This is a genomic window from Sphingobacterium sp. JUb20 (assembly GCF_004342035.1).
Classification (GTDB): domain Bacteria; phylum Bacteroidota; class Bacteroidia; order Sphingobacteriales; family Sphingobacteriaceae; genus Sphingobacterium; species Sphingobacterium anhuiense.
Genome location: NZ_SLYV01000011.1, coordinates 57672 through 115342, shown reverse-complemented (window position 1 = coordinate 115342; position 57671 = coordinate 57672). Strand labels below are relative to the sequence as shown.

General features: G+C 39.3%; 45 protein-coding genes (2 of these 45 cut by a window edge). 39 read left to right on the top strand and 6 right to left on the bottom strand.

The annotated features are described in order from the left end of the window. The 5 genes from EDF66_RS18740 to EDF66_RS18720 all read left to right on the top strand — a co-directional run. Positions 1-189, top strand: partial view of a sigma-70 family RNA polymerase sigma factor gene (locus EDF66_RS18740; RefSeq protein WP_132844281.1) — the final stretch only. Its footprint begins 393 nt before the window's first position; the window shows 189 of its 582 coding nt (coding positions 394-582); its start codon lies beyond the left edge, outside the window; its stop codon occupies positions 187-189. Between the two features lie 67 nt (positions 190-256). Beyond that, on the top strand, positions 257-1336 hold the full coding sequence (locus EDF66_RS18735; protein ID WP_132844279.1) for a FecR domain-containing protein: 1080 nt from the start codon (positions 257-259) through the stop codon (positions 1334-1336). A 149-nt stretch (positions 1337-1485) separates the two neighbouring features. Further along, on the top strand, positions 1486-4944 hold the full coding sequence (locus EDF66_RS18730) for a SusC/RagA family TonB-linked outer membrane protein (RefSeq protein WP_132844277.1): 3459 nt from the start codon (positions 1486-1488) through the stop codon (positions 4942-4944). A 32-nt stretch (positions 4945-4976) separates the two neighbouring features. Further along, positions 4977-6758 carry a RagB/SusD family nutrient uptake outer membrane protein gene (locus EDF66_RS18725; protein WP_165902469.1) on the top strand — a complete coding sequence of 594 codons (1782 nt, stop codon included), beginning with the start codon at positions 4977-4979 and terminating at the stop codon, positions 6756-6758. 304 nt (positions 6759-7062) lie between these two features. Beyond that, entirely contained in the window at positions 7063-8478 is a 1416-nt protein-coding gene (locus EDF66_RS18720) for an arylsulfatase (protein ID WP_132844274.1), read from the top strand. 75 nt (positions 8479-8553) lie between these two features. On the opposite strand, the gene EDF66_RS18715 is transcribed toward EDF66_RS18720, so the two are convergent. Next, the gene (locus tag EDF66_RS18715) at positions 8554-10131 is read right to left on the bottom strand and encodes a DUF3843 family protein (protein WP_132844272.1); all 1578 of its coding nucleotides are present in this window, start codon (positions 10129-10131) and stop codon (positions 8554-8556) included. A 203-nt stretch (positions 10132-10334) separates the two neighbouring features. On the opposite strand from EDF66_RS18715, the gene EDF66_RS18710 reads away from it, so the two are divergent. The 13 genes from EDF66_RS18710 to EDF66_RS18650 all read left to right on the top strand — a co-directional run bounded on the left by EDF66_RS18710 (position 10335) and on the right by EDF66_RS18650 (position 28413). Continuing rightward, on the top strand, positions 10335-11642 hold the full coding sequence (locus tag EDF66_RS18710; protein ID WP_132844271.1) for a replication-associated recombination protein A: 1308 nt from the start codon (positions 10335-10337) through the stop codon (positions 11640-11642). Between the two features lie 148 nt (positions 11643-11790). Continuing rightward, positions 11791-12363, top strand: coding sequence for an RNA polymerase sigma factor (locus EDF66_RS18705; protein WP_132844269.1), 573 nt, complete (start codon positions 11791-11793; stop codon positions 12361-12363). An 80-nt stretch (positions 12364-12443) separates the two neighbouring features. Then, positions 12444-13577 carry a FecR family protein gene (locus EDF66_RS18700; RefSeq protein ID WP_165902468.1) on the top strand — a complete coding sequence of 378 codons (1134 nt, stop codon included), beginning with the start codon at positions 12444-12446 and terminating at the stop codon, positions 13575-13577. A gap of 304 nt (positions 13578-13881) precedes the next feature. Further along, positions 13882-17220: a SusC/RagA family TonB-linked outer membrane protein gene (locus tag EDF66_RS18695; RefSeq protein ID WP_165902467.1), complete on the top strand. Its 3339-nt coding sequence runs from the start codon at positions 13882-13884 to the stop codon at positions 17218-17220. A gap of 4 nt (positions 17221-17224) precedes the next feature. Continuing rightward, on the top strand, positions 17225-18664 hold the full coding sequence (locus EDF66_RS18690; RefSeq protein ID WP_132844264.1) for a RagB/SusD family nutrient uptake outer membrane protein: 1440 nt from the start codon (positions 17225-17227) through the stop codon (positions 18662-18664). 37 nt (positions 18665-18701) lie between these two features. Continuing rightward, a complete protein-coding gene (locus tag EDF66_RS18685) occupies positions 18702-19475 on the top strand; it encodes a DUF4843 domain-containing protein (RefSeq protein ID WP_165902466.1) in 774 nt (257 codons plus the stop codon). Between the two features lie 11 nt (positions 19476-19486). Beyond that, entirely contained in the window at positions 19487-21016 is a 1530-nt protein-coding gene (locus EDF66_RS18680) for a PKD-like family lipoprotein (RefSeq protein ID WP_132844260.1), read from the top strand. Positions 21017-21028: 12 nt separating this feature from the next. Further along, positions 21029-22504 carry a retropepsin-like aspartic protease gene (locus tag EDF66_RS18675; protein ID WP_132844258.1) on the top strand — a complete coding sequence of 492 codons (1476 nt, stop codon included), beginning with the start codon at positions 21029-21031 and terminating at the stop codon, positions 22502-22504. Positions 22505-22516: 12 nt separating this feature from the next. Beyond that, positions 22517-23746, top strand: coding sequence for a thioredoxin family protein (locus tag EDF66_RS18670; protein ID WP_132844256.1), 1230 nt, complete (start codon positions 22517-22519; stop codon positions 23744-23746). Between the two features lie 39 nt (positions 23747-23785). Further along, positions 23786-25126, top strand: a complete 1341-nt coding sequence (locus EDF66_RS18665) for a TlpA family protein disulfide reductase (RefSeq protein ID WP_243656085.1) — start codon at positions 23786-23788, stop codon at positions 25124-25126. A 117-nt stretch (positions 25127-25243) separates the two neighbouring features. Then, on the top strand, positions 25244-25774 hold the full coding sequence (locus EDF66_RS18660) for a 3'-5' exonuclease (protein WP_132844254.1): 531 nt from the start codon (positions 25244-25246) through the stop codon (positions 25772-25774). 280 nt (positions 25775-26054) lie between these two features. Continuing rightward, entirely contained in the window at positions 26055-26534 is a 480-nt protein-coding gene (locus tag EDF66_RS18655) for a hypothetical protein (RefSeq protein ID WP_132844252.1), read from the top strand. Positions 26535-26913: 379 nt separating this feature from the next. Further along, entirely contained in the window at positions 26914-28413 is a 1500-nt protein-coding gene (locus EDF66_RS18650) for a S41 family peptidase (protein ID WP_132844251.1), read from the top strand. A gap of 171 nt (positions 28414-28584) precedes the next feature. Here EDF66_RS18650 and EDF66_RS18645 read toward each other — a convergent pair whose 3' ends face one another. The 5 genes from EDF66_RS18645 to EDF66_RS18625 form a co-directional block, all read right to left on the bottom strand. After that, the gene (locus EDF66_RS18645) at positions 28585-29502 is read right to left on the bottom strand and encodes a hypothetical protein (protein WP_132844249.1); all 918 of its coding nucleotides are present in this window, start codon (positions 29500-29502) and stop codon (positions 28585-28587) included. Positions 29503-29512: 10 nt separating this feature from the next. Further along, complete coding sequence (locus tag EDF66_RS18640) at positions 29513-31144, bottom strand: ABC transporter ATP-binding protein (protein ID WP_207898686.1); 1632 nt, start codon at positions 31142-31144, stop codon at positions 29513-29515. Positions 31145-31166: 22 nt separating this feature from the next. Next, a complete protein-coding gene (locus EDF66_RS18635; RefSeq protein WP_132844248.1) occupies positions 31167-31436 on the bottom strand; it encodes a PqqD family protein in 270 nt (89 codons plus the stop codon). A gap of 61 nt (positions 31437-31497) precedes the next feature. Beyond that, positions 31498-31956, bottom strand: a complete 459-nt coding sequence (locus tag EDF66_RS18630) for a S24 family peptidase (RefSeq protein WP_165902465.1) — start codon at positions 31954-31956, stop codon at positions 31498-31500. A 10-nt stretch (positions 31957-31966) separates the two neighbouring features. Further along, the gene (locus EDF66_RS18625; protein WP_132844244.1) at positions 31967-32875 is read right to left on the bottom strand and encodes a DUF5106 domain-containing protein; all 909 of its coding nucleotides are present in this window, start codon (positions 32873-32875) and stop codon (positions 31967-31969) included. A gap of 345 nt (positions 32876-33220) precedes the next feature. Here EDF66_RS18625 and EDF66_RS18620 point away from each other — a divergent pair, with 345 nt between their 5' ends. The 21 genes from EDF66_RS18620 to EDF66_RS18520 all read left to right on the top strand — a co-directional run. Next, the gene (locus EDF66_RS18620) at positions 33221-33667 is read left to right on the top strand and encodes an adenylyltransferase/cytidyltransferase family protein (protein ID WP_243656084.1); all 447 of its coding nucleotides are present in this window, start codon (positions 33221-33223) and stop codon (positions 33665-33667) included. Between the two features lie 86 nt (positions 33668-33753). Beyond that, positions 33754-34179 (top strand): adenylyltransferase/cytidyltransferase family protein, encoded by a 426-nt coding sequence (locus tag EDF66_RS18615; RefSeq protein ID WP_132844242.1) that lies wholly within the window; start codon positions 33754-33756, stop codon positions 34177-34179. A 128-nt stretch (positions 34180-34307) separates the two neighbouring features. After that, positions 34308-35306, top strand: a complete 999-nt coding sequence (locus tag EDF66_RS18610) for a mannose-1-phosphate guanylyltransferase (RefSeq protein ID WP_132844240.1) — start codon at positions 34308-34310, stop codon at positions 35304-35306. 386 nt (positions 35307-35692) lie between these two features. Further along, entirely contained in the window at positions 35693-37099 is a 1407-nt protein-coding gene (locus EDF66_RS18605; RefSeq protein ID WP_165902464.1) for a hypothetical protein, read from the top strand. Between the two features lie 349 nt (positions 37100-37448). Then, a complete protein-coding gene (locus tag EDF66_RS18600; RefSeq protein ID WP_132844237.1) occupies positions 37449-39686 on the top strand; it encodes an LruC domain-containing protein in 2238 nt (745 codons plus the stop codon). Between the two features lie 142 nt (positions 39687-39828). Continuing rightward, positions 39829-40194: a PleD family two-component system response regulator gene (locus EDF66_RS18595; RefSeq protein ID WP_132844235.1), complete on the top strand. Its 366-nt coding sequence runs from the start codon at positions 39829-39831 to the stop codon at positions 40192-40194. Beyond that, positions 40194-41384: a sugar transferase gene (locus tag EDF66_RS18590; RefSeq protein WP_132844233.1), complete on the top strand. Its 1191-nt coding sequence runs from the start codon at positions 40194-40196 to the stop codon at positions 41382-41384. The genes EDF66_RS18595 and EDF66_RS18590 overlap by 1 nt, the downstream gene beginning before the upstream one ends. Before the next feature lie 75 nt (positions 41385-41459). Then, positions 41460-42152 (top strand): TolC family protein, encoded by a 693-nt coding sequence (locus EDF66_RS18585; protein WP_207898684.1) that lies wholly within the window; start codon positions 41460-41462, stop codon positions 42150-42152. 4 nt (positions 42153-42156) lie between these two features. After that, positions 42157-44307: a hypothetical protein gene (locus EDF66_RS18580; protein WP_132844229.1), complete on the top strand. Its 2151-nt coding sequence runs from the start codon at positions 42157-42159 to the stop codon at positions 44305-44307. Between the two features lie 12 nt (positions 44308-44319). After that, positions 44320-45771, top strand: coding sequence for an O-antigen ligase family protein (locus EDF66_RS18575; RefSeq protein WP_132844228.1), 1452 nt, complete (start codon positions 44320-44322; stop codon positions 45769-45771). Next, a complete protein-coding gene (locus EDF66_RS18570; protein WP_132844226.1) occupies positions 45752-46657 on the top strand; it encodes a glycosyltransferase family 2 protein in 906 nt (301 codons plus the stop codon). The genes EDF66_RS18575 and EDF66_RS18570 overlap by 20 nt, the downstream gene beginning before the upstream one ends. Before the next feature lie 8 nt (positions 46658-46665). After that, positions 46666-47847 carry a glycosyltransferase family 2 protein gene (locus EDF66_RS18565; RefSeq protein WP_132844224.1) on the top strand — a complete coding sequence of 394 codons (1182 nt, stop codon included), beginning with the start codon at positions 46666-46668 and terminating at the stop codon, positions 47845-47847. Then, a complete protein-coding gene (locus tag EDF66_RS18560) occupies positions 47816-48955 on the top strand; it encodes a glycosyltransferase family 4 protein (protein WP_132844222.1) in 1140 nt (379 codons plus the stop codon). The genes EDF66_RS18565 and EDF66_RS18560 overlap by 32 nt, the downstream gene beginning before the upstream one ends. Continuing rightward, entirely contained in the window at positions 48930-49535 is a 606-nt protein-coding gene (locus tag EDF66_RS18555) for an acyltransferase (RefSeq protein ID WP_132844220.1), read from the top strand. Before EDF66_RS18560 ends, EDF66_RS18555 begins: the two co-directional genes overlap by 26 nt. Beyond that, positions 49532-50467: a glycosyltransferase family 2 protein gene (locus tag EDF66_RS18550; protein ID WP_132844218.1), complete on the top strand. Its 936-nt coding sequence runs from the start codon at positions 49532-49534 to the stop codon at positions 50465-50467. The genes EDF66_RS18555 and EDF66_RS18550 overlap by 4 nt, the downstream gene beginning before the upstream one ends. Positions 50468-50469: 2 nt before the next feature. Next, on the top strand, positions 50470-51921 hold the full coding sequence (locus EDF66_RS18545) for a lipopolysaccharide biosynthesis protein (protein ID WP_132844216.1): 1452 nt from the start codon (positions 50470-50472) through the stop codon (positions 51919-51921). Positions 51922-52008: 87 nt separating this feature from the next. Continuing rightward, entirely contained in the window at positions 52009-53154 is a 1146-nt protein-coding gene (locus EDF66_RS18540; RefSeq protein ID WP_207898682.1) for a hypothetical protein, read from the top strand. Positions 53155-53160: 6 nt separating this feature from the next. Continuing rightward, positions 53161-54021: a glycosyltransferase family 2 protein gene (locus EDF66_RS18535; protein ID WP_132844215.1), complete on the top strand. Its 861-nt coding sequence runs from the start codon at positions 53161-53163 to the stop codon at positions 54019-54021. 33 nt (positions 54022-54054) lie between these two features. Then, complete coding sequence (locus tag EDF66_RS18530) at positions 54055-55233, top strand: glycosyltransferase family 2 protein (protein ID WP_132844213.1); 1179 nt, start codon at positions 54055-54057, stop codon at positions 55231-55233. After that, positions 55160-57067, top strand: a complete 1908-nt coding sequence (locus tag EDF66_RS18525) for a sensor histidine kinase (protein ID WP_132844211.1) — start codon at positions 55160-55162, stop codon at positions 57065-57067. Before EDF66_RS18530 ends, EDF66_RS18525 begins: the two co-directional genes overlap by 74 nt. 45 nt (positions 57068-57112) lie before the next feature. Further along, positions 57113-57671, top strand: the 5' portion of a protein-coding gene (locus tag EDF66_RS18520) for an endonuclease/exonuclease/phosphatase family protein (RefSeq protein WP_165902463.1). 467 nt of this gene lie beyond the right edge of the window; the window shows 559 of its 1026 coding nt (coding positions 1-559); the start codon lies at positions 57113-57115; its stop codon lies beyond the right edge, outside the window.

The window sequence follows — 57671 nt, the reverse complement described above, 5'->3', positions numbered from 1 at the left end:
GCCCAATTGCCTTCTAAATGTCGGATGGCTTTTACTTTAGTTAAAGATCTCGATTGTAGTTATAAAGATGCGGCTGAGATTATGGATATCAGCGTCCATACAGTTGATCGGCATATGCAGCTTGCTCTAAAAAGATTAAGAGAAGTATTAGGAAATAAAAATATTACTTTGAATTACAGTGGTTTGTAAAAAAAATTAAAAAGCCATTGGTGGTTTCTTGTTGGATCCGGATCATTAAAGTAAGATCAGCAAGTTTATGGAGCAAGACCAATTTATTACCTTACTAAATAAGTATCTTCAAGGGCAATTGTCCGTTGAAGAAAATCGCCAATTTCAGTATCTGCTCCAATCTGACCCTAAAAATCAGGTCCTCTTTGATTTTTTACGCATTAAACCAAGCCATAAAGAACAAGTAGACAACTCTGAACTAGTTTTTCAATCTATTTTAAATAAGATTGAAAGTTCTGAAACGACAACATTATCGATGAACTCTCACGATGAGAATAGTTTTAGAGAACAAAACGACCTTTTCCCTATTAAAAAAGCTTGGTATCAAAATTATAGGAGTATAGCCGCAGTTCTGCTGCCACTATTTTTGATCCTTTCATTGTGGATTTATAATTCGCAGACACAAACACGATTTACTGAGCAGTATAGCAGCAAAAAAGGAGAAAAGAAAATTATTAATTTATCGGATGGTACGACTGTCTGGTTAAATGGGGACAGTAAGCTATTTCTTGAACAATCATTTGGGAAAGCGGAGCGCCGTGTTAAGCTAGAAGGAGAAGGCTTTTTTACCGTGGCTCATGATCGCTCACACCCGTTTATTGTTGAATTTAGAAATTCAGAGGTAAAAGTCCTGGGTACACGTTTTAATATCCGTGCTTATCCCGATGAGGACAAAACAGAGACTTCGCTTGTGGAAGGTTCTATTGAATTGAAAGCAGACCGTCAGGTTAAATCTTTAATGCTTAAGCCCGGAGATAAGATTGCACTTTTCCCAACAAAAGTAGGACCTGTCATTCAAACAGACCCCAAGCCTAAAATCCAGGTACAGCACTCCACTTTAATTATTTCAGAGGGTGAACAGGCTCCTTCTGAAACGCTATGGATGTATAACAAGCTGTCTTTTAATGCTGATCCAATGTCATTAATTGTGTCTAAGTTAAGCAAATGGTATAATGTTTCTATTCAGATTGAAAACCCTGCATTAGAACAATTTACTTTCAGTGGGAATTTGGAAGGATATAGTCTTGATCAGGTTCTGGCTCTTTTGAAGCAAGCCAATCCAAGTATAGAAATTAAGAGACAAAATGAATCAATTATATTACAATAAACCCTAAATCATATGCTATATAACAATACTTAAATACCACATTTTAAAGGAAAGGATACACCCGAAGGTGTATCCTTAGCAAGTAAGAAAAGCGTACCGTGTCCCTGAGAAAGATCAGTACGCTATGGTTCCATACTAAAGTTAAAACTATGAAAAAAAATTTACATGGTCGGGGATTTTATTTACCTAAATCAAGCACCATTAAATATGTATTAATGACTAAGCTAGCAGTTGCACTCTCTTTTGCATTTACTGTGAAAGCGTTCGGAATAACGATAAGTGCGCAAGAAAAAGTTTCTTTAAAAATTAGAAATACAGATTTAAAAACAGTAATAAAGACTATTGAAAAACAGACAAATGTGAAGTTTGTTTATTTTGATAACTTGGTTTCTAATAAGAATCTTTCTTCTGTTGCTTTTGAGAATCAAGCTTGGAATAATGCACTAATTCCACTTTTAAATCAATTCAATCTGACTTTAAAAAGTTATGATGGAATTACCTATGTAATCGTTCCTTTGCATTCTGTTCAAGGGTTTGAAATCAAGGGTAAAATCATCGATGGTCGCGGACTGCCCTTGGCTGGTGTAACTGTTATTGAGAAAAGCAAAGACCGTGGTACAAGTACCAATGATAAGGGTGAGTTTACCCTGAAAGTTAGTGACGTGTCATCAATCTTGCTCATCAGTAATATCGGTTATGGCAGTCAGGAAATTAAGGCAAGTCAATCTTTTATGACGATTACGCTTCAAGAGGATCTTACTGCTTTGGCAGAGGTCGTTGTTGTGGGCTACGGCACACAGCGGAAAGCGAATCTAACTGGAGCGGTTTCTTCTGTAGATATGGACAAGGTCTTAGGAGATAGACCTATTAGCAGTAGTTCCCAAGCGCTTCAAGGTGCACTTCCGGGATTGCAGGTTACCTTTGGCAGCGGACGTCCAGGAACGAATACTGATCTCAATATTCGAGGCACAACTTCTATTAATGGAGGTTCACCTTTGATTTTGGTCGATAATGTTCCGATGAATATGGACGATGTCAATCCGAAAGATATTTTAAATGTGACCGTATTAAAAGATGCAGCAGCAGCTTCTATTTATGGTGCGAGAGCGGCATTTGGTGTTATTCTGGTGACAACAAAGAAGGGGTCGCGTAACCAGCCGACAAAAATTAACTATTCGAGCAATCTGAGCTGGAGCAACGCGTCTACTTTACCGGAAAAAGCTACTCCCTTACAATTTGTGCAGGCATTAAAAGATTTTGGAAATACCAGTAATTGGGCCGGACAAAATGTAGATACCTGGTTATCATCCTTGCAAGATTATCAAGCTAATCCAGGGCAATATCCTGATGGTATTACGGAGGTTAACGGAACGAAATATCCGTTAAAGGAATATGATCTCTATCATGAAGTTTTTCAAACTGGTTTCGAACATCTGCACAATCTTTCCATTATGGGGGGATCGGAGAAAATTGCGTACCGTCTATCGGGTATGTATGGTGATGAAGATGGTATCATGACAACGGATAAAGATAGCTATAAGCGCTATAATCTAAATGCGTATATCGGAGCTGAGTTGAAGAAAAATCTAAACTTAAGTGCCAATATTTTGTATAAAAATGACAACCGCTACACACCTGCCAATATGGGGGAGATGTTCTACCGAGCGTTGAGTTTTGGATCTTACCTCAATCCGGGGGAGACAACAGATGCGGAAGGAAATGCGATTCCTTTTGGAACGCCTAATAATTATCTGAAATATGAAGACCCAAGTCGAAACTATAATGAAAACTTGAGATTATTTGGAAAATTAGATTATAATCCGCTTCCTGGTTGGAATATCACTGCTGAATATACATTTAGTAAGACAAATAATAATTATAAGTATGCGCAGAGTAAGCATCGCTATATGAATCCAAATAATTTCAATCCTGAATATTTGTTCAATAACGATTTTTATGAACGGAGTAATACCTTGATTAACTACAATGCTTTAAATATTTATTCTAGTTATACCCATGCTATCGAAGATCATCATTTTAAAGGGCTAGCAGGTGTCAATTATGAGAAGAGTTATTCAGAAAGTTTTTCTGCAAAACGTTTTGGTATCCTTAGCCCAGATTCTCCATCATTGGGTACCAGTACAGGAACACAGACGACAGCGGATTCTTTTGGACAATATGCTGTTTTAGGATATTTTGGTCGTATCAATTACGATTTTAAAAACAAGTATTTATTGGAGGTCAATGGACGATTGGACGGCTCGTCACGCTTTTTGAAAGGAAGTCAATTTGGATTCTTTCCGTCCGTTTCAGCAGGATGGAATGTTACTGAGGAGGGTTTTATGTCAGATCTTAAAAATACAATACCCTTATTGAAGTTTAGAGGATCATTTGGTGAAATTGGAAATCAGGTCGTATTAAATCCCGATCGATCTCAAGTATATTTTCCGGTAATTCCTAAGATGGAAACGAATAACTCCAATTGGATTGATCCCAATACCGGAGTACGTTATCTGACTATCGGTGCGCCCAATCTGATCAGCTCTACTTTTACCTGGGAAAAAGTTAGAACATTAAATGTGGGCGTAGACATTGCACTTTTCAATAACCGATTGAATACAAGCTTCGACTGGTTCCGCCGTCAAACCATTGGTATGTTATATCAGGGAGCCGATTTACCTGCGGTATTAGGATCGGCGCCACCATTCCAAAATTCAACAGATTTAGAATCTAAAGGTTGGGAATGGGAAATCACCTGGAAAGATCAGTTCAAAGATTTTAAATACGGATTTACATTTAATCTATCTGATAATAGAGCTTATATTACAAGAATGGAAAATAGTTCGGGTCTTATTACAGGGCATTATCAAGGTAAAGAAATGGGTGAAATATGGGGCTACGTTTCTGATCGTTACTACAACACGAATGATTTTGAAGCCAACTCACTCGATGCTAAATTGATGAACGGTACTTTAAAACCGGGTCTTCCATTTTTTAAGGGCGTGAAGCAAAATCCAGGCGATATGCTTTATGCCGATCTGAATGGAGATGGGACTATATTTTCTGGAACGGGTACCGTTAGTGATCCGGGCGATATGAAAGTAATCGGAAATAATAATAGACGCTATCAATTTGGATTAAACGGTTTTGTCAATTATAAAAACTTTGATCTATCAGTATTCTTACAAGGGGTAGGAAAGCGAGATCTGTGGTTGAGCAATTTTTTGATGTGGCCTTACAATAATGAATTTGGTACACTTTATCAGCATAATTTAGATTATTGGACTCCGGAAAATACCGATGCCGAGTATGGTCGTGTTTATGCTAATGCTGGTTTAAATACGGGCGCTAATCGGCGTGTGCAAACCAAGTATTTGTCAAACGGAGCATATTTACGTGTCCGTAACATTACCTTGGGTTATACTTTAGACAGTAAAATACTGCGGTCAAAGGCTGTTGACAATATTAAGTTCTTTGTATCGGGTGAAAATCTTTTCAAAGCTGATCATATGATCAAAGGAATGGAAGCAGATGGCGAGGATTTAGGCTCAGGTGGTATCTATCCTTTCTTGAAGAAGTATAGTTTTGGAGTTAACGTCACTTTTTAATGCTTATGTTAAGGTTTAATACAGATCATAAAATGAAAAAAAGAATCATACTATATACATTAGGGCTGTGTCTTAGTGGCTCTATGCTGAGCTGCTCAAATCTTTTGGATTTACAGCCCGAGGGGAGTCTAACGGAGAATAGCACCTTTTCTAATTATAATAATTTTATTTCTTACGCTTGGCAATTCTACGGTACTTTCCCGGGGTATAATGGATCAGCCCCCAACGCAGAGGTCAACGGCGATCTTTTTGCTAATGCCAATGCCAATGCGACTTCCGATTGGTTATGGCAAAGGGTGGTCGTGCCTTCTAAATCGAGTGATTACAGTGATCCCTTTACACAGATTCGATCGATCAATATTCTTTTGGATAATATCGATCAAGCAACAAACCTGACTGAAGTAGAAAAAAAACATATTCGCAGTATTGGTTATTTCTTTAAAGCTTACCAGTATATGGACCTGTTAAATAAATATGGAACAGCGATCTGGGTAGAGCATGCGATCAATGATGGTGACAAAGAAGTGCTTTATGGTACTCCAAGTACACGGGATGAACTGGCCACAAAAATTGAAGGATTACTCAATTATGCCTCTGAGAATATTAAAGTAAACGGTGATGGTCCGAATACTATTAATAAAAATGTAGTGCTTGCCCTAACTGTTCGTTTTGGTCTACGAGAGGGTACCTGGCGTAAATATCATCAGCTTGCTCAAGCAGATAAATATCTACGTTTATCAGCAGATGCAGGAGCGAAATTGATGGGCGCTAATATTCCCTTGTTCAATGATTATGACCAATTGTTTAATAGCGAGTCTTTAGCTCAAGTTCCTGAAGTTTTGCTGTATAAGCAGTACGAGCAGAATCAGATTATGCATTCCCTAGCTTCTCTTGCGCGTAATTCTGCTGGACGTTGGGATTTAACAAAGGCGGCGGTCGATCTATATCTGATGAAAGATGGACAGACACGCTGGTCAAGCCCGCAATTTGATGGCGATAAAAACCCTTATGACGAGTTCCGTAATCGTGACCGGAGACTGTATTTTACAATACCGCCTCCTTATAAAGTTGAAGCGAAACATCCTACTTATACTTGGACGCATACAGCAGATGTTAAAGACCGTGAATATATTGACCTGATGGCACAATTATCCGTTGATAAGCGGAAGACGCTTCCTTGGATGAACTGGGAAGGTCTTATTTTAAAGCAGGAACCTCATTTTGTTGACAACAATCTAGGTCAACCGTTCAGTGTGAGTTTTACGGGGTATCGCTTCTATAAATTCAGTAATAAAATTCAACGTATTCAAAATCAGGACATCAATGATGCGCCGATATTCAGAATGGGAGAAGTATTGATTTCTTACGCTGAAGCGAAATATGAACTGGGTGAATTGGACCAGTCATTGGTGGATAAAACTATCAATCCTTTGCGGGCGAGGGGCGGGGTTGCGTCGCTACAGTTGGGCAGTATCCCTGTCGATCCTACACGCGATGCTAGTGTTGCTCCTGCACTCTGGGAGATACGTCGGGAACGAGCTGTGGAGCTTATGGGAGAGGGTTTTCGTTTTGATGATCTGCGCCGTTGGAAGAAAATGGACTATGCGGTTGCTTTAAAGCGGGGACGTTATATTACAAAAGGTGTAGACGTACCTGCAAATGCGCCTATACCGATTGAAAATAATCAGACTCAGGGATATATTTCATATGAAGGAAAGACACCTGGTCCTTTTTTACCACATTATTACTTATATCCTATACCAGCTGCAGAGTTGGTTTTAAACACCAATTTGAAACAGAATCCAGACTGGTAAAAATCTCATTCCTCTTCCTTATGAATTTTTAGGGAAGAGGAATAAATTTTGAATAGCTTTTTAGGGTATCTGATGTTGATTGTAACTTTTTGATAGTAACCGATCTCTTTTACAGCATCCTATTTTAAGCTTTCATATCTATTTTTTACTTTCGGATCTTGATCATCTATAGGGATTTTAATTTATATTGATGATTTGCAATGTAGGTGAGCAGTATGGCTTTTGCTCCACCATTTATCGATGTCTAATATGTCCTCTTTGTTTCTGTATAAAACTAAGGACAAGAATTATAAAAACCACTAAAATGAAAAAACCAGCATTATTTGCGTTATTTTTTGCACTGAGCAGTATCGCAATAGCACAAAAGAAAACCGATCGCCCCAATATTGTATTTATAATGGCAGATGACCTGGGTTATGGTGATTTAGGAGCTTATGGGCAACAGATTATTGAAACGAAGCACCTGGATGCCTTAGCAAAAGAGGGGATGCGTTTTGACAATTTTTATGCAGGAACTTCAGTTTGTGCTCCATCCCGATCTGCATTGATGACAGGCCAACATACCGGTCATACGCCTGTCCGAGGGAATAAAGAATTGGAGCCAGAAGGGCAGCAACCTTTAGCCGATTCGGTACAAACGATCGCCATGTTGCTGAAAAAAGCAGGCTATGCAACTGGTGCATTTGGAAAATGGGGCCTCGGAATGGTGGATACCTATGGATCGCCTCGTAATAAAGGTTTTGATGAATTTTATGGCTACAACTGCCAACGTCAATCGCACCGTTATTATCCAACACACCTGTGGCATAATCAAGAACGTATTGAGCTTGAGGGTAATGGTTTATTAGCAAAAGGGCAGTATGCTCCTGAATTGATCCAAGAAAAAGCATTGGAATTTATTGATAAAAACAAGGATAAACCATTTTTCTTATATGTCCCCACCGTACTGCCTCATGCCGAGTTGTCTGGTCCTGATGATCAATATTATGAGCAATATGCCAACAAGTTTGAAGAAAAAGCCCATAAAGGAAATGACTACGGACCAAAAGCTACGATTCCAGGATATGCTTCTGTCGCTAAGCCAAGGGCTACTTACGCCAGTATGGTAAGCCGCATGGATGCACAGGTTGGACAGATTGTTGCTAAGCTGAAGGACTTAAATTTGTTAGATAATACGATTATCGTTTTTACAAGTGATAATGGTGCACATCGTGAAGGTGGTGCAGATCCCGATTTTTTCAACAGTTCGGCAGGTTTACGGGGTTATAAACGTGATCTATATGAGGGCGGTGTAAAAACTCCTTTCATTGTTTATTGGCAAGGAAAAGTTGCTCCTGGCACTACCTCCAATTATTTAGGAGCATTCTGGGATGTCCTGCCGACGTTAGCTGAAGTGGCAAAAGCAGGTAAGCCACAATATACAGACGGTCTTTCTTTTGTTCCGACATTATTGGGAAAACCAAAAAAGCAAAAGCAGCATGATTACCTATATTGGGAATTTCATGAAGATGGCGGCCGTCAAGCAGTGCGTCAAGGTGACTGGAAATTGATTTTGCAGCACGTGAGAAGTGGAAATCCTGTTGCTGAACTTTACAATCTAAAATTAGATCCTAAAGAGCAAAATAATTTGGCGACGAATAACGCGAAAAAAGTAGAAGAATTACGTAAAATCATCGCAAAAGCACATGTAGAAACGAGTGATTTTCCTTTAGTTAGATAGGGGTGTTAGATGGTTAGATAAGGAGGTTAGAAAGTTAGAAAGTTAGAATGTTCTAACTTTCTAACTTTCTTTATATTACTTAACCATCACATGTGGCTGTTGATGATAGGTTTCGCTTTTATAGAAACGGATCAGAAAATCAATCGTTTCACTGCTTAGTGGATAGAAAAACTGCTCATTGATTTCCTTTTCGTATAATTCGTAATAATGTTGTACAAGCCCAACGGAGTAAAATTTCTGAACCAGGAGCTGCAATAGATGCTGCGCATAACTGATCGGTTCGTTTTCATTTTCGACAAAATATGGATTATTCTGAAGCGGGAAAAGCGTTTCGATTCCACCGAAAAATTCCAGACCTATTTTCGAATTATAGAATGCTGTAACAGGCATAGCTCTTGCCTCATTCGGATTCGCAACCTCTTCGATTGGCGGTAATCCCACCTGCTCGCGGTACGTATTGGTCAGATCGCGGATATAGCTGCTGATTTCAGATTCTTCCATAAATGCCAGGTGACCCTGATGTTTTTTAACAAACAGCTCCTTTAGGTCAGCAACTTGTTGTGCTGCGTTTTCGATAAGTGTTGTTTTTCCGTGCAATGCTTCGACCACGTATGCTTGATCCATTTCCTGATCGGAAGCTAAGTCAATCTGATCCCTTTCGACAGCAGACATCATACCCGATAGGTTCCAGGCCCCTTCCCATGGCACGATCTCCATATAGAACAGTTGATCAGCAGTAGGTTCCTGAAAGTTTTGAATCGAATTTTGGTTGACCAAGAAAATTTCTCCAGTTGTCAGGTGTTTCAATTCTAAACGGCCCTCTTCCACTTTTTTAAATTCAAAAAAGCTATCAATTCTGTTGCCGATGGTTTTTAGATTCTCATGTTGCGGATGGTTAGTATCTACAGTCGAAGCAACAAATTCACAGGATCTGAGTGCTAATAGGTGTAGACGGAAAAAAGTGAAATGATTGTCACGAACACGGAAAGTCATTTGATTTAAGTAGGCCGGATCGTGCTGATAGCGTCCTAAGTCAGCGATATCCATATGCTGCATCAAACTGTTATAGTAATAGCCACCGGTGATATAATTGGTCGCAATTACCTTCTCAGCATAGTTGCGTACTTCAAGATAATTGGCATCTGTCGCTAGTGTATACTCTTTTTGTAACAGCGTATTTTCAGGTGCAGTCTCATAATATTCTTCCAAAACAGCATAAGCTAGGTCGGTCACCAAAGCCAGTAAACGGCCTTCTTTATCCAAGAAAAGGTGTGGGTTACGTTCGCTGAAAAATAGCCATGCAAGGACTAATACATCTTGTGGATTGATATCTTCCGGGTAATAGTCTGTCAATGCCGCATCTTCGAAAAAAGGGAGCATCTTTCCATAAAGTGCCTGGTGCTCTTTTCGGAAAGCATCGAAAAGTTTTGTTCCAGAAACCACATCCTCCAGATAGCAGGTCAAATAAACACTGAGTGTTTTAATCATTTCAGGTCTGATCAGGGCATCGGTTTCTTCTTCATCAAACCAAAGTGTATTTAAGGCATCCTGTATATCATTGGCTACTTCTAAATAAAAACGATCGGCATCCGATCTTCCTTGATAAGGGTGCTGTCCTAGCCAATCCTGTATATAAATGCGGTTTTTTTTCATTAAAATTAATCATTAAATGAGCTCGTTTCACTCGGTTTATTTTTCGGGCAATGAAGCTATCCTAAGCCAAGTATTAAAGAGCTGTTTCAGCTCAAGTGGGTTGTATCGATTCAATGCTCATTCAAAAATAACCAAATTTTTGAATTCCATAAATTGATTGTGAAGTAAATGGACATTTGGCAATATCTTCTTACTTTTGATCTATGGCTACACGAATTCCACTGGCAGAGCGCATGCGTCCCAAGAAATTGGAAGATTATGTTGGACAGCAACATATTATCGGTCACGATGCGGTATTATATCATGCCATCCAGCAAAAAAATATTCCCTCCATGTTACTTTGGGGACCTCCGGGAGTTGGTAAGACCAGCCTTGCACTCTTGATGGCCAAAGAATTGGGGCGTCCCTTCTTTTCCTTAAGTGCTATTCAGGCCGGAGTGAAAGATATTCGCGAAGTTATTGATAAAGCAGAGCGACTGATGAATTTAAATCAGGAACAAGCGGCTATGAATTTTAATCAGGAGCAACCCATTCTGTTTATTGATGAGATCCACCGTTTTTCTAAATCACAACAGGATTCTTTATTAGGGGCTGTTGAGCGGGGCTTAGTGACGCTTATCGGGGCAACGACAGAAAATCCATCTTTCGAAGTCATATCTGCACTATTATCGCGCTGCCAAGTTTATGTTCTTGAACACTTAAGTTCTGAAGACCTGATTGGTTTAGTGGAGAAATCCTTGCATGAAGACGAATACCTCAAAGCATTAAATATTGAGATTGAAGAATATGAAGCTATTTTACGTCTGTCAGGTGGTGATGCCCGTAAGCTTTTAAATGTGCTTGAACTGGTCAGTAATGCTGCGGTACTGCATCATGAACCGATTACCAATGCATTTGTACTGAAGCAGGTACAGCAGAATATGGCTATTTACGATAAGACAGGCGAGCAACATTACGATATTATATCTGCTTTTATTAAATCGATCCGTGGATCAGATCCCAATGCGGCAATTTATTGGCTGGCACGTATGATCGAAGGGGGGGAAGATCCTTCTTTCATTGCTCGTCGTCTTCTGATATTGGCTTCTGAAGATATCGGTAATGCCAATCCCAATGCGTTACTCTTAGCGAATACCTGTTTCCAGGCTGTTAATGTCATCGGATGGCCGGAATCGAGGATTATTTTGGCGCAGGCCGTTACTTACTTGGCGAGCTCTCCCAAAAGCAATGCCTCTTACGAAGCAATCAATAAGGCACAAGCTATCGTGAAGCAAACGGGAGACCTTTCCGTACCCCTTCATTTGCGAAATGCGCCGACAAAATTGATGAAAGAGCTTAACTATGGAGCCGAATATAAATATGCGCACGCATTTCCGGGAAATTTTGTTCTGCAGGAATTTTTGCCCGACCAACTGAGCGGTATGACTTTATACGATCCCGGTAAAAACCCACAGGAAGAAAAGTTAAGACAGGGATTACGGGATAAGTGGAAGGAAAAATATCGGTATTAATCTCTATGTGGTGGCAGCAGCAGTGCATATGCCTGTTTTATTGAATTAAAATAAAACAGGCAGTAAAATGCAATTTCTACTTTTACCTGAACTGTTTTTGTTAAGGAAATGTTAAATATTTTGTATGTTTACTGCCACTACATTTACTATGAAACATATTGATGGACATAACTTTGAAGAACTTCTGATTCGTATTGGAGAAGGAGATCAACAGGCATTCGCCATTATATATGATTTCTATTCGGCAGACTTGATCAGGCACATTAGCAAAAAAATTTCAAACCCTCAGACAGCAGAAGATATCCTGCATGACCTTTTCCTCTCCTTATGGAACAACAGAGCTAAAATTGTTGAAATTGTTTCTTTACCGGCTTATCTGTATTCCTCATGTCGTTACTTGATGCTTGCACATTTTAGACAGCAGCTCAAAAAGGGCAATCAGCAGGATATTCGTGATATTGATCTATTCGATGACAGCCTGCCCTTAGAAGATCAATTATATTATCGGTATATGTTGGATACCGTGGCCAATGAGGTTGAAAACCTGCCAGAAAAATGTCGTGAAGTTTTCAAATTAAGCCGGGAGGAGTTTCTAAGCAATAAGGAGATTGCCGCAAAATTGAATATTTCTGAGTCTACAGTTGAGAAGCATATCAATAAGGCTATCAAACGTTTAAGAGCTGTCACAAGTCATCTGTTTCATGTTTTTTTAATTTTTTAAAAAAAAATCATTTCTCGAGTAGAAGCTACCCCTAGTTTTCGACACTTGTATTATAACTGACCATCAATTTGATGACCCTTATGAAACAAGTGAAGCATATCTATAAGTTAATCACGTTATTTTTAAACAGGCAAGAGAGCCCGCAGGAGCGAAAAGCACTTTTTGACTGGATGGATGCGCTTCCTTCTGAGCAAGAACGAAGTGAACAAGAGTTGATCGAAATGCGTAAAAATACCCGAAAACGGTTATTAAGCACGATTAATAAGAGTCAGAAAAGTATTCGCATATCACGTATTGTACGATACAGCAGTGTTGCTGCTGCCATCTTGATGATTGGATTTCTAGTCGTCCGTTATTGGCCTGTTACAGAGCAAGAAGCTTCAAAATCCCTACTAGCCTCCATTCCTCCGGGCCATAAAACAGCTATAATAACTTTGGCTGATGGGCAACAGATCAATCTGGATCAATTGGCCTTAAACCAAAGTGTACAGGTGGGGGGAACACTTATTAGTAAAGATGCTCAAGGCAAAGTTAGTTACCGTAATGTTGCTACAGGAAAACAGCAGGTACAACGAAATACCCTATATACTCCCAAAGGGGCTACTTATGACCTTATGTTATCTGATGGAACGCTCGTGAGTTTAAATGCAGATTCTAAATTAATTTACCCTTCCTCTTTTGAGGGTAAAGATCGCATAGTGGAGTTAGAAGGTGAAGCCTATTTTCATGTGCAGAAAACAAAAAATAAAACTCGATTTATCGTTAAAGCTGGTCTACAGCAGACCGAAGTCCTAGGAACGAAGTTTAATATTAATGCCTATGCAAAAGAGCAGGTACAAACTGCTTTAGAAGAAGGCTCTGTTGTTGTTTCGCGTAAAGATATAGGGCAATTTGTTCATCTGAAACCGAATGAAAAGGCACAGACAGTACAAGGAAAGCTGGTTGCTGCTGCTGTAAATATGGAAGATGTGCTCGGTTGGAAAAGAGGTCAGTTTTGTTTTGATGGTACGAACACGGCAGCAGTGATGCAAGAGATTGCACGCTGGTATGATATTGATGTCAGCTATCAGCGTATTGACCGAGGACCTCAGTACAGTGGGAAAATTCCAAGAAATATCAGTCTAGATAAATTAATAGAACTCTTAAATTTTGCTGATTTAAAGACTAAAGCAGTTGTCGGTTCTGGAAACCGCATTCACCTTATTATTACTTAATCAAACTTAAAACCAATATGAAAAAACTGGACATGATAACCTGATACTTTTAAGTATAAGTCAATAAAAAACGGATTCTGCGCCAACAGAACCCGCAATAAAATTTGGCTTTACGTATCGATTTTGTGAAAAACTAACAACATTAACCAAACAAACGAATTTAATGAAAATTACGCGAACTCCGTCTAGCAAAGGGGAGAAAGATTTTCGGTGCCTTACTTCGTGGCTTTTGCAAAATAGTCCGAAATATTGGATGACCGAAAAAACAGTCCCTTTCTTTGCGCGGCCTTTACCCAAATCCCTAATGAGAATCAACTTAATAGCCTTACTTTTAGGGTTAGGTTTGTCCCAAGTGGATGCACATAGCTATGCGCAGCAGGTGAGCCTAAAGAAGCAAAAAGTAAACCTTGAATCCATCTTAAAGGACCTTGAGAAGCAAAGCGGTTATAGCTTTTTTTACAAAAAAGCTGAAGTCGCTCCATTGGAAAACCTTTCTGTTGATCTCCAGAATATCCCTTTACGCCAAGCACTGAACAGTATTCTGGAGGATGTTAATTTAACCTATCATTTTTTTGATAAGACTGTGGTTATCAAGAAAAAAGATCGTGTCAGAACCATTTCCCCTTCGGCTACATTTCATCTTAATGATCCCTTTCATCAAGTTAGACAGCAGTTCATTAAAGGTAAAGTCATCGATGATAACAATCAAGCTATTGCAGGTGCCACAATCCGTCTAAAGGATGATCCTAAAAAAGTCGTTAACTCTCTTGAAGACGGTTCCTTTACCCTTCCTATTACCGCTTTGAATGAGACACTTGTTGTTTCTTTTGTTGGATTTGAAAACCAGGAGGTAAAAGCTAACCTGAACGGTGGTAATATGCTGATCAAGTTAAAGAAGAAAGATAATGCCATGGATGAGGTGGTGGTAACTGGGATGATGACCCGTAAAAAGGAGAGTTTCTCTGGTGCAACAGCAACTTTTACAGGTGAAGAACTCAAGATGGTCAACAACCAGAATATTGTTGCCAGCTTACGTGCCCTCGATCCTTCTTTTATTCAGATCGAGAATAATGCTATGGGGTCAAATCCCAATATGTTGCCTACTATTGAGCTTCGCGGACAGACCAGTATTGCATCTTCCAATTTACGTGATGAATTTTCAACTGATCCCAATCAGCCGCTATTTATATTAGACGGGTTCGAAACCAATTTAAGAACGATCATGGATCTGGATATGAATATTATCCAATCGGTGACAATTTTGAAAGATGCAGCCTCCACTGCTATTTACGGTTCGCGCGCTTCTAATGGAGTTATTGTTGTGGAAACAATTAAGCCAAAAGCAGGAAAGGTTATTTTATCGTATACGACAGATATGCAATCGCAGGTTCCAGATCTGTCTAGTTATAACATGATGAATGCGACTGAAAAGCTGGAGTTTGAAAGATTATCAGGGCGTTTTACGGCGAGTAACAATATCATATCCCAGCAATTGGAACTGGATCAGTTATATAACGAACGTTTAGCAACAGTATTGAGAGGTGTTGATACTTATTGGCTAAATAAACCCATTCAAAATGGATTTTCTCATCGGCACTCTTTAAGTGCGCGAGGTGGGGAAGGTGCGGTTGTCTTTGATATTGGCCTTAATTATAAGGATACCAAAGGAGCGATGAAAGGTTCGGGTAGAGAGGATTGGGGGGCTAACCTGAATCTAAATTATCGAACCGGAAAATTAAACATCGCTAATAGAGCTTTTGTAACGGGGTATAAAAGTAATGAATCACCTTACGGTAGCTTTTCAACTTGGGTGAATACCAACCCTTATTATGAATTTCTTCCTGCCTCAGAAAAATATTTAGCCTATCAAGATAACTCCCGGACATTTGGCTATTATTGGTCAGTTTTCAATCCAATGTATGATGCGCACCTAGCCAGTTTTGATGAAGGCAAGAACTATGTTGTCAATAATAATTTGATGCTAACCTATGATTTTAATTCAGCCTTGCGTTTAACAGCCAGCGGTCAGATCAGTAAAGGGTTAACGAACACAGACAAGTTTCTTTCACCCTTACACAGTTCCTTTCAAAATGTAGAGAACCGTAAAAAAGGAAGTTTGACCCATCGTGAAGCATCAATATTCGGTTATACAGCCAATGCGATGTTGACGTACGGAAAAGTCCTAAATGAAGTTCACGCCATTACGGCCAATTTAAGAGCTGAGATCAGTGAAACCCAAAATACATTAAATGGGTATACCGCTGTTGGATTTCCTGCTGCAAGCAATGGAAATCCAAGTTTTGCATTTGGTTTTGAAACAGATTCCAGACCGAGTGCTTCTACCCGTGTAACGAGAAGAACTTCACTGGTCGGTTCTGTGAACTATTCCTATGCTCAAAAATATAATGTTGATGTCAATTATAATGTTGATGGTTCGACCAGTTTTGGTTCAAACAATCTGTTCTCGCCTTATTATTCTTTCGGTGCCAGCTGGAATGCACATCATGAAAGTTTTATGAAGGGTATTTCCTGGATCAATGTCTTACGTTTAAGAGGAAATATTGGAGTGACCGGAAATCAAAACTTCGGGAATGTCAGCCAGTCGGTTTTTAATTATAATACCGATGTAAACCGTTTTGGGCAAGGTATTTCCCTTTCAGCATTGGGAGCACCGGATTTGGAATGGCAACGTACGCGACAAACAAGTATCGGGATGGACTTAACTTTATTCAATAATAAATTGAATCTCCAATTAAATGCCTATGATAAGTTTACCGATCCTCTGGTCGTAGCTGTGACTCTTCCTTCTTCGACCGGCTTATCAGCCTATCCTTTCAATGCTGGGACTTTAGATTATAAAGGATTGGAAGCAACTGTCAATTATTCTCCTATTTATAGGCCACAAGATCGTTTTGTCCTGACTTTTGGCTTGACAGGATCGATGCTAAAGGCAAAATATGACCATTTCGACAATAAGTTAAATTCTTTAAATCAAGAAATGCGGGAGAGTAATGCTTTAATCCGCTACCGCGATGGTTATAGTCCTAATACCTTATGGGCAGTTCCGTCTTTGGGGATTGATCCAGCGACAGGAAGAGAAGTATTTTTAACGAAAGCGGGAGAGCAAACCTTCAATTATAATATAGACAATCTTCAGGCGATTGGAAATGCACAGCCGCTTGCCGAAGGAATTCTTCGGACCAGTCTGGCTTATAAAGGTTTTACCGCCAATGTGATGGTCCGTTATATCTTAAGGAAAGACAATTTCAATACCGCACTGTTTAATAAAGTGGAGAACATGTCTGAAGAAGAAATAGTCAACAGTAACCAAGATAAACGTGCGCTTTATGATCGCTGGCAACAACCCGGTGATGAAACTCAATTCAAAGGTATTGCTATTACAACTACAACACCGATATCATCCCGCTTTATACAACGTGAAAATTCATTTAGTGGCGAGTCCATCACGTTCGGTTATGAATTTCGGAATAAAAGGTGGCTTGATCAGGTAAAATTATCTAACCTCCGTATTAATGCACTCATGAACGATATTTTCTACACTTCGACAGTTAGACGAGAGCGCGGTATTTCCTATCCTTTTACACGCTCGGTATCCTTGAGTCTTAACGCAACATTCAAATAAAATCATGAAAAAAATATTAATTCCATTGTTGGCACTAAGCGTTCTTTTCAGCAGCTGCAAAAAGTGGTTGGACGTTAAGCCCGAAGATAAATTTATTGAGGAAGAAGTTTTTAAAACCCCACAAGGGTTTTACGATGCGCTAAACGGTATTTATCTCAATATGGCAGACAAGTTCTTATATGGGCATTCATTAAGTTTAGAAACACTTGATATCCTAGCGCAGACCTATTACATTTCCACCACCCATTTGGAAGTACGGAAGCAATTGAACAACTTCAATTATGCGGATAAAGATGTAAAATCTCGTATAGACGGTATTTGGTCAAACTTGTATGTCAATATAACCAATATTAACCGTTTTTTAGAAAATTTAGATACCTATGGTTCAATATTGGACGAGCAGACTTTAAGTTTGATGCGTGGCGAAGCATTGGCAGCGCGCGCATACATCTATTTTGATATCCTGCGCTTATTTGCTCCTGCCTATACCTTAGAACCAGAAGCGCAATTGATTCCTTATTATTCCAATACCAGTTATGAAGCAGCTCCCTTTTCGAAGAGTTCGTTTGTGATGGAAAAAATAATAGCCGATCTGCAAGTATCGGAAGCGTTATTGTTAAAGCATGACCCCGTATTAAGTTTAACGAAGGTTGATCAAACTGTAGGTACAATTGATGTTGGCAATAAACCATTCCTTCAATTTAGAAACTATCATTTCAATTATTTTGCAGTTAAAGGCTTACAGGCACGTGTTCAGTTGTATGCCGGAAATAAGAGCGAAGCGCTGAAAGCTGCAACAACGGTAATCGAGGCTAAAAGTAAATTTCCATGGGTAAAATCCAGTGATTTAAGTGACTTATCGATCATCAATCGTATTTTTTCAATGGAACTGCTTTTTGCATTTGAAAGTCCGCTTCTTTATAACAGTTATGATGTTCTTTTCAATCCATCACTCGCTGATAATACCATTTTAAGTGCCGGCACGACCACCCGTTTTATTAATCAGGTTTACGAAAATTGGGAAAATGATTATCGCTATTCTTCATCTTGGCGGGTCGACGGAGGAAAAACCTATCCTGTGTTTTTAAAGTACAAAGACCTGTCCAATATCAATTACCGTAATTATCGCTATACTATTGCTGGTATTCGTCTCAGTGAAGTGTTTTTGATCGCAGCAGAATGTGAACCCAATCCTACAAAAGGACTCGCTTATTTAAACGAATTGCGACAGAACAGAAATTGCGAAATATTATCAACCGAAGTCAACCTGACGGATAATATTAAAAAGGAATACCGTAAGGAATTTTATGGAGAAGGTCAGCTCTGGTATTACTATAAACGTAATGATCTGCGTACCATCAGTGGAGCAACCACTACCAATAAAGCGGTTAGTAAGGATAACTATACCTTTCCGATACCGCTATCTGAAATAGACCCTAGATAAATTTAAAATGATGCGAAATTTACATACAATTTTATGCATGTGGACACTTTTGTTTTTGTTCTCATGTAAGCAGGAACCTCTGGAATTATACTCCGGAAATCCAGCGATTTATTTTCAAGGAACCATTCGAAATAATATTTATGAACCAAAAGATAACGGTAATTTTTCTTTCGGATACATGGATCCTGCGGAGAAAAATGCAGTTTATTCAATTATTGTAGCTTCCATGGGTTCAGTACAGACTTCAGACCGGCCCTATAAATTGTCTATCGATCCCAGTAGTGATTTAAAAGAGGGCCGTGATTTTGAATTCCTTGACCGTAGCTTCACCATTAAAGGCGGGCAGGTCAATGATACCCTTTTGCTAGTTTTAAACAGAACAGCAGAACTGAAGGAGAAAAACCTAACGGTCTTTTTGCAATTGGAGGACAACGCCAATTTTACGACGGCAATGAATAGCCAGTTGATTGGAACGGGAGCAAATGAACAAACTAAATATTTTAACAAATTCACTTTTTGGGCCAATGATATCGCTGGTACACCCTGGTTTTGGGATGCTACACAATCTACGACCGCAAGTATCATCAATGGATATCTCGGTAAATTTTCTGGCAAAAAATTGAAATTGCTAATTGATCGCTATGGATTGAATCTGGAAGAGATAACCGCAATCGGTTATCAGCCTTCCGTTTCGTCGATATTGGCCTGGGCATATGGGCTCAAATCCTATTTTGAAGAAATGCAGGCAGCAGGTACTCCTATTCTTGATGAAGATGGTCTCCCGATGACAGTAGGAGTTTATTTACAGTAAAAAGACTAATTATGAAAAAGAATCTTAAAGCAATATTAGTGATGTTCCTATTTACATTCAGTCTTTTATCATGTAATAAGGATTTAGGTAACTATACCTACAGTGAATTGAGTGAAATTCAATTTACGGGTGTCGACTCGACTTATCAAGCTTTCAATCAAAAGGAATTTGTTATTAAACCCGTTATCAAGTTTTCGGATGGTGCTGCATTTAACGCCGATGAATATACTTTTGAATGGTTTACCATAAACGCAGCTTCCAATGTACTTAATGCGGACAAAAAGAAGTTTTTGGGGAATCAGCTTAATTTAGATACGACGATTACATTATCTCCAGGGGAATATGATTTGTATTTCCGTATTCAAAATAAGAAAAATAACTATCGCTATCAACACATCTCCAAGCTCAGTGTTACTTCCGAATTGAGTAATGGCTGGCTCGTGTTAAATGATATAGATGGTAAGGCCCGACTGGATATGCTAAACTACAACAGCATTCAACAAAAATATGTTCCTTATTCCGATATTTTGAGCACATTCAGCGATGTGCAAATGGAAGGAAAGCCAAAGCTGGTTTATTATCTCCATAACCGCGATCCTTTCACAAGTAAGTATTCAAACCGTGTTTATGTTGGGACAGATCAAATGACCTTGAGTTTTAATAATGAGATCCAAACTTGGACGGATTATCGTAACCTGCGTTTTGAAGTCAACCATCCTACATCTTCTACATACCATGCCGAGGTTATTCGATCGCAAAATCCCTTTCTATGCTATATTTTAGGTAGTGATGGCATCTTGATGGGTGAAAATGTCACACAGAACTTCTTATACGGACCGACGTTAAATCGAGTTAGTGGTGGAGCGCGGCTGAATATATCGAAATATATTGCCGAGTTTTACGGCGGATCAAGTGCCTATGCTGTCGTTTTTGATCAGGACAACAAAAGATTTCTCGTGCATTCTGGCACCAATTATACCCTACTGCAACCTAGTTCTTCGCAACCAGAGATTTTTACGCCCGATCAACTTGGTATGGACTTGTTGTACATGGAAAGAGCATTAACCGCTACCAATCAATTTTACGCCTTATTAAAAAATAGCAGTACCAGTCAGATCAAATTATTAAGATTTGTACACAGCAGTTCCACCTTTACGCCCTTGGCATTTGATGTCGTAAGCAATACCCACCAGATCGATCAAGCCATGAGTTATGTGGTTGATCCGGTTTACGGATCTCTTATCTATACGATCGGAAGTCAAGTGTACCAATATGATCCGTTCGGCAAAAAATACACGATGTTACTTGATTTAGGAAATCGGAAAATTAGCTTAATGAAATATCAAAAGTTGGTAAAAAGTAGAGCTGATCCACGTTATGTAAATTTTTCAAAGAAATTGATGATCTGCAGCTACGATCCAAGCCAGCCCAATACTTCAGGGAAGATGGAGTTTTATGAAATCAGTTTAGGCGGAACAGCAAAATTGACCGAATCCTATACTGGATTTGGAAAAATTGCAGATGTTTCTTACCGCGAATAAAAAAGGAAAGCGATGAAAAAATACATATTAACAATTCTCGCGACTTTCACCATAGGTATGGGATTCGCACAATCCGGAGGGTCTTTTGATCAGCAATTACAGCATGCTTTTCTTAAAAAAGATCATACAGATCTCGCCGCCGCATTGGCAGACAATTTCGCTGTGGCTGGTCATACGGGTAAGGGGGCTGAGTATCGGTTGCAGCAGATCATTAAAAATTATCCTGCTGAAGCTATTGCTGTAATTTCCAATAAGAAAACGGATAAAGGGCAGCTTTATACGGTGGAAATAACCGAAAAAGGGGGGAAGAAAACAAAAACGGATGCTTTGCTCAATAGTGAAGGCAAGCTGGTTCGTATTACATTATTTGATCAGCTTTATGGAATGAAAAGGGCTACTAATCCCAGATTGCGGGCGGTCATTCCTTTTGAAAATAAAAATGGATCGATCTATCTGCAGGTCAAAATCAATGATTTTCCACGTCCTTTAAGTCTTCTCTTTGATACCGGAGCAGATGGAATGGCTGTTAGCCAAGAACTGGCGGATGAGCTGGGATTAAAAGTAACGCGTGAAAACAATGCGTCGATGGTAGGTGGAAATGCGAAAATCAAAGTTTCAGATCAGAACTCGATTCAACTGGATACGCTTCATTTGTCAGGACAGGGGATCGCAATTTTTCCGGAAATGGGTAGGGAAGGCGATGGACTGATCGGTAATAGTTTGATCCGTCAGTACATTACGCATATTGACTACGATAAGAATGTGATTTCGCTTTATGATTTCGGCGATTTCGATTACAAAGAGAAAGGAACAACAGTTCCTGTCAGCATGCCTTCGGGTGTGATGTTCGTTCCGGGGCAATTGGATATTGTAGCAGGAAAAAGTTATGCAGGCCAATTTGTTTTTGACACCGGAGCATCTTATGATCTGATCTGTTTTCGACCATTTGTACGAAAAAATAAACTGCTTGTGAGTGGATTTAAACCCGAGGCACAGGCTTCTACAGTAAGCATGGGGATTTCATCCCCTACTTTTATTGGGCGAAGCCACCAGTTTGCAATATCTCCCTTACCTGTCATGTCTGGTTTACCAATTACCTTGATGGGGGGCAGTTCCCAAAATGAAAACTGGAATCCTGGTGCTGATGGTTCCATTGGTGTACGTCTAATCAGTCGTTATAATATGACGATCAATCTGGCGGCAAATGAAATTCATTTCAGTCCCAATAAACTCCATGGGTTTCCGCAGGATTTTATCCTCAAAACGTATCAGTTCGGTTGGGACAATCAAGGTAAACTAAAGATGCTCGGAACACTTGGAGGGGCGGCGTCCTCCGAACTGAAATCTGGTGTTACGATCGTCGGTATCGGGAGTTATTCTGTTGATCAAATTCAAAAAAAACCAGCTTTGATTGCGGAAATACAGGAAAAAGAAAAAGAAAACCCGATCAATGTACAATTGGAAGATAAAAGTATTATTTCCATCTAAATCTCAACTCATATGAAACCCAATTATAGATTTTTAATGATCATTGTACTACTGGTCCTTTGTGCATCATGTATCTATGCACAGGAAGTAGCTCCATTTAAGGGAAGTTTTGAGGCCTGTAAGGCACAGGCTCAGAAAGAAAATAAATTAATTTTGATCGATCTCTATTTTGTCGGCTGTATGCCCTGCGCAGAGATGGACGAAAAGGTTTTCCCAGACCCTGCAGTTGCGAAGGAGATCGCTTCCAATTACATTGTCTTTAAAACCGATGTCATGAAGGAAATGGATGGTAAAAAACTGGCCCGTAAATATGGTGCGTCCGGTTTCCCAACTTTTGTCCTGCTAAATGCGCAAGGAAAAGCTTTATTGACCGAAGCTGGATATTTTGGAGCTGACCGTTTTGTTTCCTTATTGCAAAAAGGGAAAGCATTGGAAAAACAACGGAAGTATTTGGCTTTTGATACCAATCTGGATCATGCTTATCCTGGTGCGTATAGCGAACGCTTTATCAAAACAGGTGAACAACATGATTTTGCGGAATTGGAGTCTTATTTAGCACAACAAAAAGATCTGACATCGGAAACCGCATTTTTAGCCAACACCGTGACCAATTTTCCGATATATACCAACTGGATCTATGATCATTTACCGCAAATGATTGATCTCTATGGCGGTTCGCTCTTGTTAAATAAAGTGAATGCGATTGCTAAAGTCAAAAGTAAGCAATTTGGCAGTTTGCAACAGGCCGATAGCTTGCGTCAATTGCTCAGCTACATTCGCCCGGTATACAATGAGCGCATGTGGTCTGTCTTTCTTCCCATTATGGTCACGAGCTATTATGAGCAATCCAAAGATGCGGCAAGCTATCTACAATTAATGGATGAATATGATCTTTACCCAAATTGGGATCTTAGAAGCAATGCCTTGGGGCAGGTGATTTTTAGTCAGAAACAACAGCCTGCGATCTTAAAATCTATTCTAAAAGAATTTTTGGAACAGCAGAAGAAAGGAGCATTAGATATTCCTGATCAATATAAACTGGTGGCCTTGTATCTGTATCTGCAGGATTTTGCTCAAGCGCAAAAAGCGATGGATGTCTTATTGAAATCGGACTTCTCAGATCCATATCTCGCAACAAAGAAGGCCGATATTGAACAATTGAAACAGGCGATTGCGGGTAAGAATACACAAAACATCCAAGTAAAAGATATTAAAAAAAACATTCCAGTTCGTTTAGGCTAAGGGAATAAAAAACTAATCATAAATCGAAAATACATTTTAATGAAAAAAACAATTTTAATCGTTGCAGCAATAATGACATCCTTATTTGCTCTAGCGCAAAAACCGAGTAATATCAATGGCACTTTAGTCGCTCCTGTAACCAAAAAAGTGGGTTTGTTCAAAGTTTTGAATGGACGTCTTGTTGAAATCGCTACGTCAATGACAGATTCCAAGGGGCGTTTTGCCTTTCGTTTCACTCCCGAGTATGAGGGCTTATATGCTGTTGGTGCTGGCAATCCTTTGAGCCAGCAAGGGCTTTACCGTTTTTATTTTAAAGGCGATGAAGTGTTGAATGTACAATTGGAAAAAGATAGTTATACTTTGGTTGAAAAAAATACCCCTGAAAATGAAGCGCTTTATGCTTGGGATAAGCAGAGCAAAACTTTCCGTGACAAAGGTCTTACTCCTGGAGGGATGAGTACTTATGTGGATTTCTTTCCTGAGGTAGAAGCATTCAAAGTAAAACTTGATGGCATCAAGAAGGGTGTCAAAACTGGGAATGCGAAATTTGACCAATTCTTCCCTGAATTAGTGGATTATGATTTTGCGTATTATGCCACTTCATTTCTACAGATGCCCCGTAGTGCGCACCCAAGCAAAGAGGAAATGAGCGACTATTATACCGAATTCAAATCGGATAAATATTTGACGCTAGAACTTTTAAAATTTCCTTATGGGGATCGTTTTTTAGGTAATCTGGTGTTTCGCAAAGTGGATTTAAGCAGTAAGCCTACATTCGATAAAATGGTGGAAGCAATAGGTCCAGATGAGCTGAAGGGTCAGTATGTATTGCAACGTTTGGAAGGCGCTCGTTCTTATCAGGATTTTCAGGAAATGAATACGACGTATAAGAAGTATTTTATATTGCCAGAACAACTGGAACGCGCCAAAACGGTAGAAACAAAATTAGTAGAGACCAAAACTGGTGTCCCTGCATTTCAGTTTAGCTTTCCGGATTTAAAAGGTAAGAATACCAGTTTGAGCGATTTAAAAGGTAAAGTTGTTTTAGTGGACATGTGGGCGACATGGTGTGGCCCATGTCGTGCGGAAGAACCGCATTGGGAACAGTTGAATGAGCTGTATAAGGATAAGGCTGTTGCATTTGTTGGTGTTTCTGTTGATCAGGATAAACCAAAATGGGAGGAGTACCTTAAAACTAAAAACTTGAAAGGGATCCAATTGCACGCGGGTTCTGGAAATGACCTTTCTACAGCATATAAAATTAATAGTATTCCACGCTATATTTTAATTGATAAGGCGGGTAATTTGATCAATGCAGATAGTCCACGTCCGAGCGATCCAAAGCTGAAAGAATTGATCAATCAGTATTTAGCGAAGTAAATTTTCATCTTGTATACAACAGGCCTTTTCCTAAAACCATCGGGGAAGGCCTGTTTTTATTACGATATTTTAAATCTCAGCGGATATTGTTTACCTTTGCTCGGATAGGAGTATAGCATGACATCAGATTTAACATTTACAGCGATCGATTTTGAAACAGCAACAGGGCATCAAAATAGTGCCTGTGCAGTTGGTATCGTGACAGTGGAATCGGGTATTATTACAAATGAATTTTATTCCTTGATCCAGCCACCTCGCAATGAATATATGTGGCAGACAACCCGTGTTCATGGAATCAAGCCTAGGGATACGCAACATTCTCCTACTTTTAAAGAGTTATTTCCCTCTATTCAGTCCTTGCTTACCAATAAATTGATGATTGCGCACAACGAGTTGTTCGACCGCAACGTTTTACGGAAAACAATGGTACATTATGGTTTGTCTTACGAGGAACTGCAGCTTGCCGAGATGTGGGAATGTACTTATAAGATCTATCGTAACAAAGGTTTTAAACCAGCTCGCTTAAATGCCTGCTGTGAAGTGTTGGGAATCAATCTCAATCACCACGAAGCATTATCCGACGCGAAGGCCTGTGCTGAATTATATCTGCGCCATCCTTTTGTAGCAACATTGGTGGAGGAGGGGTAATTAGTACTTAGAAGTTAGTAATTAGATTTGAGAGGATTACTTCGTTACTACTTTACTGGTTACTTCGTCACTTCATAACTAGTACCTTCACTACCTTCCTGATAAATAGGGTTTTTTAGCTCATAGTGAACGATGTCCACCTCTTTGTCCCCCCTTTTGTCCCCCCTTAAAACTCGTTCTTGCAGTAGCTAAGAATTATCTTTGCCTTTGTCAATTCAAAAACGCTTAAAAATTGCCTTTTGAAAAGATTTGTCGCAAATGGTTCTTATTTTTTAATAATATGTTTTACGTCTATCTTTTACTTACTACTTTAATTTTAGTTTCTGGTTTTTATTACTGGCGCAGATCTCGCTTGTCTGCTGAGTTTTTAAAACGCGCTGTTTTACAGGTGCACTATCGCTTTCACCACTTAGAAAATGATGAGCGAGAATACGGTAAATCAAAAAATGGGGCATTATTACTTAAAGTTGAAAGAACAGATCAGGACACACGTAATATTGTTGTGAAAGATGTGATCATGGATCATGCTTGTCTCAGTGTAAGCTTGGATCAGATCATTATGATCACGTTTCCTGCCGATTCAAACCAGGCCTATGAGGCTTCCGTACGTTTTAGAATACGGGGTGCGGTGCGTAAACCTGATTTCCTAAGCCACCACCATGCGACCGTAATCGGTTATATTACTTCCGAAAAATCAGGACGTGTACCCTTCCGCATTAAAGTTGGGATGCTTGAGGCGGAGCAGGTTAGTCAAGTATGATTTTAGGAGTTAGTAGTTAGATTTTAGAAAGTTAGTTTGTCTGTGGGTTAGAAAGTTAGTGCGTTACCCTGTTCGTATCGCATCCGTTACTTCCATCTCTACTTTACCCCGTCACTACTTTATAGGTTCGTTTTTTTTGTTACATTCATACTTAAGAAGGGGAGACACACGGTAATGCACGTGCTCCCCACTCTTATTATTTATGGATTGGTAAGTTATACTCCATCCTCGTCACTTCGTTACTGGTTACTCCGTCACTTCTTCACTCCGTTATTCCATCACTTCATTAGCCGATTAAATAATTGTATTATAATCAGCATCATGTTATTGTTTTTGAGATACTATTTATCTAAGTTTGTTTAATATTATATTAAAAAATATGAAGATAGCGCTACAGCAACCTTTCGGAAAGTGGGTTGTTTTTATTCTGGTTGCATTTTTTTTCGTTAGCTGTAAAAAAAATACACCAGATCCAGAGCCGGAGCCTGAACCAATTGTACGAACCACGGATCAAAAAATTCGGGATAGTATCTATTATTATTATAAACTGTACTCCATATGGGAAGAGAAATCCATTCCAAAATATGAGCTTCCATCCGAATTCACAGATAAGTACAATTCTGCTAGTACTGTTCTCAATGCTCTGAAAGGTATGACTCCTGCCTATGCTAACTATGCCCAGTATGGTGGTGTATATGATCGTTTTTCTTTTATCGATGGACTTAACGGTTATAATATCAATGCTACGGCGAAGTTAAAAATGGATCGAAATGATGGCTACGGTTTATATATTTCCATGGGTACTGTCGATTCGAAAGTCGCAAGACCTGTTATCTATTTTGTCGAAGGTGGTTCACCTGCTGATAAAGCTGGGTTAAAGCGATCTGATATGGTAACAGCTATCAATGGCGAGACCGACTTTACTGTTGCGATCAACTGTGATGCTTCAGGATGTAAACCTGTTGATCCCAATGCGCTGACAAACATGAGAAACCGTGTTGCCAATGCGCTGGAAGGTGGTGGTCTTCAGCTAGCGCTTTTGCGTCAGGATGGAACTACTTATAATGTAAGTCTTTCTTATGGATCATATACCATCGATCCAATTTATCACGAGGAGGTTTACGAATATCCAAGTAAAAATGTCGGCTATTTTGCACTTTCTTCATTTGAAGAAATAGAACGTAATAATTATAATCAGCAACGCGTAGATGCTTCTTTTAAAACTTTTGAGGACAAGCATATCGAAGACTTGATCGTAGATTTGCGATATAATACGGGTGGTTATGTTGATGCTGCGGTATATATCGCGAACAAAATAGCGGGGACAAAAGTTCCAGATAAAAAGCTGATGGTGACCTATATCTGTAACGCTTATATGGAGCGAACTCAGAAAGGTACCAATGGTATGTTCAGAGATACATATTTCAGTCAGACAAGTACGTTGAATCTGCGTAAAGTGTATTTTTTGGTAAGTGAAAAAACGGCTTCAGCGGCAGAGATGCTGATTAATGTCCTTAAACCTTATATGAACGTGCAGATTATTGCGACAGGAACACATACTTATGGTAAACCTGTTGGATTTTTCGAACAGATTATTGAAGACCGTGTTTCCTTCTGGCCAGCATCTTTCCAGTTGAAAAATTCTGCAGGTTTCGCAGATTACTGGGATGGATTAGTGGCCGATAAGCCGAATGTAAATGATTATATCTTTTTACCAACAGGTGATACCCAAGAGACGATGTTAGAGACGGCTTTGGAAGATGCTGTTCCGGGAAGTACAAAGAAAACCTCCGCCCGTGTGCGCGCTAGCCAACATTCCCGTATGTCACTCGGTGGTGCTGTGAATACGTTACCTGAAAGAGGTCTTTTGAAGAACTAGTCGTGTCGTCTTTAGAAAGAGTGATTAAATTGATCACTAAAATTTTATAAATGAAAAGAGCATTATCGATATCGATAATGCTCTTTTTTATAGTAACAAATCAGCTATAGCACCTCATTTAATATTGAATTATGATGCGGTAACCATGGTCTTAATCTGTGTCATTTTGACTTAAGATGTTGTTGCAAAAATATTTTTATGACAGAGCTGTGCAGCCGCTTCATCTGGTAAGCATTTTAGAAAACCAACAGGAACCTGGCTGATTACTTTTTCCAATGTACTGTTCATCATGGCAAAAAGATCTTTATTCCATCGAATAGCTGTACAACTTGGCAATACTGCAATGAAACCTTTTACGCCTGCTAATGGTTCAAATATATTTTCAGGCCCCTGTTGCAGACGTACAAATGCTCTTAATGGTATCGCTTCATTTTTATAACAAGGCGTTTTACCGCTCCATGGAGTACCATATATAATCACGCCATTTTCTGTAATCCGGATCGCCGGATTATCATCATTGAGCAATGATGTATCTGGAATATGTTTTAACCACAGACGGCTATGCGTACTTTTTCCTGTGCCGCTTTTACCCAAAAAAGCTATGCCCTGACCATTTCGGTTGATGACCGATCCGTGGATCATAATGACATCGTGCAAGAGAGCGGCTTGACCAAAAAGCATCATCAACATCCAGCAGATAACTGCACTCTGTTCTGTTTCGGTACTTTCTGGAATATAAATGGTCGACTGAGCAAAATCTCTTTCACTGTACAGATACCAAAAATCGGTACCCCGATCATTGGCTATTGTCGTGATAAATGTATTTCCTTTTTCGTAGAAACAGAAACGGTCGCCCCATGATATGGACTGATCACTTAAGAGTTGTCCGAGGTCTTCACCTTGAGGAGCTTGCTCCATACTCAAGTTCACTTGGATGGTTCTGTTTTCTTTCGTTGTATTGTGTTGAAAATCACGGAAAGAGGGTAATAATTTTTCCAGATCTAGGCTAGCCGGATAGTTGATCTCCAGTATTAGATCGGCTATTTTATACCATTTTTTCGATAATTCAGTAGGGTTTGTTAAAATCATAGCGCGTTCATTAGTCGAGATAGATACGCTGTACGCATGTATCGGCCAAGTTTAAGTCGTGTGTTACAAAAAGGCATAATTTATCTTGCCCAAAATCTAAAAGTCTTTTGATCAGTGTGTCGGCCGTATTTCTGTCCAGTGCCGAAGTCACTTCATCAAATAACCAGATATCACCATTATGCATCAGCGCTCGGGCAATCGCAATGCGTTGCGCCTGCCCTTCGGATAAGCCCATTCCCGATTCACCGACTACGGTGTCTACACCGTCAGGCAGTTCCAGTACAAATTCTGCACAGGCAATCCATAGGGCTTTTTCTAAAGCAATATGCTCGCCTTCTTTAACATGGAGCATCAGGTTTTCCCGAATAGTGCCACTGAAAAGTGAATTTCCTTGTGGAATATAGGCAAAATTGATGCGGTGTGCAGCAGTTAAGGGTCTGGTACCCTCCCGATCTGTGAGTAATATCTGGCCTTTTTCTGCTTTGATCAGCGACAGCAGTAAGCGTATCAGGGTTGTTTTTCCTTTACCGCTTGGCCCCACTATAGCCGTGGGCTGACCTGCGGCTAGGTTTAAATTCAAGTTATTTAAGACCCATTTATCTTCATATCTAAAAGATAGATCCTGGATCTGTAGTGCTGTTGTTTCCAGTAGCCTGTGCTGTTCGATCTGCGGTTCTATCTCACCTTCTTTAAGTTCTAAGAGACGGTCGGCAGAAACTCTGAATCGCACAAAACCGGGTATATAGGTGATCAATGCGAGAATCGGTGTTTGTATACGTGCTACCAACTGCAAAAACGCTGTCATGGTACCAAATGAGATCTGCCCACTGTGCAATCTATAGATTCCCCAAATAAAGGTAAGCAGATAGCCCGCATTGATACAGATTTTCATGGCACTCTGGGTATAAGTTGAAAAATTGAGCTGTTTCATTTTCAATAGGAAAAGCTCCTGCTGGCTGGCGGTAAGTTTTTGCCTTCTTTTTGGAAAGATTCCCATAGCCCGGATCAAGAGTCGAAAGCGAAGATTTTCTTGCAGGATATTAGAGAAATTACTCTCTTCACTTTTTACTTCCCGGCTCAGCTTGCGCATTTTTTGGAAGTATATTTTCGAAAATAAAAATAGCGGCGATATTGCGAGGATCATGAGTGCGAGCATCGGATCCATATACCATAAAAACGCCAGTGATGCCAGTAATTGTATAACGGTAAGCAGAAATGAAAGTGCCGATTTTGCGATCATAGTGGCCACTTCTTCGCAGTCTGTTTGGATCCGGATCTGGATATCGCCTGTATGCCAGTTTTTGATAAGTTTCCAGACCGAGAGCATCTGTGCATCGAGCATATTCCGTTGCAGCTGAAAGGTCATCATCATTTTGATTCGCTCATTTAGCCAGCTGGTATATGCACGGATACCGATCCCAACAGCAACACTCGTCACAATTCCGATCAGTGTCCACTTCAGCGGAAGGTCTTCCGGAGAGATGGCCATGTCTACCGCTTTTTTGGAGAGGTACACAAAAAGTAGGGAAAGTACAATCGCTATAAGCTCCAATATAAAATACAGGAGCAGTTTTGATCGGTATCCCTGACTTATCGACCAGGCCCAGCGGATATGCTGTTTCAAGTTATTATTATTGGTCACAGCTGGTGGTGCTTTTTGACATTTATTTTTGCAGTAAACCCTGTTTTTCGAAATCCTGAATTAAAATTTCTGCGTCAGCTTGTGCCTGTGTTTTTGTTACTTCATAGTGTTCGCATAGCAGATCAACTACAGTTGCGCTTGAGAACTCAATACCCTGCAACTGCTCCCATAGCCATGCCGCAGAATCATTCAGCGTATATACTGTAGAAAGATCGACCATATCTTGACTAGGATCCACAATCATATGATCCGAACCTATTGTTCTTAAAACTAAATCCGTTCTTAATTTCATTTATGTTAAAGTTAAAAAATTAGTAAAATCAAAGTTAATCAATCCTTCGCATTCTAAGAAATTAGGTCAGAAACCTTCTTTTTAGGGCATTGATTACCCTTCTAACGATTCTTAGCCGGTACCAGCTCATGCCTCTAAAACGTGGCCAGGAGCTTCTGATATCTTTTGCGAGATCACTGTCTCCTGAATAATGCTTTGTGGCAATCGCTATAATATCGGATGATGTTACGTACTCGTGCAATGCGATATTTCCATCCCCGGCAAGAACAATGTTTCCATTCTTTTTACCCACATAGCGATGAAAAACAAACTTTCCTTCATGCTTAGCCAGGATGTTTGCTCCTGAGGGTAAAGGAGTTCCACGATAAGCTTCAAGCAATACTCGGTCTCCATTCTTGATAAAAGGTAACATGCTATTGCCTTTTATGCGGATGCAAACTTCTTTTCCTTCGCGGAGTAAACGTTGTACTTCTTCAAAATACAACTCATTCGTGATGATACGTGGTTCTGTTTTATCCATCTTTCCTAACCTAGGTGAGCTGGACCACATATTGGAGAGCCTGTTGCAGTTCGGTATCTTTTAATATCACCTTTTTGTCGGCATCTAAAAGATAGATTGTCGGCGAAGCTTTGGTATCGTAAAGTCGTTTTTTCTGTATGACAGATTTGGTATCAAAACCATTGATCCAATTTTCTGCCAGATGCGTTTGAAAGTTTTTCCATTTAGTACGGTCACCCCAAGGTTCGATGGTTACCATCTGAATCTGTTTCTTTTCAAAAAGATCAACAACTTGTGGTGTATCTTTAAGCGCCGCAATCATTTCCTTGCAGTGCGGACATTCGGTGTCGTAGAAAAACAGTAGTGTATATTTTGACTTCACATCTGACAGCTTTTGGGTTTTGCCATCGCTGGTTTCGAAACTAAAATCTTCGGCTACTTGACCTACTTTATTCCGCTGTACCAATTTATAAACCGGGCGGTAGGCCTCTTTTTCAAGGTCTGTCAGCTGATCGGTTTTTATAAGGTAGCGCAGTATAGATTCGTATCGGTTATCATTACGCATAGGTGAATTACCTTCGTAAAGGTAGTGTTCGTATAATTTAATAAAATGATCAAAAGTTACTTTGTTTCCTTTTGCTTTGTCCAACATGCGTGCTACAGCATGATCCGCTACAGTATCCGAGACTGAATTGAGTGCCGAGATAAAGTCAGCTAATTTCTGCTCGCCAATATTGGGATCTTTAATTTTTGCGGTATCCTGCATATCAATTTTGTCCCAGTAGCTCAATACAGCACTGTCCGCACCGGTGTAGACGATGGTTTTCTTGTCTTTATCTGCATGATCCTGTTGAACAGACTTCGGTTTCGGATTGCATGCTATGGATAGTAAAGTGATTGCTCCACCTATACACAGCACATTAAAGGGTACACATTTCATTATAATTAGCTTAATGATAACAAACTTAGCGATATTGTGATTGATATACAATATTATTGAGGTGAAGTTAAAAACAATTGCTTGATTTTTTTCATCTTTAGCATTTAATTTTAATGCTGGTTTAGGGTTAGACCGCAAGGATTTAATGTCTGATGTTTTTTTAATGAATTAATAAAGAGCTCGTTATTTTGTCTGTTGTAAAATGAGAAATGGTCTTCACGCTGGTTATTGTAATTCAATACGCTTTCTTCGAGAACTTTTCACGACAGCTTTTGTTTTATAAATAATCTCTATCTTTGAGATAGTAAAAAACTGTGCTTAATTCATGTTGTTATTATTTTAAATATGATTACCATACCTGCTAAAGAAATGCGTATCGGCATTACTTTCAGTGCGTTTGATCTGTTACATGCAGGTCATATCAAGATGCTGGAAGATGCTAAACGTCAGTGTGATTACCTGATCTGCGGCCTGCAGACAGATCCTACGTTGGACCGTCCTGAGAAAAACAAACCGACACAAACTGTTGTGGAGCGTTATATTCAACTCAAAGGCTGTAAATATGTGGATCAGATTGTGCCTTATGCGACAGAACAGGATCTGCAGGATGTATTGCGTTCGTTTAAGATCGATGTTCGGATTGTTGGTGATGAATACCGTGAGCGTGATTTTACGGGGCGCCAATATTGTGAAGACTCTGGTATCGAGTTGTATTTCAACAGCCGCGATCATCGTTTTTCAAGTTCAGGTCTACGTCGTATCGTTGCCGAACATGAGGAGGAAAAAGGTTAGAAAGTATCAGAGTAAAGAAGTTATTGGTCACTAGTTACTGCGATACTAAAAAAAACTACGTAACTAAAAAAGAAAGAACACATTACATGAAAATAGGAATTACATTTGGTGTATTTGATTTGTTGCATGCCGGACATATTATGATGTTGGAGGAAGCACGCCGCAATTGCGATTATCTGATCGTTGGACTCAATACCGATCCTTCAGAAGTTTCACCAGAAAAATCTGCACCTACACAAACTGTTGTGGAGCGTTATATCCAATTAGAAGGTTGTCGTTATGTGGACGAGATTATTCCTTACGAGACCGAACAGGACTTGATCGATATGATCAAAGCTTTGCCTATTCAGGTGCGTATCATTGGAGAAGAATACCGTGATATGGATTTCACCGGAAAGAAATATTGTGTGGAAGAAGGTATCGACATCTATTATAATAAACGTAGCCACCGTTTTTCAAGTACTGGTTTACGGAAAGAAGTTGCCGCGAAGGAAGCGGAGAAAGTTAAGTAATCGAGTAACGACGGTAGCAGATAACTCGTCACTAGTTCACTATCGTCACTACGTTACTAAGAAAAGACTACGTTACTACTTTACTAGTCACTACGTCACTAAAAAAGAAAATAATTTATAAAAATAGAATGAGCAATATCGTACATGTGATTTTATCGGGTGGAGTGGGTAGCCGCTTATGGCCGCTTTCGCGTAAAAGTTTTCCTAAACAATATCTATCCTTGTTTAAAGAGGGATCTTTGTTTGAGATGACTGTCAACCGTAATCGGGATTTATGCAACCAGGTTATTGTTGTGGGGAATAAAGATAATAATCAATTGAGCCGCGAAGTCATGGAGAACAGCGGGGTGGAGTATATTGACATCGTGGAGTCTACTCCTCGTAATACAGCTGCAGCGATTGCATTTGCTGCATTTGCTGCAAATGCCGATGATATTTTGGTTGTTACTCCTTCAGACCATGTTATCGTGGGCGACGAAAGCTATAATAAAGCTATTCAAGAAGGAATTGAAAAGGCAAACCAAGGGTATATAGTTACTTTTGGTATTCAGGCAACTAAGCCGGAGACGGGTTATGGTTATATTGAATACAAAGGTGACCAGGTACTCTCTTTTCGAGAGAAACCTAATAAAGAAACTGCAGAAGATTTTATAGAAAGGGGTAATTTCTTATGGAACTCGGGTATGTTCTGTTTTCGTGCCGACACGTTATTGCACGAACTGCAACAGTTTGAGCCCCGGGTTTATGCAACAGCATTAGCCGCATGGCAACATAAGAAAGATGGTATTTTAGATGAAACATTATCCAAGGAGATTCCATCGATCAGTATTGATTATGCTGTGATGGAGCGTTCCAAAAAAATTCGCGTTGTGGCAACACACTTTAACTGGTCTGATCTGGGTTCATTTGAATCGATGTATGATTATCTGAAACATACGGGACATCCTACGGATGAAAATGGTAATATGGTCATCGGAACAGATATTTACAGTGCCTTTGTTGGTTTGAGAAATACAATCTTGGTGTACACCAAAGATGCAATTTTGGTGCTGCAAAAAGAAAACTCCCAGGATGTGAAGAAAATATACAACACGTTGGAACGACACCAGTCCAAATTGATCGATTAAAAATATACAAACTGAAAAGCGTTATGTGTTTTTTGTAAGATCACGTTTTATTAAAAACATACGGCTTTTTATATTGATGCATTAATGGGAATCTACTAGTATGTGGGTTCCCATTTTTTGTCTTTTAATATTAGATCTATTATTTGAGAAGCATCTTGTTGTCATAAGAAACATAAAAGAGTTTACATCTTAGATCGATTAGTGTAAATCGGCGGTTTAGGCTGTGCAATTCTTTATATAAGATGCGTTTAAATTATGAAAGCACTATTTGAAATTAAGGTCAATTAAAAAAATTTCAGATATAACGATTATATTTGGGCATGTGTTATAAATTTTATAAAGTAACTCTTCTAATTTCTTTTATTTGTTTTTCTTTTTCATCGTGCATGAAGAAGAATTTATATACGGGTGAAAAGAATCCTCCGAATGATGAAAATCTTCCGCCAAATAATGAATCTAGCAAACCAGGCTATCTTTATCCCTTTTCAAAGGAGGTTAGCGGGGCCGAGGCTGAAATTACCATAAACCTGGCATCGGTTCCACAAGGCATGCAAGATCTAGACATGAGCTTACCTCCTTTGAAATATAACAAGAGCTTATTATTTATGTTGACACAAGACGATTGTAAACAATCTGCGTTCAGTATGACTTGGGCTGCTATCAATGGAAAGCCGATTGATGTTTCCGACCCGAATAAAAAATACTATTATGATGTGGAAAATTTAGAGGCAGAGGATTTACCGCCATCGACTTATTCGTTAGGTAAGACATTGGGTAGCACGGATGGATTTGGTAATGAGGTTAGGTTTCATTTTACAACTACACTTGCACCACAGTGGGATTTTATGCAAGCACCAGCCACTGTAAATCCTGGATATAAAGAAAACTTTTTTCGTTTCTACATGAAGGCTGGACTGCGCTGGAATAATGTGCGGGAAATCTTAAATACGGGCAATGGAATTGCATTTCATGACTTAAACACCTTGGCCCTTGATCATGTTGATTCACTGGTTAAACATTTTGCGCATGCCCAAAAGATTACAAAGCAATCCTTGGATGGTAGAGGTGTTAAATTTTTTGCCGAACCTAATGGAGATAAGCGCTATCTCACTGCTGCAATGCGCGATCCTGATATGGAGACCATGGTCGCACAGACCGGAGCAACAAAGCTTATTCCTTATCAGGTCCATTCCGACCTCAATAAAATGACATTTTCACGTGTATTTGTTAATCATAGTTCTGAGGTGAAGAATTTAGTAATTAACGAACTTGCCGTTGATCCGCAGCAACGTGCCGCCGTTCATATTGGCGTTCATGAAACGGATCATGAATGGGCACAATTTCTAATGTGGCTAAATGATAGCTATGGACAAGAAGGTACTGATGTGCTTTGGTTTCCTTCACAGGAAGAGTATTATGAATATAATTATTATAGACAGCATGCCGATGTGCAGATTAACAGAGTTGGAAGTGAGATAAAAATAAAGGTGAAATTTCCAAATCGAAAGAATTTCTATTTTCCAGCTTTGACCTTAAATATATCGGGATTAAAAAAGAGCATGATCGCATCAATCTCCTCCAATGAGCAGGTAACAGGATTAACTTATGGAGATTTTGGCGACGGGATCGGTATAAATATAGATTGTAGAAAATTTTTATACGATCATGCAAATCATTATGTGAAGCGGTACCTTTCAAAAAGATCTGATAGCAATCTCGCAGATGCACTCTATCATGTTCAGGCACTCAAAGATAGTCCCTCAAAAAGAGATTTACTTAAGTTGTTGGAGTAATCGCATTATTAGTATAAAATTTATAATAGCGGTAAAAGTTTCTCTTTCTAAGATGTTGAGGTTTCATTATATAACTTATTTTCCAGTAAAAGACTGACTGAAAAAAAAATGGAGTGCGATTGATGTCAATATCACCTCTAGTTTGTAGCTATGCAACTACAAATTTGTAGTTGTATAGCTACACCTCCCAAATTATTGTTCAATATCTTTTTTTTTAAATGTATGTATCTAAAATTAGTTCTATTTTTGTACTAAATAGGTTGATGTTAAGTGTTTCTCTTTTGAGGATCAGTTATGTGGATCAGATTTATTGTTAGCTGTTAGCCTGTTTATATTAATCTACTCTATTATGTATAAAGTAAAAAGATTTAATTTCTTTTTAATTAACCTTGTTGCTCTGACTGTCTTTGCAGCAAGTTGTTCAAAAGTGAAGGACTTGTATGAAGAACCAGAAGCGGGCTCTTCAACATTATTTCCTGACGGGGCTAAGATCCCGGCGGATTTTAACTGGAATTCTTCTAAAGTCATGGAATTTCGTGTAGCGGTTGAAGATAAGTTTTCAGGTCAGTATTTTTATCGAATTGAAATTTTTGATAACGATCCTCTTTTAGGAAGTGGAGCAAATTTATTGGCTGCGGGACAAGCAAAACAGGGGCAAGATTTTACCGGCAAATTAATGATGCCTACCATGTCACAGTATCTTTATCTGAGAGAAACTTCTCCTTTAGGTATTGCCTCTGTAACGATGTTAGCTGTTGATGCGACAAAGAACACCATCAATGTAACACCTGCTGCTACATCAAACTCAAATAAGGCAAGCGTCGTACGTGCATCTGGAAATTTAAATATTTCAAATGTGAAAGCTGCATCAGCAAATGCAGCGGTAGCTCCTACAGTGGTGGTTCCTAATGATGCAATTGAGATCAGTGGAAACAGTAACGTATCTGTAGTTGCCAATAAATCATATGTCATCAAATCTGGAGTAACTTTTACAGGTAAGATCGATGCAAATAACGGAACAAGTAATGTAAAGATTTATGTTCAGGGCGCATGGAAAAACCCGAGCTATGAGTTAAATCTTGGTAACAATAATAATTTGACCATTACACAGTCAGGATCCCTTAACCTCATCAATGTGACACAGAATACCACAGGTGGCTTTGTCAATTATGGGACAGCTTCTTTGTCTAAGATGGAAACAAGAAATAATGCCTTATATGTCAATTACGGTATTTTAGATGCAGACAAAGCAGATATTACAAATGGCAGTTTTACTAACTATGGTGTAGCAACTATTCAAAACTTAAGTAGTACGACTAATGGTACAGTAATAAGAAATGAAGGTACGCTTACAGTAAAAAATGCAACGTTAACCAATGCGATACTGGAAGCGGTTTGCCATACAACGATTGAATCACTGACTACAAATGGTGCTAAGATATCGGTATCATCAGGTTCACTCTTGAGTCTTGATAAATTGGATGCAGGTGGTACAGCATTTACTTTAGCGGGTGCTGCGATTTTAGATGTAAAAAGTTTAGCTAAATTTAACAGTCAGGCAAGTACCATGACAGGCCCTTCATCTGGCCAGGCTGTCGCTCGCCTTAAGAAGGTTGATGTAAACAATCAACATATGGCGATTACTTATTCTGGTAATTTAGAGGTTGCTAGTTCAGATCATACTGCAAATGGACAATGGAACACTTATTACGTGATCAATAGTCCTGCAAAATTGGTTGCTTATGACAAATCAACAGTCGTTATCGCAGGAACATCATGTAATGCAGGAGGAAATAATGCTACTGGTGGTAATCCGTCAGATCAGACTATTACAGAAGTTAATTTAGGGCCATACTCTTATATCTTCGAAGATAAGTGGCCTTCACAGGGAGATTACGATATGAATGATTGTGTGCTGGATATGAATGTGACGAAATTTCAAAATACGGCAAATAAAGTAACAAAAGTAACTTTAAAAGCTAAATTGCGTTCCATTGGAGCTTCAATACGTTTTTCTTCAGCAGTACAGCTGGATGGTGTTCAGACTTCAAATGTAAAATCAGTCACTTATTCCCGTAAAGATCTTATAGGTACAGCATTACCGCTAGGTTCAAATGGTACGGAATCTGGTCAGACGTATGCTGTTCTTCCTCTTTGGGATGATGCGCATAAAGCTTTTGGCGTCTCAGATACACGTTTTATATCGACGCAGGATGGTCAGTACAGTCCTATTGAAGTGGTCGTTACGATCGAGTTTAATACTCCTCTGGATAACTTTACATATGCAACTTTGAATACTTTTATTATTAATTTCAGCCAAAATATAGGCGGCAGAAATGAAGTGCATCTCGTGGGATATGCACCGACAGATAAAATAAATAAAAGTTTGATCTCGCGTGAAACGGGTAAATTTTTATCTGCAACAGATCCATTTAAAAATCTATATAATGAGCCTTTTGCACTATCTGTGCCGGTATCATTTAAATATCCTGCAGAAGGAAAAAGTATAAAAACAGTATACCCATTATTTGAAAATTGGGCACGTAACGGCGGAATTCAGAATAAAGATTGGTATTTAAATAAATAACATAATTAAGATAAAATTCCGTATATTATTCATTAAGTACTCCCGGTCATCTGGAGTACTTAATTTTTTTGAGCTAAAATATTTTTAAGCAATACCGTTTGATATATATTTTCGCATTAATACTTTTTATGCTAAATGATTCATGAAAAAGAAGATCGTAATAATTGATGATAAACCGGCTATAGGTCAATTAATAACATTATATTTAAATGCTGATTATGATTTTCGTTTTTTTCCAAATGCGATTGATGCTTATAATTGGCTTAAAGAAGGCAATAACGTAGATTTGATACTATCTGACTACACGATGCCCGAAATGAATGGTTATGAATTTTTGGTCATGGTTAAGCAAAATGAATTTTTAAAAGATATTCCTGTTATTATCCTTTCTGGTGAGGACAATACCAATACCCGTATCAATTTGCTAGAAGCAGGGGCTGAGGATTTCATATTAAAACCCTTTAATCCGCTAGAATTAAAACTCAGAATTAAAAAAGCATTAAAATAATGCCATTATACAGCGATTATATTTACTTTGGTAATAGTTTGCAAAATTTTGACTATTTCAAACTTCAGGTGCTTGATACACTGGGAGTAGAGTTAAAGTATTTCAGCTCTTTCGAAAGTATGGATCAGTATTTTCAAGACCATCGTGGGCAATTTCTTTCTGTTATCTTTTACGAGCAGAGTTCAAGTTTGATGGCCGATTTACGTCAATTGACCAAACTAAACTCTTATGGGAAAGAAACGCTTCTATTTTTGGTGGGTAATGGTTTTACTTTGCTGGAAAAGAAATCGTATCTGGAAGCTGGAGTGACCAATACCATCAGTTCCAATGCAAGCAAAGATGTATTTCAATCGATCAAAAAATATATCCATCTCTATTTTGAAGCCGCTGCACAATCCGAAAGGTTTAACGCATCAGCATCTTCCTTTCCTAAACTTCGCATTCCAATAGGTAAGCGGCTTTTCGATATTGCCGTTTCTTCTTTATTGATTTTAATGTTATCTCCAATACTCATTACAGCCTATCTAGCGATTATTATTGAAAGTAAGGGACCCGCTGTATATCGTTCCAAACGTATCGGAGCAGGATATTACATGTTTGATTTTTATAAATTCAGATCCATGTATGCCGATGCTGATAAGCGACTCAAAGAATATATGATGCATAATCAATATGCAAAACAAGAGGTTGCTATTACGAGCAACTCCCAATCCTATGCCAATGCGGAAGTTCCTCAATTTACAATAGATGAATTAAGACATGTATTGATCGATGATCATACTGTGGTTAAAGGGGCCGATATTGGCGGAAAACAGAAAAAAGCAGCTTTCTTTAAACTGGAGAAAGATCCACGTGTTACAAAAGTAGGGCGTATCCTGCGAAAATATAGTATCGACGAATTGCCACAATTGTTCAATACGCTTTTTGGTGATATGTCTATCGTGGGCAATAGGCCACTTCCACTTTACGAAGCTGAAATGTTGACAACAGATGATAGTGTTGAGCGCTTTATGGCCCCTGCCGGCATTACAGGATTGTGGCAGGTAGAGAAAAGAGGCGATAACGGTAGTATGTCAGATCAGGAGCGTATTCAACTTGATATTGATTATGCTAAAAACTATTCCGTATGGATGGATGTTAAAATACTGTTTAAAACATTCTCTGCTTTTATCCAAAAAGCGGATGTATAATAGTTACACTGATAAATAATTATTTCAATGAATAGAATATATAGCAGGTTTTTTTTGTTGTTTCTGTTGACATGCATGGGTATATTATCTAAAGCCCAATCCACAATGGATCAATTGGATATGGTTGATTTTACAAAGTTAACGCTTCCTCGATTAGAAACGCTTTATGAAAATGCGAGAAAAAGCCCTGGCGTTGAAATGTATGAAGCAAAAATGGAATCGCAGGAGAACCAATTGATCACCGAAAAGCGGAGCTGGTTGAAATATTTTCGAGTCGGTGGCTCTTGGCAATATGGTAATATTGCCATCAATTCTGCTTTTACAAACGAATATACCCCATTATTCTATCAGTCGTCCGGCGTAACACAGAGTTCTTACTATGGTACTGTGGGATTGAGTATTCCTATGGATGACCTATTTGACCGAGGCAATAAAATTAAAAGGCAGAAAATGGAGAAGCGTTTTACGCAATTAGAACTGGATAAATGGTTCGATGAGCAGCGCATCCGTATTGTCAATTCTTATACTAAGGTGAGAACAGCGCTTTCCACGCTGAGGAAGAAAATCGAAGACTATAATATTGCTTTGGCAAATTATAAAATCACAGAGAATGAATTTAAATCAGGAAACGCAAATATCAGTGATCTCAATACGGCCAAAAAATTGGAGACCGAGGCTTATGAGATTTTGAAAACCAACGAGTCCATTATAACCAATGAAATTCTTACATTAGAGATTTTAAGCAAGACCAAAATAATCAGCCAATAACAATATGAATATTTTCCATTATATTTTCCGGGCCATATTTAGAATTAAATGGTGGCTATTGATTTTACCGTTGGCATTTGCTTTTCTGGCAATATACATGACCCAGAATCTGGATAGACAGTATAAGACCGATATTACTATTTATACAGGAGTCATATCGAGCTACGGGAGTGATCCGGGAGAGTCTAATGCTTCACAGGACTGGAATGTTCTGAATAATTCGATCCAGAATATCATTAATACCATCAATTCTAAAGAAACGATCAAGCGTCTTTCTTTACAGCTGTATGCCCGTCTCATGATCCATGGAGATCCTGATCGTGACAATGTTTATATTTCTTCCAAACATTATAAAGAACTGCTTGCCATTACGCCGAAAGATGTACGTGTTTTAATTGATAAAAGCTCAGAAGAAAATACGGTTAGAAATCTGGAAAAATATGAAAAGGCAGATCGTGATAACTTTGTTTATGGCTTGTTTAATTGGAACCACCCTTATTTCAGTTATGGTTCCCTTCGCGAAAATATCAAGATCAGTAGAATTGACAATAGTGATATTTTACAGATCAACTATCAGGCGAATGATCCTGGAGTTGCTTACCAGACATTAGAAATCTTGAGCAAAGTATTTGCCATAGAATATACCAATCTCCAGTTTGGAAGTACAAATAATGTTATTCGTTATTTTGAGGCCGAGCTTGCTCGTATCGGAAGTGAATTGAGAGGGCAGGAAGATTCGCTTACCAATTATAATGTTGCTAATCGTGTTATTAATTATGATAAGCAAACAGAAGCAATTGCATTATTGGATAAAGAATATGAATTGCGACATCAAGATGTATTATTTGTTTTCAATAGCTCACAGGCTGCACTGAAGCAACTTGAATCGGGTATGGATGCCAATATGAGAGCGATTCGTAATAATACGGAATTTTTGTCCCGTATGAATCAGATCGCGGATATCAATTACAATATTTCAAAAATTCAGACACTTCATGCTGATTCCCTTCAACAAAAGCTGGGGGCGGATCTTAAAGTGCTTTCTAAAGAATTGGACGAAAAAGAAAAAGGATTTAGAACATTTATGGATCAATATACCGAGCAGAAGTATACTAAGAATGGCTATCCTAATTCCAAATATGTGGAGCAGTGGGTTGAAGAACTGCTTAAATTTAAAAGATCTGAAGCGGAATTAAATGTAGCACGCGATTTTAAACAAGAATTAGATCACAAATATACCCAATACTCACCGATCGGCTCGGTTCTCAAACGTAAGGAAAGAGGGATCTCTTTCACAGAGCAATCTTATTTATCAATTTTATCAAGTTTAAATGCTGCGCGTCTAAGGTTAAAAAGTTTAGAAATGAACTCTGCAACTCTTAAGGTCATTAATCCGGCAAGTTTTCCATTAAATGCACTTCCTTACGGGCGTAAGATGATCGTTATTGCTGTCTTTTTAGGCACTATAGCGTTTATTTTAGGGATACTGCTAATTCTTGAACTGTTTGATCGGACTTTACGCGATAAAACGCGAACCGAACGCATCACCAAAGGAAAGGTTGTCGCCGCATTTCCAAAAGCTAGAAAAGGTAAAAATAATAAACAGATTGAAGAAAGGTCAACGCATGTTTTGGCGAATAGACTTTATGGTTTTTATCAAGGCAGCACCGATGTTAATTTTATTAATGTAATTAAATTTTCGTCAACTTTGGATACAGGAAAACTTACTGATCTTTTAATGCAACATTGGGAGAGTCTTGGGCTAAACGTATATGCTTATAAAGAGGGTCGCGATTTTACTGCGGATTCCAGAGCATATTTGGTTGATCAAGGTTGGATAAATCAATTAGCTCCATATGATATTTCACTAGTAAAACATGGTTCAATGGCATTGATGGCGATTCCTTCTTTATTTTTAGAAAAAGCTATGGTTAATCTACTTGTTTTACCTGCAGATAATATCTGGAAAATGGAAGATGAATTATTATTTTCAGATCTCCTCGAGCGATCCGCAGGTACACCTACTGTCATCTGTTTAATGAATGCAGAAAAATATGTTGTAGAAGAATTTACAGGCATGTTACCTCCTTTTACATTTTTACGCCGCTTAGAATATCAATTGGCTAATTTTGGTTTGACATCCATGGGTAAATAAAATTGGAGCAATATGATGCCATCAGATTACAACAAAACGTCATCAATCTTTACCAAGCATCATTTGCTCCTGCTGTTACTTACATTGGGAGGCATAATCGGTGTATATCTGTTCGTGTTTGCTGGCGTAGCAATGGGTATATTGTTTTTCTTATTACCTCTACTTTTTCTGTTAATCATTTACTGCCTTTCTTCACCGATTAGCTGTTTTTTCCTCTTATATATTGCCTCTTACCTAGTCATGGGGGTAGGGCGGTACATTATTCTACCGTTGCCTGCAGGGGTTATATTGGACCTGCTGATCTTATTCAATTTTTTCTGCCTAAGTCTTCATTATATTCGTGGTAACCCGCTGGGAAAACTTTATTACAACCCATTTCTGTTCATCTCCATGTTATGGATGATTTTTTGTCTCTTGGAGATTATCAATCCCATATCCACCTTTGCCAACTGGATTACTACAGTGAGAAGTATCGGTATGCACATCGTTTTCTTTCAACTATTGGTTTTCCTATGTCTGGACAACCTAGAGAAATTAAGGGTATTTTTTGGTTTATGGGGTATTTTGATTCTATTAGGGGCATTAAAAGCGATCGGTCAAAAATACATTGGTTTAGATCGGTATGAGTCTTCCTGGTTATATACATTTGGCGCCCATACACACGTCATCTATAGCGGCATCCGCTATTTTTCATTCTTTACCGATGCTGCCAATTTTGGCTGTCATATGGGGTTAGGTATTGTTGTTTTTACAATTTTAGCCTTTTACGAAAAGGATGCTAATCGACGTGTTTTCTATATTGCCGTTGCGCTTTTAGCTGTTTATGGTCTCATGATTTCCGGTACCCGGGCGGCAATGGCAGTGCCATTTGTCGGTTTTGCATTTTTTATAATCTTGGTCAAAGAGTGGAAATGGATCATTCTGGGAGTTTCCTTGTTGGTGCTCGCATTTTCGTTCTTTAATCTCACTACCATTGGCAATAGCAATGCCGATATCCGCCGTATGCGGACTGCATTCTCCTTTTCTGATGATGCGTCATTTAATGTCAGGTTGGAAAACCAGAAAAAAATGCGAAGCTTTATGAGCGATCATCCTTTTGGTATTGGTCTAGGGGGCTCCAAACATGCTAATCAGGGAGACGTTATGCACGGTATTGCAACAGATTCTTCTTTTGTGTTTATCTGGGTAGAAACCGGCATTATAGGTTTGATCCTTTATATCCTGATGTGTCTTACCATATTAAGTTTCGGTACATACTACGTCCTGTTTGTGCTTCAAGACAACCGTATAAAATCAATAGCGGCAGCTTCTACCGCCGGACTTGCTGGTATTATGATCGCCGGATATGCCAATGAGGTGCTCCATCAGATGCCTACCGGACAGACCGTCTATATTTTGATGGGTATCATCATGCTATCTCCCGTTATTGATAAAAAGTTATCTTATGGCATCTCAACTGTTTAGACTTTCTTTTATTACCGTCAATTACAACGGATTGGCAGATACCCGTGCGCTTTTACAGCGCATTAATAGCATTTCTTTTTCTTTCCTTTTCGAAGTCATTGTTATTGATAACGGTTCAGCTCAAGATGAATTTGCTTTATTGAAGGCAGAATTTCCTTTTATCACAGGCTGCTACAGCTCGGTTAATCTTGGTTTTGCAGGGGGAAATAATGTCGGTATACGCATTGCCCAGGGCGATTTTTTGTATTTTATAAATAACGATACTCTTCTTCCTATGGAAGCCGATGCGCAGATTTTGGCTATGCTTGCTTTCTTTGAGCAAAATCCCGAAGTTGGAGGTATTACCCCCAAAATTAAATATGTGGATCCTGCCGATATGATCCAATTTGCCGGTTGTACACCTTTGTCCAAAATTACATTGCGCAATAAGCAGATCGGTTATCGGGAGAGTGACAAAGGGCAATATAACCGCAATATACAAATTCCTTACCTGCATGGTGCGGCAATGTTGTTGCCTCGTGATGTGGTCGATCAGATCGGTCTGATGCCCGAAGCGTATTTTTTATATTACGAAGAACTTGACTGGTGTTGCCAGATCACAAAACGTTATCAGCTGTATTATTTCGCCGAAGCCTGTATCTATCATAAAGAAAGTGCATCCACCGGTATTGATTCCCCTTTTAAGACCTTCTATCTGACACGGAATAGATTGCTGTTTGCCTACCGCAATTCCAGCGGAATGACTAGGATTTTGTCTCTTATGTATCTGCTGCTGATCGCAAATACATCAAAAATGTGTAGCTTTATGCTTAATGGGAAATGGAAGCATATCCATGCAATATGGTCCGCGACCCGCGCTGCCTTTAAGCTGTTTAAATCAAATTAACTGGGACTATGGAATTCTTACTGCATATTGTTGAGGGAATATTTTTTGTTCCATTTATCATCTGGATCATTTATTTTTTTGTGTTTTCCATAGGCTATCGTATTCCTAGAAAACAGCGTTTCAAAAATACGGCTCTTCAACATCAGTTTTTAGTTATTTTTCCGGCTTACAAAGAAGATGCTGTTATTGTGGAAAGCATTCGTTCTTTCCTTAAACAAGATTATCCGTCATCTCTGTATGAGATAGTGGTTGTTGCCGATAGCATGCAGGATGATACCAATGCTGCCTTGGGACATCTGGGAGCTACGGTACTTATTCCAAAATATGAGCATCGATCCAAAGCCGCCGCACTTAATCTTGCTATTAGCGCTACGCAAGATAAGCAGTTCGATGCCGTTGTTATTTTGGATGCCGATAATTTGGTGTATCCCGATTTTCTACAGCAGGTTAATCGAAGCTTTGCGTCAGGTTGCAAAGCAATACAGGCACACCGTATCGCTAAGAATGCTAATACGGATACGGCCTATTTGGACGGTATCAGTGAAGAGATCAACAATTCGATCTTTCGGAAAGGCCATGTTAATCTGGGACTCCCGGCAGCATTGACCGGTTCGGGAATGCTGTTTGAAATCAATTGGTTTAAGCAGGTTATGCCCAAAATTAGTTCGATGGGAGAAGATAAAGAATTGGAATATCACCTCCTTTTAGATGGAATTTTCACCACTTATTTGGAAGAGGTGTATGTGCTGGATGAAAAGGTACAGAACCGAAAAGATCTTTCCAATCAGAGAAAACGATGGATAGCCGCACAAATCGATACATTTTTGCTTACTTTTAAGAACATAAGTACTATTTTTCGCACGCGCAATTGGTCCATGCTAGATAAACTAGTACAGTGGTCAATTCCTCCACGTATTATTTTACTGGGCTTTATTCCCCTCTGGATTTTCATTCTCTATATATTGGCGCCAATATTGATGTATAAATGGTTTGTGCTTTATTTTTTATTTCTTATAGCACTTTGTTTAGCTGTCCCAGATCGATTTTACAATAAGCGAACATTAATATCCTTTTTAAAACTACCATTTATTTTTATGGCTATCTTGCGTAGTTTTATGGGTATTAAATCAGGACGTACCACTTTTGTTCATACACCACATGGCGAAAAAAAAGAAGATTATAGTAATTGAGGCACAACGGATATTCCGAAGAAATAAGCATGGGATGGACTTTGTCGCTTTAGAAATGATTCGGAGCTTACAGCAGTTAGATCGGTTTAATCAGTATATTATTGCAGTCGGTCCAGGAGAAGACCATTGCCTAACAGCGACAGAAAACTTCCGCATTGTTGTATTGGAAAGTTCTAATTATCTGGTATGGGAACAGGTATTATTGCCCCGTCTGCTTAAAAAAGAGCAGGCCCATCTTTTACACTGTACGTCAAATACAGCACCTTTGCACATGCATATCCCACTTGTACTGACCCTCCATGATATCATCTTTATGGAAAAGAAGATCGGGAGCAATTCTTCGATGTACCAGAATCTGGGTCGCATCTATAGACGTTGGATCGTTCCTAGAGTTCTAAAAACGGTGCACAAGGTGATTACGGTATCGGATTATGAACAGCAAAATATTAAGGCCGCTTTTCCGCAGTTAAGTCAGCATATCATAACCGTTTATAATGGTGTTAGCCCACGGTTTCGGCAACTCAGCAGTTTTTCCGATTCCCGGTTTGCAGCGTTGGAAAATGGAAGCTATTGGTTGCTCTTAGGAAATACAGATCCTAAAAAAAATCTTAAAAACACATTACGCGCCTATGCCTATTATTTGCAGGAGAGCGTCTTTAAGAAGAAAATGCTACTGGCAGATCTGGATGAGGAGCATCTGGATCAGTTGCTTACTGAGCTGGATTTACATGCCATAAGGGAATACCTGATTTTAGAAGAATATATTGCCCACGACCTTCTGGTCGAAGTATATAATAAGGCTTTCGCATTTTTATATCCTTCCATTCGCGAAAGTTTTGGTTTACCGCTTTTGGAAGCGATGGCTTGTGGCACGCCCGTCATTACCTCCAATACTTCCGCTATACCGGAGGTCGCTCAAGATGCGGTTGTTTATATTGATCCCAGCGATATCAGTTCCATTGGCGACGGCATGTTAAAGCTGGAAAATGATGCTATATTATATAAAACTTTAGTTGGCAAAGGATTCGTGAGAAGTGCACAGTTTGACTGGAATCAAACAGCGGCAAAGACATTGGATATTTATGAAGCAGTACATCTATCAAAATAAATCATTAAAACGATTGGTTCATTGGCTCATCATGAGTCCAGTACGGACACGGCCACGCTGGTACGTCCGTATGCTGCAGTTCCTGTATGTCAAAAGGGGCCGTGGCTCTGTGATTTACAACAGTGTCCGCCGCGATCTTGTGCCCTTTCGTCAATGTTCCTTAGGTGTACGTTCGGTGGTTGAGTCCTTTTCTGTACTCAACAATGCCGTTGGCGATCTTTTTATTGGCGACCATACGCGAATAGGTATCGGTAATACGATCATAGGTCCTGTTACAATTGGAAACCAGGTTAATATTGGACAACATGTCCTCATTTCGGGGCTGAATCATAATTATGAAGATATCCAGAGTACTATTGCATCGCAGGGAGTTACTGTAGCACCGGTTTCTATTGGCGATGATGTATGGATCGGTGGAAATGTGGTTATTCTATCTGGAATCAGTATCGGTCAGCATGCCATAATCGGCGCAGGTTCTGTTGTCACAAAAGACATTCCTGCGTATAGCGTAGCTGTAGGCAATCCCGCCAGAGTGGTTAAAGTGTATGATTTTCAATTAAACAGTTGGATAAGAGTATGAAAAACCAACCCTTGATCAGCATCATTATGCCTGTTTATAATACAGAAAAGTACGTCGACGAGGCTATTCATAGTATTATGCAGCAAGACTTTCATAATTTTGAGTTATTGCTCATCAATGATGGATCAAGTGATGGCAGTGGGGCTATATTGGAACAGTGGGCTGTTCAGGACGAGCGGGTGCATCTTTTTTTTCAAGAAAATCAGGGGCTTTCTGCAACAAGAAATAAAGGGCTTTCCTATGCCAAAGGAAAGTATGTATATTTTATGGATAGTGACGATAAGTTGCGTCCAGATACGTTGTCTTTTTGTATCGATTATTGCGAAACCAGGAATCTGGATTTTGTTTATTTCGATGCAACGGTTTTTGGAGAAGAAGCTGATGCTAAGCTTTTAGCGGGATTCAATTATGCAAGGACGTATACAGCTCCCTTTGAGGTGATTAACGGATCTGTTGCTGTCGCAGGCCAATTGGAGAAGGGAGAGTTTTTTTCATCTGCCTGTATGGTATTGATCAAGAAAGAACTGCTCGATCAGTATGGTTTGAAATTTGAAGTCGGTCTTCTTCACGAAGATGAACTGTTTACCATGTTATTATATCTTCAGGCTGCACGGGTCGCGTATTTGCCTGAAAAGTTCTTTTTAAGACGTGTACGTCCCGATTCCATCATGACCAGCAGTCTAAGACTGTTTAATATACAATGTTATTTTAAGATTGCCGAATACCTCTCCGATTTTGCGCATAGGCATCATCAGCACAAAAATACAGTAGACCATTATTTAAAAAATATGTTAAATGCTGCTGTCTGGAAAGCACATGTATTGCCCTTTGCCGATCGCTGTAAAATTTTATATACAGTACTTAAAAATTGGAGGAGCTACGTGCAGATTCGGTCACTGCAGGTGCTCATGTTTAAGAATTATATTTCCTAAAAATGAATGATCTAAGGAAACAGCTGTTATCGGGAGTGTTTTTTACGGCAGTGGCCAAATATGCCAATCTGATCATTTCTTTATTGGTGACAGCGGTATTGGCGCGCTTGCTTGCGCCCGATCAATTTGGGGTGGTGGCTATCGCAACCGTCGCTATCGCTTTTCTCAATCTCATCGCCGATATTGGATTGTCGGCAACAGTCATACAGCACAAAGATCTGGACCGCAATGCACTCAGTGCTTTATTTTCGCTTTCGGTCTATATTGCCTTGATCCTTGCTCTGATCTTCTTTTTCTGTGCCGGAATATTTGCCGACTGGTATGATCAACCTATCCTTCGGCCCATCTGCCAGTTGCTCGCGATTAGCTTATTTCTTTCCGGCATCACAGTCGTACCTAATGCCTTATTTTTTAGAGAACGTATGTTTAAGGCTATAGCCCTGCGCAGTCTTATTATACAGTTAGTAGGCGGGGCTGTTTCTATAGTTGCCGCTTTCAATGGCATGGGCGTATATGCTTTGCTGGTCAATCCTATATTTTCATCTTTACTTATTTTTGTGATCTCCTATGCGCGATTTCCGTTAAAATTCACGTTCAGGTTCTCGCTGCAGTCGCTTCGGCATATTTTTTCCTATTCGCTCTATCAATTTTTATTCAATATCATTAATTACTTCAGCCGTAATGCGGATACACTGTTAATTGGTAAATACCTGGGCATGGTACCCTTAGGATATTATGATAAGTCCTATAGGCTGATGTCACTTCCCTTGCAGAATATCACGCAGGTCATTACACCGGTTATCCATCCGATTTTGAGTTTACATGGGCAAGATCGGCAATATTTAAATCGTGTAAACTTGAAGTTGGTTAGTTTCCTCGCTTTAATTGGATTTCCACTGTCTGTTTTCCTGTATTTTTCTTCCGCAGAGCTTATTCTATTATTTTTCGGTGCGCAATGGGAACTGGCGATCCCTGCTTTTAAAATATTAAGCTTGAGTGTCGGTATTCAACTGGTTTTATCTTCGTCAGGATCTATCTTTCAAACTGCTGGCGATACCCGGAGTTTATTTGTCTGCGGCCTTTTTTCTGCCATAGTTAATGTGACCGGTATCCTTTTAGGAGTATTCCATTTCGGAAGTATTGAAGCGGTAGCACAATGTCTTCTTATTACCTTTACGATCAATTTTATCCAGACCTATTGGCTCATGTATAGCGTCATCTTTAAAGAAAGTATACTTGTGTTTGCAACCTGTCTGTGGAAACCTCTTTTGTTTTCCGGGCTATTAGCTGTCCTGTTATATGGTACAAATTCAGTTTGCACTTCAGCGCATCAACTTTATAATTTCATGTTCAAAAGCTTGGTATTTATTCCTTCTTTTACGCTATTGGTCTGGTTTGGAGGTTATAAGGCCGATATCATGCAGTTTGTCAATAGAAAAAAAAATAAGAACTAAATTATTGATTATTTAATAGCAATTTTTATCTATTTTTTTGTAATTTCTTCGAGCCATTTAGGTGTAATTTAATTATTATAAGATATCATGGGGTTGAAGGTGCTTTTTTTTGTTTTTCATGGTTTTAGTGCGTACAACGGGATCAGCAAAAAGATTTGGGGTCAGGTCAATGGTTTAAAACAAAATGGTGCTGAGGTCATCCTATGCTCTTATACCGTAAAGGCAAATGGCCATCGCGTATGGAAGGTCAATGATGATATTCTTGTGGATCTTGGGACAGGAACATGTGCCAAAATTCGGAAACGGATCGACTATCGCGCCATCAGCAGGTATGTTTCTGAAAACAATTTTTCCCTTATTTATATCCGTTCGGATCATAATGCCAACCCTTTCACTATCAATTTGATCAAAAGTATGCGTCAATCCGGAGCACCCGTTGTCATGGAGATTCCAACTTATCCTTACGATCAGGAATATGATACTTTTAAGATGAAAGTTGACTTATTCGTAGATCGATTATTTCGCCGGCAGTTAGCCGAGCATTTGAATGCATTGATTACTTTTTCCGATTTTAAGATAATTTTCGGGCGTCCTACGTTACAGATCTCTAACGGGATTGATTTTGCTTCTATTCCTATTCGTCGTCCGGTTTCAAAAAGTAACAAAGAGATTCATTTATTAGCGGTGGCCGAGATCCATTATTGGCATGGCTTTGATCGTTTAGTTCATGGGCTTTCGATTTATAAGCGGGAGCATCCGTCCAGTCAGGTGTTTTTTCACCTTGTAGGTGAATTGAGCGGTGATCGTGAACGTCACGAAATCCTCGTTCCTTTGCAACAGTACGGTCTTGAGCAGGAGGTGATCTTGCACGGTGCTCTTTGGGGCGAATCACTGGATCATCTTTTTGATCTGGCCGACTTTGCTATCGGTAGTTTAGGAAGGCACCGAACCGGAATAGATGTCATCCGAACGTTGAAAAATCGGGAATATGCTGCCCGCGGTATTCCTTTTATGTATTCCGAATCAGATCCGGATTTTGATCACCGGGCATATGTCATCAAAGCAGCACCGGACGAATCTCCAATTGATATCGAGCAGATTTTAAAATTTTTAGAAATTAATGAGCTGTCTCCAGATGCCATTCGGAGCAGTATACTAGAACTTTCGTGGCAAGCGCAGATGAGCAAGCTGTTAAAATCAGTTGTGCCGTTACAAAATAACTTTATAGAATAGACGATCATGGGGAAATGGTATAAACCCTATTTAGGGGCCTTTAATATAGAAGTAGGGCAAGTCAAAGAACATATTTTTGAGAAGGTTAGATGGCAGCTGCAAAAGTTTTCGCATAAACAGCCTTTGTTGAGTATTGTTGTTATTGCTTACAACGAAGAGCAGCATCTGCTGGGATGTCTGTGGTCGCTGACCGATCAGCTTTGCAGTCAGCCGATTGAGATTATTGTCGTCAATAATAATTCAACAGATCGGACCGAAGAAATTCTAAAGCGGGTGGGAGCTCATTATTATAATGAATCCAAGCAAGGGCCTGGCTTTGCGCGACAGTGCGGACTGGATCATGCCAGAGGCCAGTATCTGCTCTGTGTGGACGGTGATACCCTATATCCGCCCTATTATGCAGAAACACATTTAAAGACGTTATGCAAAAAAGGTATAAGCGCTACTTTCAGTTTATGGAGTTTTTTACCTAAACCCGGCCAATCGCAGTTTTTTTTAACCTGCTATGAAGCATTAAGAGATGTGTATCTCAACTTACAGGCCATCAAAAGACCGGAGCTGTGTGTACGTGGTATGGTTTTCTCATTTCGTACGGAGCAGGGACGAAATGTCGGCTTTCGTACCGATATTAAACGCGGGGAGGATGGCTCGATGGCGCTAGGACTTAAATCATTTGGAAAGATTGCCTTTATCCGAAGCCGCAAAGCGCGAGCGGTTACCGGACAGCATACATTGGGAGCAGATGGCACTCTGATGAATAGTTTTTTCATTCGGCTGCGCAAAGCATTCCGTTCGTTAGGTGGTCTGTTTTCAAAGAAAGAAAAATACCTGGACGATGAAACCAATATTATAAATAATAACAAATAATTAGTATATTTTTGTCTTAAATACATCTGTCTTATGCTTGAGGTTGTTTTTTGGTGCTGTATTTTTCTAGTACTCTATACCTATGTGGGTTATGGAATGCTTATTTTTGTTTTAGCCAAATACAAACCTTACCAAAGAGATAAAAGTTGTAACACCTATCAAGAAGCCGAATTACCGGAATTGACCTTATTTATAACCGCTTATAATGAAGCCTCGATTATAGCTGCAAAGATGGCTAATTGTCGCGCTTTGCTCTACCCTGCAGAAAAATTAAAGATCCGCTGGGTTATTGATGGAAGTACGGACGATAGCGCTTTGTTATTGCGAGAATACATGGATGTAGAGGTTATTGATTCCCCGCTCAGAAAAGGAAAAACCGCCGCTATCAATCATGGAATGCAATCCGTCCATACACCGATTGTGGTTTTTACCGACGCAAACTGTTTGTTGAATACCGATGCTTTAAAAATCATTGCACATCAATTTAGCGATCCCAGTATTGGTTGTGTATCCGGAGAGAAAAGGGTGGCTTTTACAGATGATGATACCATATCCTCTAAAGGGGAGGGCACCTACTGGAAATATGAATCACTGTTAAAGAAACTTGATTTTCAGTATTATTCTACGGTAGGTGCTGCGGGTGAACTTTTTGCTATTCGTACCTCACTATTTACCGTTATGCCAGAAGATACCCTGTTGGACGATTTTATGCTGTCTATGGGGATTGCGAAACGAGGTTATCGCATTGCCTATACACCCGATGCGTATGCCGTAGAATCAGGATCACTTAATATGGAGGAAGAGGCAAAAAGAAAAAAACGTATTGCAGCAGGAGGTTGGCAATCGATCAAGAGACTCTTACCATTACTGAATGTCTTTACTTATGGTAAATTAAGCTTCCAGTATATCTCTCATCGGGTGTTACGCTGGTCCGTGACACCATTTGCACTTTTTGCACTTTTTCCGCTATCCTTTATTATTGGAATAGGATACAGCTCATATTTAAATGTGTTTAATATCATTTTTGTTCTTCAGGTCATCTTTTACCTTTGCGCAGGTTTAGGATATCTGAAGCGAGAAAATCCGTATGTATCCAAACTTTTTTATGTTCCCTACTATTTTATATTTATGAATATAAATGTCCTATTCGGAATTTACTACTTATGGAGTGAGCAACACCGTGGCGGATGGGAGAAATCACAGCGGAAATAATTTAGCGAACAGCATGGAGCCAAGAGCATTACATCAATTAAAATATTTGGAAAAGATCTTAGATCTTACCAGCGATACCTTATTCCTGATCGATCAGGACAATGTATGTGCCGATGCTATTGTTAAGACCGACAATCCGATCATTAATTCGCGGATTCAGTTGGTAGGCACTAATTTTCTTACTCTTTTACCGGCCTCCACCTCGGAGCTTCTAGCGCTGGAATTTACGAAATGCCGTGAAACGGGAGAAACTTCCAACCTGAATTACGATTTACCAACAGAAGATCAGACTTACTACTTCAAATTTATTATCCATAAATTTGATGAAGAGCATCTTCTCTGCCAATATCGTGATATCACGCAGCGGAGCAATATGAAACACCGTCTCAAATCAGCATTGAAAGCACAGCTTGAGGTTGGTAAAGTTGCTATGATCGGTCATTGGCGTTTTGATGTCAGGCAACAAGAATTTTTGCACACCGGTTATTCCAATCTTTTGCGAGTGAATCTGATGGAACCGAAAATCACAACCATGAATGATCTGCTGGCATCCGTTCATTCCGATGACCGGAAGAAGATGCGCGATTTTGTGAATAACGACAAAGCCGAATACAGTACGATGGAATACCGGATGGTACTTGCCGATCTGCCCATCACTTATATTCGGACCACTAAATATGCCAAATATAGCGAGAATGACAATTGTATCATTGAAGGCTTTTCTCAGAATGTGAGTGATTTCATGAAGAACCGCAATGAACTGGAAATGGTTTTAGCAGTTGTCAACAATGCACCTTACAGTATATTTGCCTGTCATACCGATGGTCAGCTGGCTTTTGCAAACAAAGCTTGCCGCCAACAGAATTGTCTCTCCGAAGAAGAGGCAATTGATCATATGAAGGTTTATGAGCGCTTAAAAAATTTCACCAGTAAAGAAGAATGGCAATTGTTTTTCCAAAAAATAAAAGAATCTTCAGGCTATTTACAGTACCGGTGCGATATTCCCTATCCTGAAATGGATATCATCGGTTCCGAATGCAGTTCCTTAATTATCAAGAACGGAAATGGCGACGATATTGTCTGGACCATCCAGCGCGATATTTCTGATCAGATCAGGTATGAGGAACAGTTGCTCCGTTCTAAAGAAACAGCAGAGGAATCTGAAAAATTAAAATCAGCCTTTATTTCCAATATGAATCATGAAATTCGCACACCATTGAGCGCTATTATTGGTTTTGGGAATATTATCGCTGAAACTCCTGATCCCGAATTGCGAAAAGAATATGGTCAGATTTTGATGGCCAATAGTAGCCAATTGCTGCGCTTGGTCTCAGATGTGCTGGAAATGTCGCAGATGGATGCCGGCAGAGTACGATTTGAATCAGCTCCTGTTTCGCTTACCGGAATTTTTAATGAGCTTTCCCTAAGCTTTGGTCCTTCCGACGACTTACCCGATCTTTTTTTTGATATACCTCAAAAAGAAGTTGTTGCCTATTTAGATCGCGGGCGGGTCATGCAGGTTTTGGTCAATCTCATTAATAATAGCATGAAGTTTACACCTTCCAGTGGAACGATTCACGTCGGCTATTTATTACATCAAGATCATATCGAGTTTTATGTGAAAGATACTGGAATCGGCATTGCCAAAGATAAGCAAGAAGCTATATTCAACCGCTTTTTTAAGATCAATGAGTTAGATAAAGGTACCGGACTAGGCTTATCGATCTGTAAAAGTATTGTCGAACAGATGGACGGTCAGATCTGGGTAGAGTCTGAAGAAGGTAAGGGATCGACTTTTAGAATAAAGCTTCCCTTAAATAGTCAAAGTTTATAATCGTATTGATCTATGCACAGCCTCCCGGAACCTAAACCTATACGTTTGCGTAAACTTTTTGCTAAAACGGCTTATGTTGTCCTGATGCTTCTAACTTCGCTATCCTTTTTAGCACTGTTTGTGCCGCCGCAGAAGCTGGTGTTTTTCCAATGGTTAGGAGTCTGCCTACCTTTTTTGCTCTTTTTTAATGTAATTTTTCTAATTATTGCACTTTATAAAAGAAGTTGGTACAGTATCTGTCCACTTGTAGCAATCTTGGCAAACTTTCATTACTTTCCTCAGAAGATCCAGTTCAATACGCCGGTAGAAGCACCATCTGTCGATATTAAATTTGCGACGTTCAATGTTCAAGAATTTAAAATGATCTACAATTTATCATCAATGGAACAGATTGCCGATTATTTAGCACAGAACGGTGTCAATACCGTTTGTCTGCAGGAAGTTCCCGGAGATCACTCCGTTGCTGCCCTTCAACGTGTTTTTACGACGATGCCACATGTCGTTATTACGGGCGGAAAAAGTGGCCAGCTTCAACTTGCTATTTTAAGCAAGTATCCGCTTGACTCGGTTAGAACAGTGTCTTTCGAAGAACGTGTTAATTGTG

Excerpts from the sequence above, each read along its gene's own strand:
- EDF66_RS18605 (WP_165902464.1), top strand. The coding sequence starts at position 35,693 with ATGAAGAAGAATTTATATACGGGTGAAAAGAATCCTCCGAATGATGAA.
- EDF66_RS18730 (WP_132844277.1), top strand. The coding sequence starts at position 1,486 with ATGAAAAAAAATTTACATGGTCGGGGATTTTATTTACCTAAATCAAGC.
- EDF66_RS18585 (WP_207898684.1), top strand. The coding sequence starts at position 41,460 with ATGGGTATATTATCTAAAGCCCAATCCACAATGGATCAATTGGATATG.
- EDF66_RS18635 (WP_132844248.1), bottom strand. The coding sequence starts at position 31,436 with ATGAAATTAAGAACGGATTTAGTTTTAAGAACAATAGGTTCGGATCAT.
- EDF66_RS18580 (WP_132844229.1), top strand. The coding sequence starts at position 42,157 with ATGAATATTTTCCATTATATTTTCCGGGCCATATTTAGAATTAAATGG.
- EDF66_RS18690 (WP_132844264.1), top strand. The coding sequence starts at position 17,225 with ATGAAAAAAATATTAATTCCATTGTTGGCACTAAGCGTTCTTTTCAGC.
- EDF66_RS18590 (WP_132844233.1), top strand. The coding sequence starts at position 40,194 with ATGCCATTATACAGCGATTATATTTACTTTGGTAATAGTTTGCAAAAT.
- EDF66_RS18615 (WP_132844242.1), top strand. The coding sequence starts at position 33,754 with ATGAAAATAGGAATTACATTTGGTGTATTTGATTTGTTGCATGCCGGA.
- EDF66_RS18570 (WP_132844226.1), top strand. The coding sequence starts at position 45,752 with ATGGCATCTCAACTGTTTAGACTTTCTTTTATTACCGTCAATTACAAC.
- EDF66_RS18540 (WP_207898682.1), top strand. The coding sequence starts at position 52,009 with ATGGGGTTGAAGGTGCTTTTTTTTGTTTTTCATGGTTTTAGTGCGTAC.
- EDF66_RS18560 (WP_132844222.1), top strand. The coding sequence starts at position 47,816 with ATGGCGAAAAAAAAGAAGATTATAGTAATTGAGGCACAACGGATATTC.
- EDF66_RS18725 (WP_165902469.1), top strand. The coding sequence starts at position 4,977 with ATGAAAAAAAGAATCATACTATATACATTAGGGCTGTGTCTTAGTGGC.
- EDF66_RS18575 (WP_132844228.1), top strand. The coding sequence starts at position 44,320 with ATGATGCCATCAGATTACAACAAAACGTCATCAATCTTTACCAAGCAT.
- EDF66_RS18610 (WP_132844240.1), top strand. The coding sequence starts at position 34,308 with ATGAGCAATATCGTACATGTGATTTTATCGGGTGGAGTGGGTAGCCGC.
- EDF66_RS18715 (WP_132844272.1), bottom strand. The coding sequence starts at position 10,131 with ATGAAAAAAAACCGCATTTATATACAGGATTGGCTAGGACAGCACCCT.
- EDF66_RS18695 (WP_165902467.1), top strand. The coding sequence starts at position 13,882 with ATGAGAATCAACTTAATAGCCTTACTTTTAGGGTTAGGTTTGTCCCAA.
- EDF66_RS18705 (WP_132844269.1), top strand. The coding sequence starts at position 11,791 with ATGAAACATATTGATGGACATAACTTTGAAGAACTTCTGATTCGTATT.
- EDF66_RS18645 (WP_132844249.1), bottom strand. The coding sequence starts at position 29,502 with ATGATTTTAACAAACCCTACTGAATTATCGAAAAAATGGTATAAAATA.
- EDF66_RS18720 (WP_132844274.1), top strand. The coding sequence starts at position 7,063 with ATGAAAAAACCAGCATTATTTGCGTTATTTTTTGCACTGAGCAGTATC.
- EDF66_RS18660 (WP_132844254.1), top strand. The coding sequence starts at position 25,244 with ATGACATCAGATTTAACATTTACAGCGATCGATTTTGAAACAGCAACA.
- EDF66_RS18625 (WP_132844244.1), bottom strand. The coding sequence starts at position 32,875 with ATGAAATGTGTACCCTTTAATGTGCTGTGTATAGGTGGAGCAATCACT.
- EDF66_RS18675 (WP_132844258.1), top strand. The coding sequence starts at position 21,029 with ATGAAAAAATACATATTAACAATTCTCGCGACTTTCACCATAGGTATG.
- EDF66_RS18565 (WP_132844224.1), top strand. The coding sequence starts at position 46,666 with ATGGAATTCTTACTGCATATTGTTGAGGGAATATTTTTTGTTCCATTT.
- EDF66_RS18600 (WP_132844237.1), top strand. The coding sequence starts at position 37,449 with ATGTATAAAGTAAAAAGATTTAATTTCTTTTTAATTAACCTTGTTGCT.
- EDF66_RS18670 (WP_132844256.1), top strand. The coding sequence starts at position 22,517 with ATGAAACCCAATTATAGATTTTTAATGATCATTGTACTACTGGTCCTT.
- EDF66_RS18620 (WP_243656084.1), top strand. The coding sequence starts at position 33,221 with ATGATTACCATACCTGCTAAAGAAATGCGTATCGGCATTACTTTCAGT.
- EDF66_RS18655 (WP_132844252.1), top strand. The coding sequence starts at position 26,055 with ATGTTTTACGTCTATCTTTTACTTACTACTTTAATTTTAGTTTCTGGT.
- EDF66_RS18630 (WP_165902465.1), bottom strand. The coding sequence starts at position 31,956 with ATGGATAAAACAGAACCACGTATCATCACGAATGAGTTGTATTTTGAA.
- EDF66_RS18650 (WP_132844251.1), top strand. The coding sequence starts at position 26,914 with ATGAAGATAGCGCTACAGCAACCTTTCGGAAAGTGGGTTGTTTTTATT.
- EDF66_RS18595 (WP_132844235.1), top strand. The coding sequence starts at position 39,829 with ATGAAAAAGAAGATCGTAATAATTGATGATAAACCGGCTATAGGTCAA.
- EDF66_RS18525 (WP_132844211.1), top strand. The coding sequence starts at position 55,160 with ATGTCCTATTCGGAATTTACTACTTATGGAGTGAGCAACACCGTGGCG.
- EDF66_RS18545 (WP_132844216.1), top strand. The coding sequence starts at position 50,470 with ATGAATGATCTAAGGAAACAGCTGTTATCGGGAGTGTTTTTTACGGCA.
- EDF66_RS18665 (WP_243656085.1), top strand. The coding sequence starts at position 23,786 with ATGAAAAAAACAATTTTAATCGTTGCAGCAATAATGACATCCTTATTT.
- EDF66_RS18680 (WP_132844260.1), top strand. The coding sequence starts at position 19,487 with ATGAAAAAGAATCTTAAAGCAATATTAGTGATGTTCCTATTTACATTC.
- EDF66_RS18735 (WP_132844279.1), top strand. The coding sequence starts at position 257 with ATGGAGCAAGACCAATTTATTACCTTACTAAATAAGTATCTTCAAGGG.
- EDF66_RS18550 (WP_132844218.1), top strand. The coding sequence starts at position 49,532 with ATGAAAAACCAACCCTTGATCAGCATCATTATGCCTGTTTATAATACA.
- EDF66_RS18535 (WP_132844215.1), top strand. The coding sequence starts at position 53,161 with ATGGGGAAATGGTATAAACCCTATTTAGGGGCCTTTAATATAGAAGTA.
- EDF66_RS18555 (WP_132844220.1), top strand. The coding sequence starts at position 48,930 with ATGAAGCAGTACATCTATCAAAATAAATCATTAAAACGATTGGTTCAT.
- EDF66_RS18710 (WP_132844271.1), top strand. The coding sequence starts at position 10,335 with ATGGCTACACGAATTCCACTGGCAGAGCGCATGCGTCCCAAGAAATTG.
- EDF66_RS18685 (WP_165902466.1), top strand. The coding sequence starts at position 18,702 with ATGTGGACACTTTTGTTTTTGTTCTCATGTAAGCAGGAACCTCTGGAA.
- EDF66_RS18700 (WP_165902468.1), top strand. The coding sequence starts at position 12,444 with ATGAAACAAGTGAAGCATATCTATAAGTTAATCACGTTATTTTTAAAC.
- EDF66_RS18530 (WP_132844213.1), top strand. The coding sequence starts at position 54,055 with ATGCTTGAGGTTGTTTTTTGGTGCTGTATTTTTCTAGTACTCTATACC.